The organism is Mycobacterium sp. 29Ha (assembly GCF_032883055.1).
GTDB classification, from domain to species: Bacteria; Actinomycetota; Actinomycetes; order Mycobacteriales; family Mycobacteriaceae; genus Mycobacterium; species Mycobacterium gallinarum.
Genome location: NZ_JAMQTI010000006.1, coordinates 1 through 57,671 on the forward strand (window position 1 = coordinate 1; position 57,671 = coordinate 57,671).

At 65.6% G+C, this 57,671-nt stretch carries 54 protein-coding genes, 1 tRNA gene and 1 pseudogene (1 of these 56 running past the window's edge); 22 read left to right on the plus strand and 34 right to left on the minus strand.

Annotated features, from left to right (window positions below; genetic code table 11):
* Positions 1–206 precede the first annotated feature (206 nt).
* The 5 genes from M1248_RS09220 to M1248_RS09240 all read right to left on the minus strand — a co-directional run bounded on the left by M1248_RS09220 (position 207) and on the right by M1248_RS09240 (position 8,405).
* The gene (locus M1248_RS09220) at positions 207–545 is read right to left on the minus strand and encodes a hemophore-related protein (RefSeq protein ID WP_317148161.1); all 339 of its coding nucleotides are present in this window, start codon (positions 543–545) and stop codon (positions 207–209) included.
* A gap of 177 nt (positions 546–722) precedes the next feature.
* Positions 723–3,668 carry an RND family transporter gene (locus M1248_RS09225; protein WP_317148162.1) on the minus strand — a complete coding sequence of 982 codons (2,946 nt, stop codon included), beginning with the start codon at positions 3,666–3,668 and terminating at the stop codon, positions 723–725.
* 9 nt (positions 3,669–3,677) lie between these two features.
* Positions 3,678–6,554, minus strand: a complete 2,877-nt coding sequence (locus M1248_RS09230) for an RND family transporter (RefSeq protein WP_317148163.1) — start codon at positions 6,552–6,554, stop codon at positions 3,678–3,680.
* On the minus strand, positions 6,551–6,970 hold the full coding sequence (locus M1248_RS09235; protein WP_317148164.1) for an MmpS family protein: 420 nt from the start codon (positions 6,968–6,970) through the stop codon (positions 6,551–6,553). Before M1248_RS09235 ends, M1248_RS09230 begins: the two co-directional genes overlap by 4 nt.
* A gap of 652 nt (positions 6,971–7,622) precedes the next feature.
* Positions 7,623–8,405: an alpha/beta hydrolase gene (locus M1248_RS09240; protein WP_317148281.1), complete on the minus strand. Its 783-nt coding sequence runs from the start codon at positions 8,403–8,405 to the stop codon at positions 7,623–7,625.
* Between the two features lie 821 nt (positions 8,406–9,226).
* Here M1248_RS09240 and M1248_RS09245 point away from each other — a divergent pair.
* A complete protein-coding gene (locus M1248_RS09245) occupies positions 9,227–10,417 on the plus strand; it encodes an IS481 family transposase (RefSeq protein WP_317148165.1) in 1,191 nt (396 codons plus the stop codon).
* 43 nt (positions 10,418–10,460) lie between these two features.
* Here M1248_RS09245 and M1248_RS09250 read toward each other — a convergent pair.
* The 3 genes from M1248_RS09250 to M1248_RS09260 all read right to left on the minus strand — a co-directional run bounded on the left by M1248_RS09250 (position 10,461) and on the right by M1248_RS09260 (position 14,702).
* Positions 10,461–10,534 (minus strand) — tRNA-Met (locus tag M1248_RS09250).
* Between the two features lie 52 nt (positions 10,535–10,586).
* Positions 10,587–13,598, minus strand: a complete 3,012-nt coding sequence (locus M1248_RS09255) for a UPF0182 family protein (RefSeq protein ID WP_317148166.1) — start codon at positions 13,596–13,598, stop codon at positions 10,587–10,589.
* A gap of 81 nt (positions 13,599–13,679) precedes the next feature.
* Entirely contained in the window at positions 13,680–14,702 is a 1,023-nt protein-coding gene (locus M1248_RS09260) for a PDZ domain-containing protein (RefSeq protein ID WP_163736396.1), read from the minus strand.
* An 81-nt stretch (positions 14,703–14,783) separates the two neighbouring features.
* Here M1248_RS09260 and M1248_RS09265 point away from each other — a divergent pair.
* The 3 genes and pseudogenes from M1248_RS09265 to M1248_RS09275 form a co-directional block, all read left to right on the plus strand.
* Positions 14,784–16,221 (plus strand): annotated as a pseudogene (locus M1248_RS09265) (zinc-dependent metalloprotease); the annotation flags it as partial.
* Between the two features lie 38 nt (positions 16,222–16,259).
* Entirely contained in the window at positions 16,260–17,087 is an 828-nt protein-coding gene (locus M1248_RS09270) for a cyclodehydratase (RefSeq protein ID WP_317148168.1), read from the plus strand.
* A gap of 36 nt (positions 17,088–17,123) precedes the next feature.
* Entirely contained in the window at positions 17,124–18,470 is a 1,347-nt protein-coding gene (locus M1248_RS09275) for an ABC1 kinase family protein (protein WP_163738521.1), read from the plus strand.
* A gap of 33 nt (positions 18,471–18,503) precedes the next feature.
* On the opposite strand, the gene M1248_RS09280 is transcribed toward M1248_RS09275, so the two are convergent.
* The 3 genes from M1248_RS09280 to M1248_RS09290 form a co-directional block, all read right to left on the minus strand.
* Positions 18,504–18,785 (minus strand): WhiB family transcriptional regulator, encoded by a 282-nt coding sequence (locus M1248_RS09280; RefSeq protein WP_163738517.1) that lies wholly within the window; start codon positions 18,783–18,785, stop codon positions 18,504–18,506.
* Between the two features lie 158 nt (positions 18,786–18,943).
* On the minus strand, positions 18,944–19,132 hold the full coding sequence (locus M1248_RS09285) for a hypothetical protein (RefSeq protein WP_083125066.1): 189 nt from the start codon (positions 19,130–19,132) through the stop codon (positions 18,944–18,946).
* Positions 19,133–19,250: 118 nt separating this feature from the next.
* Positions 19,251–21,383, minus strand: a complete 2,133-nt coding sequence (locus M1248_RS09290) for an ATP-dependent DNA helicase UvrD2 (RefSeq protein ID WP_317148169.1) — start codon at positions 21,381–21,383, stop codon at positions 19,251–19,253.
* A gap of 82 nt (positions 21,384–21,465) precedes the next feature.
* On the opposite strand from M1248_RS09290, the gene M1248_RS09295 reads away from it, so the two are divergent.
* Complete coding sequence (locus M1248_RS09295; RefSeq protein ID WP_163736379.1) at positions 21,466–21,708, plus strand: mycoredoxin; 243 nt, start codon at positions 21,466–21,468, stop codon at positions 21,706–21,708.
* Between the two features lie 81 nt (positions 21,709–21,789).
* Here the strand turns inward: M1248_RS09295 and nudC are convergent, their stop codons facing one another.
* Together nudC and M1248_RS09305 are read right to left on the minus strand one after the other, a co-directional pair.
* Entirely contained in the window at positions 21,790–22,719 is a 930-nt protein-coding gene (nudC, locus tag M1248_RS09300) for an NAD(+) diphosphatase (RefSeq protein ID WP_317148170.1), read from the minus strand.
* Positions 22,719–23,798 (minus strand): potassium channel family protein, encoded by a 1,080-nt coding sequence (locus M1248_RS09305; RefSeq protein WP_317148171.1) that lies wholly within the window; start codon positions 23,796–23,798, stop codon positions 22,719–22,721. The genes nudC and M1248_RS09305 overlap by 1 nt, the downstream gene beginning before the upstream one ends.
* 45 nt (positions 23,799–23,843) lie before the next feature.
* On the opposite strand from M1248_RS09305, the gene M1248_RS09310 reads away from it, so the two are divergent.
* Positions 23,844–24,248, plus strand: coding sequence for a MauE/DoxX family redox-associated membrane protein (locus M1248_RS09310; protein ID WP_317148172.1), 405 nt, complete (start codon positions 23,844–23,846; stop codon positions 24,246–24,248).
* Here M1248_RS09310 and M1248_RS09315 read toward each other — a convergent pair.
* Genes M1248_RS09315 through M1248_RS09325 form a run of 3 tightly spaced genes read right to left on the minus strand, consistent with a single transcriptional unit; the run spans position 24,235 to position 31,183 of the window.
* Positions 24,235–27,495 carry an ATP-dependent DNA helicase gene (locus tag M1248_RS09315; protein WP_317148282.1) on the minus strand — a complete coding sequence of 1,087 codons (3,261 nt, stop codon included), beginning with the start codon at positions 27,493–27,495 and terminating at the stop codon, positions 24,235–24,237. The two genes, M1248_RS09310 and M1248_RS09315, sit on opposite strands and share 14 nt — an antisense overlap.
* On the minus strand, positions 27,492–30,629 hold the full coding sequence (locus M1248_RS09320; RefSeq protein WP_317148173.1) for an ATP-dependent DNA helicase: 3,138 nt from the start codon (positions 30,627–30,629) through the stop codon (positions 27,492–27,494). Before M1248_RS09320 ends, M1248_RS09315 begins: the two co-directional genes overlap by 4 nt.
* A gap of 47 nt (positions 30,630–30,676) precedes the next feature.
* Entirely contained in the window at positions 30,677–31,183 is a 507-nt protein-coding gene (locus M1248_RS09325; RefSeq protein ID WP_317148174.1) for a hypothetical protein, read from the minus strand.
* A 249-nt stretch (positions 31,184–31,432) separates the two neighbouring features.
* Here M1248_RS09325 and M1248_RS09330 point away from each other — a divergent pair, with 249 nt between their 5' ends.
* On the plus strand, positions 31,433–32,194 hold the full coding sequence (locus M1248_RS09330) for an alpha/beta hydrolase (RefSeq protein ID WP_317148175.1): 762 nt from the start codon (positions 31,433–31,435) through the stop codon (positions 32,192–32,194).
* Positions 32,195–32,491 (plus strand): MGMT family protein, encoded by a 297-nt coding sequence (locus M1248_RS09335; RefSeq protein ID WP_317148176.1) that lies wholly within the window; start codon positions 32,195–32,197, stop codon positions 32,489–32,491.
* Positions 32,492–32,494: 3 nt separating this feature from the next.
* Here M1248_RS09335 and M1248_RS09340 read toward each other — a convergent pair whose 3' ends face one another.
* The 3 genes from M1248_RS09340 to M1248_RS09350 all read right to left on the minus strand — a co-directional run bounded on the left by M1248_RS09340 (position 32,495) and on the right by M1248_RS09350 (position 35,695).
* Complete coding sequence (locus M1248_RS09340; protein WP_317148177.1) at positions 32,495–33,349, minus strand: TIGR02569 family protein; 855 nt, start codon at positions 33,347–33,349, stop codon at positions 32,495–32,497.
* Positions 33,350–33,385: 36 nt separating this feature from the next.
* A complete protein-coding gene (moeZ, locus tag M1248_RS09345) occupies positions 33,386–34,564 on the minus strand; it encodes an adenylyltransferase/sulfurtransferase MoeZ (RefSeq protein ID WP_163736355.1) in 1,179 nt (392 codons plus the stop codon).
* Positions 34,565–34,663: 99 nt separating this feature from the next.
* The gene (locus M1248_RS09350; RefSeq protein WP_163736352.1) at positions 34,664–35,695 is read right to left on the minus strand and encodes a DUF3152 domain-containing protein; all 1,032 of its coding nucleotides are present in this window, start codon (positions 35,693–35,695) and stop codon (positions 34,664–34,666) included.
* Positions 35,696–35,868: 173 nt separating this feature from the next.
* On the opposite strand from M1248_RS09350, the gene M1248_RS09355 reads away from it, so the two are divergent.
* The gene (locus M1248_RS09355; protein WP_317148178.1) at positions 35,869–36,534 is read left to right on the plus strand and encodes a TetR/AcrR family transcriptional regulator; all 666 of its coding nucleotides are present in this window, start codon (positions 35,869–35,871) and stop codon (positions 36,532–36,534) included.
* On the opposite strand, the gene M1248_RS09360 is transcribed toward M1248_RS09355, so the two are convergent.
* Positions 36,521–36,772, minus strand: a complete 252-nt coding sequence (locus M1248_RS09360) for a DUF3107 domain-containing protein (RefSeq protein ID WP_163736346.1) — start codon at positions 36,770–36,772, stop codon at positions 36,521–36,523. The genes M1248_RS09355 and M1248_RS09360 overlap by 14 nt on opposite strands.
* A 274-nt stretch (positions 36,773–37,046) precedes the next feature.
* Here M1248_RS09360 and M1248_RS09365 point away from each other — a divergent pair, with 274 nt between their 5' ends.
* Complete coding sequence (locus tag M1248_RS09365; protein ID WP_163736343.1) at positions 37,047–37,778, plus strand: hypothetical protein; 732 nt, start codon at positions 37,047–37,049, stop codon at positions 37,776–37,778.
* A gap of 3 nt (positions 37,779–37,781) precedes the next feature.
* Here the strand turns inward: M1248_RS09365 and M1248_RS09370 are convergent, their stop codons facing one another.
* Complete coding sequence (locus tag M1248_RS09370) at positions 37,782–38,498, minus strand: ferritin-like fold-containing protein (protein ID WP_317148179.1); 717 nt, start codon at positions 38,496–38,498, stop codon at positions 37,782–37,784.
* A 243-nt stretch (positions 38,499–38,741) separates the two neighbouring features.
* On the opposite strand from M1248_RS09370, the gene M1248_RS09375 reads away from it, so the two are divergent.
* Both M1248_RS09375 and M1248_RS09380 read left to right on the plus strand, forming a co-directional pair.
* Positions 38,742–40,190, plus strand: a complete 1,449-nt coding sequence (locus M1248_RS09375) for a DEAD/DEAH box helicase (protein WP_163736339.1) — start codon at positions 38,742–38,744, stop codon at positions 40,188–40,190.
* A 41-nt stretch (positions 40,191–40,231) separates the two neighbouring features.
* Positions 40,232–41,449 (plus strand): hypothetical protein, encoded by a 1,218-nt coding sequence (locus M1248_RS09380; RefSeq protein WP_317148180.1) that lies wholly within the window; start codon positions 40,232–40,234, stop codon positions 41,447–41,449.
* A gap of 45 nt (positions 41,450–41,494) precedes the next feature.
* On the opposite strand, the gene M1248_RS09385 is transcribed toward M1248_RS09380, so the two are convergent.
* A complete protein-coding gene (locus M1248_RS09385; protein WP_163736333.1) occupies positions 41,495–42,289 on the minus strand; it encodes a ParA family protein in 795 nt (264 codons plus the stop codon).
* Between the two features lie 57 nt (positions 42,290–42,346).
* On the opposite strand from M1248_RS09385, the gene M1248_RS09390 reads away from it, so the two are divergent.
* From M1248_RS09390 to M1248_RS09400, 3 genes are read left to right on the plus strand one after another with little or no spacing between them, the layout of a single operon-like run.
* Entirely contained in the window at positions 42,347–42,958 is a 612-nt protein-coding gene (locus M1248_RS09390) for an acid phosphatase (RefSeq protein WP_317148181.1), read from the plus strand.
* Positions 42,955–44,052 (plus strand): isochorismate synthase MenF, encoded by a 1,098-nt coding sequence (locus M1248_RS09395; protein ID WP_163736327.1) that lies wholly within the window; start codon positions 42,955–42,957, stop codon positions 44,050–44,052. The genes M1248_RS09390 and M1248_RS09395 overlap by 4 nt, the downstream gene beginning before the upstream one ends.
* Positions 44,049–44,546, plus strand: coding sequence for a GNAT family N-acetyltransferase (locus M1248_RS09400; RefSeq protein WP_163736324.1), 498 nt, complete (start codon positions 44,049–44,051; stop codon positions 44,544–44,546). The genes M1248_RS09395 and M1248_RS09400 overlap by 4 nt, the downstream gene beginning before the upstream one ends.
* Here M1248_RS09400 and M1248_RS09405 read toward each other — a convergent pair.
* Complete coding sequence (locus tag M1248_RS09405; protein WP_163736321.1) at positions 44,483–44,923, minus strand: hypothetical protein; 441 nt, start codon at positions 44,921–44,923, stop codon at positions 44,483–44,485. The genes M1248_RS09400 and M1248_RS09405 overlap by 64 nt on opposite strands.
* Positions 44,924–44,973: 50 nt before the next feature.
* Between M1248_RS09405 and M1248_RS09410 the strand changes: the two genes are divergently transcribed.
* Both M1248_RS09410 and M1248_RS09415 read left to right on the plus strand, forming a co-directional pair.
* Positions 44,974–45,924 (plus strand): diacylglycerol kinase family lipid kinase, encoded by a 951-nt coding sequence (locus M1248_RS09410; RefSeq protein WP_317148182.1) that lies wholly within the window; start codon positions 44,974–44,976, stop codon positions 45,922–45,924.
* A gap of 263 nt (positions 45,925–46,187) precedes the next feature.
* Positions 46,188–46,442 carry a WhiB family transcriptional regulator gene (locus M1248_RS09415; RefSeq protein WP_006245866.1) on the plus strand — a complete coding sequence of 85 codons (255 nt, stop codon included), beginning with the start codon at positions 46,188–46,190 and terminating at the stop codon, positions 46,440–46,442.
* A 124-nt stretch (positions 46,443–46,566) separates the two neighbouring features.
* Here the strand turns inward: M1248_RS09415 and M1248_RS09420 are convergent, their stop codons facing one another.
* Together M1248_RS09420 and M1248_RS09425 are read right to left on the minus strand one after the other, a co-directional pair.
* Positions 46,567–48,075, minus strand: coding sequence for a sensor histidine kinase (locus M1248_RS09420; RefSeq protein ID WP_317148183.1), 1,509 nt, complete (start codon positions 48,073–48,075; stop codon positions 46,567–46,569).
* 32 nt (positions 48,076–48,107) lie between these two features.
* Positions 48,108–48,323 carry a biotin/lipoyl-binding carrier protein gene (locus tag M1248_RS09425; protein ID WP_014208824.1) on the minus strand — a complete coding sequence of 72 codons (216 nt, stop codon included), beginning with the start codon at positions 48,321–48,323 and terminating at the stop codon, positions 48,108–48,110.
* Positions 48,324–48,492: 169 nt separating this feature from the next.
* Between M1248_RS09425 and M1248_RS33355 the strand changes: the two genes are divergently transcribed.
* On the plus strand, positions 48,493–48,585 hold the full coding sequence (locus tag M1248_RS33355; protein ID WP_014208825.1) for a 50S ribosomal protein bL37: 93 nt from the start codon (positions 48,493–48,495) through the stop codon (positions 48,583–48,585).
* A 3-nt stretch (positions 48,586–48,588) separates the two neighbouring features.
* On the opposite strand, the gene rsrA is transcribed toward M1248_RS33355, so the two are convergent.
* Both rsrA and M1248_RS09435 read right to left on the minus strand, forming a co-directional pair.
* A complete protein-coding gene (gene rsrA / locus M1248_RS09430; protein WP_163686746.1) occupies positions 48,589–48,894 on the minus strand; it encodes a mycothiol system anti-sigma-R factor in 306 nt (101 codons plus the stop codon).
* On the minus strand, positions 48,891–49,541 hold the full coding sequence (locus M1248_RS09435) for a sigma-70 family RNA polymerase sigma factor (protein WP_163738511.1): 651 nt from the start codon (positions 49,539–49,541) through the stop codon (positions 48,891–48,893). The genes rsrA and M1248_RS09435 overlap by 4 nt, the downstream gene beginning before the upstream one ends.
* A gap of 210 nt (positions 49,542–49,751) precedes the next feature.
* On the opposite strand from M1248_RS09435, the gene M1248_RS09440 reads away from it, so the two are divergent.
* A complete protein-coding gene (locus M1248_RS09440; protein WP_317148184.1) occupies positions 49,752–50,267 on the plus strand; it encodes an aminoacyl-tRNA deacylase in 516 nt (171 codons plus the stop codon).
* Between the two features lie 103 nt (positions 50,268–50,370).
* Positions 50,371–51,219: an NAD(P)-dependent oxidoreductase gene (locus tag M1248_RS09445; protein ID WP_317148185.1), complete on the plus strand. Its 849-nt coding sequence runs from the start codon at positions 50,371–50,373 to the stop codon at positions 51,217–51,219.
* On the opposite strand, the gene M1248_RS09450 is transcribed toward M1248_RS09445, so the two are convergent.
* The 7 genes from M1248_RS09450 to M1248_RS09480 form a co-directional block, all read right to left on the minus strand.
* Entirely contained in the window at positions 51,216–51,935 is a 720-nt protein-coding gene (locus M1248_RS09450) for a YqjF family protein (RefSeq protein WP_317148186.1), read from the minus strand. The two genes, M1248_RS09445 and M1248_RS09450, sit on opposite strands and share 4 nt — an antisense overlap.
* Before the next feature lie 38 nt (positions 51,936–51,973).
* Positions 51,974–52,831 (minus strand): enoyl-CoA hydratase/isomerase family protein, encoded by an 858-nt coding sequence (locus tag M1248_RS09455; RefSeq protein ID WP_163736303.1) that lies wholly within the window; start codon positions 52,829–52,831, stop codon positions 51,974–51,976.
* 5 nt (positions 52,832–52,836) lie between these two features.
* A complete protein-coding gene (locus M1248_RS09460) occupies positions 52,837–53,418 on the minus strand; it encodes a TetR/AcrR family transcriptional regulator (protein ID WP_317148187.1) in 582 nt (193 codons plus the stop codon).
* Between the two features lie 62 nt (positions 53,419–53,480).
* Positions 53,481–53,729 carry a hypothetical protein gene (locus M1248_RS09465; RefSeq protein ID WP_163736297.1) on the minus strand — a complete coding sequence of 83 codons (249 nt, stop codon included), beginning with the start codon at positions 53,727–53,729 and terminating at the stop codon, positions 53,481–53,483.
* Entirely contained in the window at positions 53,726–54,592 is an 867-nt protein-coding gene (locus M1248_RS09470) for an oxygenase MpaB family protein (protein ID WP_317148188.1), read from the minus strand. Before M1248_RS09470 ends, M1248_RS09465 begins: the two co-directional genes overlap by 4 nt.
* The gene (locus tag M1248_RS09475) at positions 54,589–54,810 is read right to left on the minus strand and encodes a hypothetical protein (RefSeq protein ID WP_317148189.1); all 222 of its coding nucleotides are present in this window, start codon (positions 54,808–54,810) and stop codon (positions 54,589–54,591) included. Before M1248_RS09475 ends, M1248_RS09470 begins: the two co-directional genes overlap by 4 nt.
* 55 nt (positions 54,811–54,865) lie before the next feature.
* Positions 54,866–55,651, minus strand: coding sequence for an SOS response-associated peptidase (locus M1248_RS09480; protein ID WP_317148190.1), 786 nt, complete (start codon positions 55,649–55,651; stop codon positions 54,866–54,868).
* A gap of 44 nt (positions 55,652–55,695) precedes the next feature.
* On the opposite strand from M1248_RS09480, the gene aroA reads away from it, so the two are divergent.
* Both aroA and rsgA read left to right on the plus strand, forming a co-directional pair.
* Positions 55,696–56,970 (plus strand): 3-phosphoshikimate 1-carboxyvinyltransferase, encoded by a 1,275-nt coding sequence (gene aroA / locus M1248_RS09485; protein ID WP_317148191.1) that lies wholly within the window; start codon positions 55,696–55,698, stop codon positions 56,968–56,970.
* Positions 56,967–57,671 carry the 5' portion of a ribosome small subunit-dependent GTPase A gene (gene rsgA, locus M1248_RS09490; RefSeq protein ID WP_163736283.1) on the plus strand. The gene runs 279 nt beyond the window's last position, so 705 of the gene's 984 nt are visible here — the first part of the coding sequence; the start codon lies at positions 56,967–56,969; its stop codon lies beyond the right edge, outside the window. Before aroA ends, rsgA begins: the two co-directional genes overlap by 4 nt.

The window sequence follows — 57,671 nt, forward strand, 5'->3', positions numbered from 1 at the left end:
TCGAACAGTACCGCCACGATCAGTTCGCCCGCCTGGACGCCTAACCCGACGGCGCAGCCAACAAACAACCGAGTGGCGAGCCGGGCGAGCTACCTCGATACGTGTAGCCCGCTCGGCTGCCCCACACCAGCGGAAGATACCGAAACCGAGCTTTCAGCCCGGCCTAAACATCAGGGCGCGAACGTAGACGAGTTCGCGCCGTTCACTCAGAAACCCTGGCAGGTGGCAAACGCGGCCTGGATAGAACCCAGGTACGGCTGAGCCCACGGCGCAGCTGCAATCCGCGTGGCCATCTCCTGACGCTGCGCCGGGCCCGAGGCAAGGAACTGCTGCAAGCCGGCCTTCAACACCGGTTGTTTATTGAACGCCGCGCCGGTTTCCGGGCTTTGCGCGTTCAGCGCAGAAACCAGTTGCGGGTAACTGCACGTTGTGTTGACGGCCGGACCCAGATCAGGCTGTGCGGACGCCACTCCCACCCCGGCGGCCAAGGACAATCCGAGACCCCCGACCGCGACAGCCAGCGTGGTCATCGACAGTTTGATCATGTGTTGGAGCCTCCCCTTACTAGGTGCTTCACTCATCTTCCATTGCGTAGCCAAACCGAGATTACCCATCAAAGGCCGAGCTACCACCGTCCCGTGGATCGAACCTTGGCGAGACGTGCATTACCCGTATCGGCCGGCGTCCCGCCAACGTTACGCCGCGCCGCGCCGTTGTCTCAGCTAGCCCAACGGTCTCGGTACCGGGGCAGTGACCGGGTCCTCGTCGCCGTGCTGCTTCTCTCCCAGCAGATACCGCCGTGCGGCCCAGCGAGGCCCTAACGGGTCAAGCAGGAAGCTGGCGGGGCGGGGACGCACCCGTTGCGGCCACCAGAACCACCGTCCGAGCAACGCGGCGATGGACGGAGTCATGAATGACCGTACGATCAAGGTGTCGAACAACAGGCCCAGTGCGATAGTGGTACCGATTTGACCGATGATCTGCAAGTCGCTGACCACCATCGAGGCCATTGTCAGCGCAAATACCACCCCGGCCGTCGTGACGACTTTGCCGGTGCCGCCCATTGCGCGAATAATTCCCGTGTTGATACCGGCGCCGATTTCTTCCTTCATTCGGGATACCAGCAGCAGGTTGTAATCAGAGCCCACCGCCAACAAGATGATCACCGACATCGCGAGCACCATCCAGTGCAAATTGATGCCCAGAATGTACTGCCAGAGCAGCACTGAAACCCCAAACGATGCGCCCAACGACAGTGCCACCGTTCCCACAATCACCAAGGAAGCAACGAAACTTCGGGTGATGATGAGCATGATGGCAAAAATCAAGCAAAGCGCTGCCACACCGGCGATCCAGAGATCCCACGTGGACCCGTCGCGCCAATCCTTCGCGGTGGACGCAGCGCCGGCAAGAGATATCTTGGCGTCTACCAGAGGTGTCCCTTTCAGGGACTCTTCGGCTGCCGCCTTTATCTGATTGATTCGTGCAATTCCCTCGGTCGATGCCGGATCACCGCGATGCGAAATGATGAAGCGGGCGGATTTGCCGTCTGGGGACAGGAATGAATTCATCGCTCGCTTGAAGTCTTCGTTCTCGAAAACCTCTGGCGGTAGGAAAAAGGAATCGTCGTTGCGGCTGGCATCGAAGGCTTGCCCCATCGCCGTGACATTCTCGTTCGATTCGCCCATCGTGCTGATCATGCCCGACATGGTGCTGTGCATCGTGAGTATCATCGTCCGAATACTCTGCATACTCGCGATCAGCAGAGGAAACTGCTCGGTCAATTGCGGCATGATCAAATCCAGCTGATCGAGATTCTCGAGCATCAGCTCTACCTTCTCGCTGATGACGTTAACGCCGTCGATCGTGTCGAATATTGATCGGAAAGCGTGGCAGATCGGGATATTAAAACAATGCGGTTCCCAATATAAGTAATTTCGGATGGGGCGGAAGAAATCATCGAAATTGGCTACATTGTCCCGGGTCTCGTCCAGAGCATCCTTAAGCCCATGGGTTTGCAACACCATTTCGTGAGTGATCTTGTTCATCTGCCGCATCAGCGTGTATTGGGTTTGCATTATTCGGACCAGCGTCGCCATGTCCTCGGCCTGGCGGAGCAGGTCATCCATTCGCTCTTCTTGGAACTTTATCGTTTGCATCTGGCTGGCACTTTGCAGGCTGAGCATAAACGGAATCGACGTGTGACCGATCGGCGTTCCCTCGGGCCGAGTTATGCCCTGCACCCGAGAAATTCCTGGGATACCGAAGACCGCCTTCGCTAATCGATTCAAGATTAGAAAATCCGAGGGATTACGCAAGTCGTGATCAGACTCGAGGAGCAATACATCCGGCATCAATCGAGCCTGAGAGAAATGACGCTCAGCGGCGGCATAACCCTGATTGGCTGGAATGTCGTCGGGAATATACAACCGGTCGTTATAGCTCGTCTTGTAGCCCGGTAGCGTCGCTAGACCCAGGAGTGCGAGCGCGAGCGAGGCGGCCAGAATGGGGGCGGGCCAGCGGACGATCGCCGTGCCGATCCCGCGCCATCTGTGAACGCGTAGCTTCCGCTTCGGCTCCAACAGGCCAAATCGGCTGCCCAGGGCCACACCCGCCGGAACCAGCGTCACCGCGACCGCGACGGACACGAGCATGCCAATGGCGCACGGGATAGCCATACTGTGGAAGTACGGCAGCCGGGTAAAGCTCAGGCAGAAGATCGCACCGGCTATCGTCAAACCCGACGCCAATACGACAGGCGCGACTCCGCGATACATGCTGTAGTAGGCCTTTTCCGGGTCCTCGCCCGCCTGGCGCGCCTCTTGATACCGACCGAAGAAGAAGATTCCGTAATCGGTTCCGGCAGCGATGCTGAGGAAAACCAGCATGTTGACGGCAAATGTCGACAGCACCAACACGTCGGTATGACCGAGGAACGCGACGATTCCACGGGCTGCCGCCAATTCGAACCCGACCATGATCAACAACACGATCACGGTGACGATTGACCGATACACCAGGAGGAGGACGACGAAGATGATCACGACGGTTACGGCCGTGATCTTGAGAATGGAATTGTTGCCACTCTGCTGCATGTCTGAAGCGAGAGGTCCTGGCCCGGTCACATAGGCTGCGACACCGGGCGGCGGCTGCGACCGATCTACGATCCCTCGCACTGCATCCACTGATTCGTCGGCCAAAGCCGTTCCTTGGTCGCCCGCGAGATTCAATTGGACATACGTGGCGTTGCCGTCGGGACTTTGCACGCTTGATGACGTGAGGCGGTCCCCCCAGAGATCCTGTACATGCGTGACGTGTTTTGGATCGTTTCTCAAGTCGCGAACCAACCCGGCGTAATACTGCCGCGCATCTTCACCGAGTGGCTGCTCGCCCTCCAGCACGATCATCGCGGAATTGTCCGACTCGGATTCCTCGAATACATGGCCGATACGTGTCAGGGCCTGTACCGACGGGGCGTCCTTGGGCATCAGTGAAACGGAATGCTCCTCCGCGACCCGCTCCAACGATGGGATTGCCGCCGCCCAGTTCCCGCTGACCGACGCCAGCGTCGAAATCAAAATCAAGACCAGCCAACCGAGGATGATGACGGGCGCAAACCTGCGTATGGTCCGCGCCACAAATGGAGGCCGACGGTGTTCAGTGCTCATGCGGCTTCGCTAGTCCCGCATCAGCAGGGAGCGCACTAGGGGACGCGGTCCTACCGACCGTAGCAGTGCGCTGGCGGGGCGGGGCCGTACATGTTGGGGCCACCAGAACCAGCGTCCCAGTAGCGCCGCGATCGAGGGTGTCATGAAGGCGCGGACGATCAAGGTGTCGAACAGCAGACCCACCGCAATGGTGGCGCCGAGTTGACCGAGCGTAAGCAGGTCACTGACCAGCATTGACGCCATGGTGGCCGCGAATACCAGACCGGCGGCGGTGACTATCCGGCCAGTGCCGCCCATTGCGCGGATGATGCCGGTGTTTATACCCGCGGAGACTTCCTCTTTCATTCGCGAGACCAGCAGAAGATTGTAATCAGACCCGACCGCCAACAGCACCATCACCGACATTGCCAACACCATCCACTGCAACTGGATGCCGAGAAGATGCTGCCAGACCAGAATCGACAGTCCGAAGGACGCACCCAGAGAAAGTGCCACCGTACCGACGATCACCAAGGCCGCGATAAAACTTCGAGTCATGAGCAACATGATGATGAAAATCAGACAGAGCGCAGAGACTCCCGCAATCAAAAGATCATATTTTGAGCCGTCCACGATGTCTTTCACACCCGCCGCGCTGCCCGCGAGGTAAATTCGGCTGTCTTCGAGCGGAGTGCCCTTGAGCGCTTCTTCGGCGGCACTCCTGATCGGTTCGACCTTCGAGACACCCTCCGGCGTCATTGGATCGCCCCTCTGCGCAATCAGCATGCGCGCCGCTTTTCCGTCCGGAGATAGAAAGATCTTCAGAACGCGTTTAAAGTCCTCATTCTCGAATACTTCAGGGGGCAGATAGAAGGAGTCGTCGTTCTTGGCGGCATCGAATGCCTTTCCCATCGCGGTCGCATTATCGCTTGATTCCTCCATCGCGCTGATGGTGCCGGACATGGTGCTGTGCATGGTCAGCATCATTGTGCGGGTGCTTTCCATCGTCGCGATCATCTGGGGGAAGGACACCAGTATTTGGGGCAGAAGCGCATTCAATTGATCGAGATTCTCGACGAGAGCTTCCATTTTCACTGTGATCTCGTCAACGCTGTTCAACGAGTCAGCTATGGATCTGATTGCCCAGCAGAGGGGAATGTTGTAGCAGTGCGGCTCCCAGTAAAGATAATTGAAGATCGGTCGAAAGAAGTCCTGGAAGTCCGCAAGGTTATCTCTCAATTCATTTGTAACGTCCTGCAATTCATGCGTGGTTTCGACCATTCGGGTGGTCGTGCTGACTACCTGCTGCATCAGACCGTACATACGCTGCATGATGCTGATCGTCTTGGACATCTCGTCGGCTTGCTTGAGCATGTCTGCCATGCGTTCCTTTTGGAACGGCAAGCCCAAGAGTTGGCCGGCGTTTGACGAACTCATCATGTATGGAATCGTGGTGTGCGCGATCTGGGTTCCCTGTGGACGAGTAATCGACTGCACGTTGGCAACGCCTGGAACGGCAAAGACGGCCTTGGCGACTTTGTTCAATATCAGCAGGTCACTAGCATTCCGCATATCATGATCGGATTCGATCATCAGCAGGTCAGGCGCCGTCATTCGCGATTCTGGAAAATGTCGTGCTGCGGCCGCATAACCCTGATTGGCGGGGATATCTTGGGGCAAGGACTTCACGTCGTTGTAGCTGGGCATGTATCCAGGCAGCGTCAACAATCCGACGAGGGACAGGGCCGCTGTGGCGATGAAGATAGGCGCGGGCCAGCGAACGATCGCTGTACCGATCCGCCGCCACCTACGAGTGTGAATTTGCCGCTTGGGCTCAAATAACCCGAAACGGCTGCCGGCAGCCAGAATGGCCGGAACCAACGTAAGGGCCACCGCGACCGCGACGACGATCCCTAGCGCGCCGGGTACGCCCAGGGGTTGGAAGAAAGGCAGCCGTGTGAAGCTCAGGCAGAAAATTGCGCCGGCGATGGTGACACCAGACGCCAGAACCACCTTAGCCACCCCGCGGTAGGTGGTATAGAACGCCGCCTCGCGGTCCTCGCCGGTTTCACGTGCCTCTTTGTAGCGTCCAAAGAAGAATATCCCGTAATCAGTTCCCGCCGCGATCCCGATGGACACCAGGAGATTGACCACGAAGGTCGTCAGCCCGACGACCCCGTGCATTCCGAGAAACGCGATGATTCCCCGTGCGACCTGTAGTTCGATCCCGACGGTCAGCAATATGACGATTGTGGTGGTGATCGAACGAAAGACCAGTAACAGCATCACCAGAATCACCGTGAGACTGACCGCCGTGATCAGGATGACCGTTCTGTTGCCACTCTCACCCATGTCGGCGACGATCGCCGCGGGTCCAGTGACGTAAGCCTTGACTCCGGGAGGTGCGGGAGTGCGCGCCAAGATGTCTTGAACGACTTCGACCGACTTGTTGCCCTCGGCTTGGCCCGGTTGACCGATCAGATTGACCTGGACAAACGCGGCTTTGCCGTCAGCGCTTTGCGCAGCGTCAGCCGTAAGCGGATCTCCCCAGAAATCCTGAATGTGCTGCACATGACCGGTTTGGTCGCGTAGCTGACGAATGATTTCGTCGTAGTACCTGTGGGCATCGTCGCCAAGGGTCTGATCGCCCTCCAGGACGATCACGGCCAGCGCACCCGAGGAGGTTTCGTCGAAGGCTCGAGCTATTCGCTGTGACGCCTTGAACGATGGCGCATCTTCCAAACTCAGCGCCACTGCATGTTCTCTCTCGACCTGCTCCAAAGGCGGAACGGCAAGCGTCAGGACGACGGTGATGGCCACCCACGCCAGAATGATGAGCACACCAAATCGATGGATCGTCCGCGCGATCAGCGGGCGTTCGGTGCGTTCTTCGCTCTTGGTGATCATGCGGCCTTCAGGAGACACGATGTGAAGGCGTTCACCTGGTTTGCGACCTTCTCGGCTTTGACCTCGTCGTCGATGAGGATGCGGCAGCCAATGCTGTCGCTATCGCCCTGCGCCAGAAGGCTGCCGGCGCCCCCAGTCTCGGTGATGTCGAACTTCACCGACCAGGGCAAACTCGCTCCCTCAACAAACGTGGGTTCAGCGTTCTCGTCGAAGTAGCTGATGTTAGCCACCGTACCCGCAGGCCCAAACACCTCGTATGTCAGCTGTTTGGGATTGAAGGGTTTGGTGTCGTCGACCTTCGTGTCGGCATACGAGGGGCGGTTCTCGGAGCCGAAGATGCCGTGCAGCCGCGAGACGGTGAAGCCCCCAGCGCCGAGCACCGCCAGCACCAGGAGCGGAATCCACAGTCGCTTCAAAACCCGGAAAATTGTCGAACTCCTCCCTCATCTCCGTGCCCGGCGACGCGTTATCCGCCCGAACATCCCCTCACGTCGGAGGTCACCCGCCACAGTACGGGTGGCCTAGAACGTAGCTGGGCGTCGGCCAGCGCTAACTGCGCCTTGAGTAAAGCATGCCATTAGCTTCCCATCTCGGCTTGTTCCCAACGTGAGATGAGATCGATGCATACTGCTTGTACAGAAGCACGGTACGAACATTCCGCACCCCCCGCAAATTACGTCGAAAGGTCCAGCGTCAGGTATGCCGTGGTGTAGATTCACCGTCCCGCAACAAGATAGACGCCTGTTTGCGGTGGCAGTTGTCAGCGCAGTACTAAGTTGCGTTACGTGACGACGCCGACACAAATTCGTAATATTTGCTATAGAACTGCTAAGCCCTGTCGATCGGAGCAACCGCGGCGTCCCGCGACTGCCGGAGTCACCGACAACAACGGTCGGTTTGCTGAGCCGGAGCGTGCTCGCAGGACGACCACACAGCGCACCTCACAGGCGGGTCACGGGCGTAGCCGGAACCGCAGAAGGGGCCCGGCGGTATAGCTGAGATCGCGCGTCGATGACCAGCCTCGTGGCAGCGCAGACGCGCTGCCCGAACAAACTCGTACCGTGCCTTCTAGGTGCCGTGGGCGAAAAATTCAAGGATTGCGGAGTTCACCGCTTCTGGTCGTTCGAGAAATCCCAGATGGCCGGTGTCGGCAATCTCCAAATACCGTCCGTTTGGGACAGCGTCTGCCACCTCGGCGCCGAGGTGAGGGGGCATGACAAGGTCATCGGCGAATCCGATCACCAACACGGGTGCAGTGATCGCCCGGTAGGCGGGCAGTCGGTTGTTCTCCGGCGCGACGGCAAACTGTGCGCGAACTCCGGAAGTCGATGTAGTGGGCCACATCGTGAACGTGTCGATCCAGTCCTGGACGACCCTGTCATCATTCAACGTTTTTGGTGAAAACCCGTCAAGCAAACGAAGTTTCGCTTCGTAGCTGGGCGGCAGCTGGATGCCTGCGTCAGCGAACTCCCTTTCGGCGGTGAAGAAGAACTCGCGCGCGCGGTCATGTCGGCCCCGGGTGGCCATCAGGGCGGCCTGGCTCACCAGGTCAGGCCGGCCAAGCATCAGTTCCTGGGCGATATACGAGCCCATCGAGACGCCGACGAGCCGCACTCGGCCGAGGTCGAGCCTCTCGATCAACTCGACGGTGTCAGCCACTGCTGTTGCTGTCGTCAACCGCTCGGCATTCGCTGTCGCGCCCACTCCCCTGTTGTCAAACGTGACGACGCGGTAACCAGCCGCAAGGAAAGCTGGGACTTGATGGACCTGCCACGTGCGCCCCACACCCCCATGGCCGGAAATGAAGAGCACTGCCTCCCCGCTGCCGCGGTCGTCGTAGGCGAGGTTCACCACGCTGGGACGGTACTACGAGTATCGGCACCCTCGCGAGCGCGACCTCAGCGGGCCGTCCCGCGCCGAGCGGTGGATGCGCCGTGTCTGCCTGTCATCCGATCGGTGGACGACGGTTTTCCCCGCGGGGGACGCCACCGGGGCCACCGTCCTCTCTGTCAATGAATTGGCTTGCGAGGCGGTGGAATTCATGGCCAAGGCCCAGGATTCTCATGTGCGCGAATTGCCGGGTTACCTCACCGCAGAGTAACTCTCGGCGTGATTACGCCGCTTGTCCGATGGGGTGTTATAGCTGGCGCCCTAACGCTGCTGATCGGCTGCAACGACTGGTGTGCGGTATCTCGCCAGGGCACCCCGACGTGGATCTGTCTGGGACGCCGTGGTTCGCCCACGCCCTGCCGGTGCTGTTCCACCCCGGTGGCAACTACGGCATCCTCGACTCGCCGGCCTGGGTCGACTACGGGCGCGGCAACGGCAGCCCCGCGTGTCGTCGACAGACCCCACGTTGCCGATCGGCACTATCGAGGCGCCTGACCCCCAGGACGTGCTGGTGTACGGAAGCGATAACCCGCACGACGAGGGGGCCAAGACCCGAGCGCGTAGTTCGAGCGAGAACCTCGCACTGCTCGGCCCAGCGGTGATCGAGAGGTTCGTCGTCACCAACGCTGAGTTACTGACGCCCTGGAGATGGCATGAAAACGGCCCCCAGGAGTTATCTCCGGGGGCCGTTTCATTTAGTAGCGGGGACAGTGTGGTGTTTCAGGACATCGGAATGGGGTGTCTCAAGACATCGGAATAGGTGAATCGGCCAGTTTCAGCTGGTGTCGAAGGCGCGTTTGGTCATCACTGCAGTGCTCGTCGAGGGCCGCTCACAATCGCAGTTCGCCCGCGATTACGGCGTCTCCCAAAGCTGGATCTCCCGACTGATCAAGCGCTACACCCTCGAAGGCGACGCCGCGTTCGAACCGCGCTCGCGACGCCCCCACACCAGCCCGAAACGGCTGGCGCAGACCACCATCGATCTGATCATCGAGCTACGCCACACCCTGGTCGGCAAAGGACTCGACGCCGGACCCCACACCATCGCCTGGCATCTGCAGCACCACCACCAACTACACATCTCGCCGGCCTCGATCAGCCGCCACCTGCACCGCGCCGGCCTGGTCGAACCCACACCGACCAAACGACCCAAATCGTCCTACTTGCGTTTCGCAGCCGCCCAACCCAACCAACGCTGGCAAGCCGACTTCACCCACTGGCGCCTGGCACACGGAACCCACATCGAGATCCTGTGCTGGCTCGACGACTGCTCACGCCTAGCACAGTCGGTCACCGCCCACCGCCGCGTCACCGCCAACATCGTCGCCACCGAATTCAGCAAAACTGTTGCCCAACACGGCATCCCCTACTCCACACTGACCGACAACGGCATGGTCTTCACCACCCGATTCGCCGGCGGCAAAGGCGGACGCAACACATTCGAAGCCGAACTACACCGCCTAGGCGTGCACCAAATCAACTCCACCCCCAACCACCCGACCACCTGCGGGAAAGTCGAACGCTTCCACCAAACCCTCAAACGATGGCTCACCGGACAACCCCGCGCCGCGACCATCGCCGAACTACAACACCAACTCGAGCTGTTCATCGACGAGTACAACCACCGCCGCCCGCATCGCTCCCTACCGCACCGCGCCACCCCAGCAGTCATCTACACCAGCCGACCCAAAGCCAACCCAGCAACACGAATCGACACCCACAACCGCGTACGCACCGACCGCGTCGACCAAGCAGGATCGGTCACCCTGCGCGTCAACGGACGCCTGCACCACATCGGCATCGGCCGCCACCACTACCGAACCCGCGTCCTCGTGCTGGCCCAAGACCACCACATCACCGTCATCAACGCCGCCACCGGAGAAGTCCTACGCGACTTCACCCTCGACCCCACCAGGGACTACCAACCCACCGGCGCCCCCAAAGGCCCCAAACGGAAAAAACCGCGGACCTAACCTAGGTCCGCGGCTATTCCGATGTCTTGCGACATCACAATAGTAGCGGGGACAGGATTCGAACCTGCGACCTCTGGGTTATGAGCCCAGCGAGCTACCGAGCTGCTCCACCCCGCGACGGGTGAACGCAAGGTTACCCAAGGCGCCGGTGCACCTCCAAATCGAGTGCTCAGCGAGTTGACTGGTACTTCTTCACCGCGTCGTCGAGGCGTTGCAGGGCCTCGCCGTACTCCGCGAAGTCGCCACCGCTCTGGGCGCCCTGCAGGGCCTCCAGCGCGGCGTTGATATCTTGCAGCGCTGCGGCTTTGGCCGCCGACAACTGAACGGGACCACCCGGCGGCAGGGCCGCTGCGGGAACCTGCGCCTCAGGCGGGCGCTGATCGCCCGGCGGCTGCGCGGCCGGCGGCTGCCCGTCGGGAGCCGGGGTCGCAGCCGGTGCCTGCCCGTTCACCGGGCCCGTGGGCGCGGGGCCGGTGGCGGTCGCGTCGGCACCCGGCCCGAACAGCTCTGTCAGCGCGTCGCGCACCGTGGGGCCGTAACCGACCTTGTCGTTGTACATCATCGCCACCCGGATCAAGCGGGGGTACGACGACGCGGCATCGCTGGCGCCTGGAGATGCGTAAACGGGTGCGACATAGAGCAGACCACCCTGAGCCACGGGCAACGTGAGGAGATTGCCCCACCGGATGCGGTTCTGGTTGTCACGTCCGATGACACCGAGATCCTGGCTCACCGCGGTGTCGGTGCTGATCGCGTTGAATGCCAGCTTCGGTCCGTTCACCTGGCCGGGGATGGTCAGCACGGTGAGCTTGCCGTATGTATCGGGGTCCGAACTGGCACTGATGTAGGCCGCCAGGAAGTCTCGGCGGAACCTGTTCATCGCGCTGGTCAGCTGGAAGGACGCCGAATTGTTGTTGCTTGCAAGGTTTTTGGCGACGATGTAGTACGGCGGTTGATAGCTGCTCGCCGTGGGGTTCGGATCCAGCGGAACGTCCCAGAAATCCGACGTCGAGAAGAACGTCACGGGATCGTCGACGTGGTACTTGGCCAACAACGCACGCTGAACCTTGAACAGATCCTCGGGGTAACGCAGGTGCTGTTGCAGTTCGGGGCTGATGTCGCTCTTGGGCTTGACGGTGCCCGGGAACACCTTCATCCAGGCCTGCAGCACCGGATCGGACTCGTCCTGCGCATACAGCGTCACCGTGCCGTCGTACGCGTCGACCGTCGCCTTCACCGAGTTACGGATGTAGGACACCTGCTTGTCCACCTGCAGGCGGTTGACGGCCACCTCGCTGGAGTCCGCCGTGGCGCTCGAAAGGGTCGTCAACTGCGAGTATGGGTAGTTGTCGAGCGTGGTGTAGCCGTCCACGATCCACACCATCTTCTTGTTCACAATGGCGGGGTACACGGTCGTGTCGGTGGTCAGCCACGGTGCCGCGGCCTCGACCCGCTTGGCCGGATCGCGGTTGAACAGGATCTTGCTGTTCTCACCGATGTCACGGTTGAGCAGGAACGCGCCTTGGGTGTACTTGGCCGCAAACACGCTGCGCGCCAGCCAGTTGCCGATCCGCACACCGCCCGTGCCGGTGTAGGTGTAGTTCTTGGTCTCGGTGTTCGTCTCGTAGTCGTATTCACGGGGACCGCCGTTCAACCCGACGATCGCGTAATCGGCGGCCGTGTTGGCGATCACCGGACCGAAATAGATTCGCGGCTGATCCAGCGGCGCGGGTCCGGGCGAGACGACGCTGCCGTTCGCGCCGACGACACTCGCGAGGAACTCGGGGTACCCACCGTTCTGGTTGGGGTCGTTGGCGACTCCGCGAACGGTGTTGGCCGGCGAGGCGATGAAGCCGTTGCCGTGCGTGTAGACGGTGTGCCGGTTGATCCAGTCGCGCTGGTTGTCGATCAGCCGGTCAGGGTTGAGTTCGCGGGCGGCAACGACAAAGTCACGCAGGTTTCCGTCCCGGCCCGTGTAGCGGTCCATCGCCAGATGGTCCGGGAAGTAATAGAAGTTCTTGCCCTGCTGGAACTGCGTGAACGCCGGGCTGACGATCGTCGGATCGAGCAGCCGGATGTTCGACGTCGTCGCACGGTCATTGGCCACCTGCTGAGCCGTCGTCTGCGCATCTCCGCTGTAATCGCGATACGTGACCGTCTCGTCGGTCAGCCCGTAAGCCTGTCTGGTCGCGGCGATACTTCGACTGATGTATTCACTTTCCTTCTGCGCCGCGTTCGGTTTGACGCTGAATTGTTCGACCACCAACGGCCACCCGGCGCCGATCACCAGCGACGACAACAGCAGCAGGACCACGCCGATGGCAGGGATCCGCAAGTCACGCAACACAATCGCCGAGAAGACGGCTGCCGCGCAGATGACCGCGATGGCCATCAGGATGAGCTTCGCCGGCAGCACCGCGTTGATGTCGGTGTAGCCCGCGCCGGTGAATGGCTTGCCGCTGCGGGTATGGCTCAACAGTTCATAGCGGTCCAGCCAGTACGCGGCGGCCTTGAGCAGCATCAAAACGCCGACCAACGTGATCAGCTGAATGCGCGCCGCGCGGGTGAGCGCTCCGCTGCGACCGGACAACCGGATACCGCCGAAGAGATAGTGGCTCACCAGGTTTGCGATGAACGCGAGGAACGTCGCGACGAACAGGAAACTCAAGACCAGCCGGTAGAACGGCAGATCGAAAGCGTAGAAGCCGAGGTCCATACCGAATTGCGGGTCGGTGATCCCGAAGCTGCCGCCGTGCAGGAAAAGCTGGATGCGGGTCCAATAGCTCTGCGCCACAATGCCCGCGAGGACGCCGATGAACGCCGGAACGCCGATGCCGACGAGCCGCAGCCGCGACATCACGGCGGTGCGGTAACGCGCAACCGGGTCGTTGGGGCCGGTGGTCGGGACGAACACCGGCCGGGTGCGATACGCCAGCGCCAGCCCCGCGAACACGATCGCGCCGATCAGCACCGACGCGATCAGAAACACCACAAGGCGGGTGAACAGTTGAGTCGTGAACACCGAGCGGTATCCGAGCTCGCCGAACCACAGCCACTCGACGTATGTATCGATCAGGCGCGTCCCGAACAACAGGATCAGGACAACTACCGCGGCAATCGCGATGAGGACCCGGCTACGTCGTGTCAGCTTCGGCATTCTTGCCGCTGGCCGCATACCCACTCGTCAACTCCAGTTTCTAACCGTTCCCACACGTCTTTGCCGACGTGCCCCAACTCTACGCATGCGCGGTGTGGCGTTCGCTCAGCATGCGGGGCGTTCGCCACCGGCTGAGAGCGTCTTGAGCGCGGCGACGGCCTGATCGAGGTTCTCGACCTTGACCAGTTCCAGTCCATCCTGTTGGGCCGTCTTGGCTTCCTCGCAGTTTTCGGCGGGGACCAGGAAAATGGTGGCGCCCGCCTCCCTGGCGGCCAGCATCTTGTGCGTGATGCCGCCGATCGCGCCCACCTTGCCATCGCCGGTGATGGTTCCGGTACCCGCGACGAACTTGCCGTCGTTGAGGTCACCAGTGGTGAGTTTGTCGACGACCGCGAGGCTGAACATCAAACCCGCGGACGGCCCGCCGATGTTGGCCAGGTTGAATTCGACGGTGAACGGCGCCCACGGCGCATCGAGCACCCCGATCCCGAGGTAACCCTGGTCTTTGTCCGGGTGTTTACCCAACGTGATGGTCGCCGCGCCGAGGTCACCGTTCTTGCGGCGGTAATCCAAGACCACCTGCTCGCCCGGCTTGGTGTCCTTGATCAGCGCCTGGAAGGCGTCGAGGTCGGCCACCGGCTTTCCGTTGACATAGTCGATCGCATCGCCGTCCTCCAGCTTGCCCGCCGACGGACCGTCCTCGGTGACCGATTCGACCGTCACAGCCATCGGGTACTTCAGGTAGAGCAGTGCGGCGTATTCGGCGCTGTCCTCGGACTGACGGAAGTCGGTGTTGTTGGCTTCGTCGACCTCGTCCTTCGACTTGTCCGGCGGGTACACCAGGTCGCGCGGCACCAGTTGTTCTCGGCCCGACATCCACAGCGCGAGCGCCTGACCGAGAGTCAACTGGTCGCGCTGAGACACCGTGGTCATGTTCAGGTGTCCCGACGTCGGGTGGACCTCGGTGCCCTCGATGTCGACGACCTCCTTGCCCTCGACCTCACCGAGTGTGTCGAACGTCGGTCCCGGCCCCAGCGACACGAACGGCACCGTCACCATCGACAGCACAATTCCGAACGCGACAATCGGGACCAGCGCGACGAGCAACGTCAAAATGCGCCTGTTCACGCCGCCCAATGTAAAGGTTGGCTCCAAAACCGAGAGACTTCGCTCTCGGCGTGACCTGCCTTCTCACATGGCGCGGCGCCTGTGAGTACCGTTGAGGGCATGGCTGACCTGCCTTTCGGCTTCTCCCACGGGGACGACCCCGAGCGAGACAAACGTAAGAAGGATCCGGACTCGGGTTCCGGCTCAGGCTCGGGGGGAGCCGGCGACCCCACCCCTGGCGACCCGTTCGGCATGGGCTTCACCGGCGGGTCCGAGTTCGACATGTCCCAGTTGGGTCAGATCTTCAGCCGTCTCGGCGAGATGTTCAGCGGTGCCGGCAACGTCACGGCCGGCGGCGCCAAAGCCGGCCCGGTCAATTACGACCTGGCACGACAGCTCGCGTCGAGCTCGATCGGTTTCGTCGCCCCGGTCGCCGAGAAGACCAGCGCGGCCATCTCCGACGCCGTCCATCTCGCCGAGACCTGGCTCGACGGCGTCACGGCACTGCCCGCCGGCACCACGAAAGCGGTGGCATGGACGCCGACCGAATGGGTCGACAACACGCTCGACACGTGGAAACGCCTGTGCGACCCGGTGGCCGAACAGATCTCCACGGTGTGGGCGTCGTCGCTGCCCGAAGAGGCCAAATCGATGGCGGGCCCGCTGCTGTCGATGATGACCCAGATGGGCGGCATGGCGTTCGGCTCGCAGCTGGGTCAGGCGCTGGGCACGCTGTCGAAGGAGGTGCTCACCTCCACCGACATCGGATTGCCGTTGGGCCCCAAGGGTATTGCGGCGCTGATGCCTGCCGCTGTCGAATCACTCGCCGAGGGGCTGGAGCAGCCGCGCAGCGAGATCCTGACCTTCCTCGCGGCGCGCGAGGCCGCGCACCATCGCCTGTTCAGTCACGTGCCGTGGCTGGCGAGCCAGCTGCTCAACGCAGTCGAGGCGTTCGCCAAGGGCATGAAGATCGACATGAGTGGCCTGGAGGAACTTGCGCAGGGCTTCAACCCCGCGGCGCTGACCGATCCGTCGCAGATGGAACAACTGCTGAACCAGGGAATCTTCGAGCCCAAGGCGACACCCGAGCAGACCGCCGCGCTCGAGCGACTGGAGACGCTGCTCGCGCTGATCGAGGGATGGGTGCAGACCGTCGTCACCGATGCGTTGGGCGACCGGATCCCCGGCACGTCGGCGCTGTCGGAGACATTGCGTAGACGACGCGCCACCGGCGGCCCCGCCGAACAGACCTTCGCCACCCTTGTCGGCCTGGAACTGCGGCCGCGCAAGATGCGCGAGGCCGCGGCGCTGTGGGAGCGGCTCACCGAAGCCGTCGGCTCCGACGCCCGCGACGCGGTGTGGCAACACCCCGACCTCCTGCCCAGCGCGGAGGACCTCGACGAGCCGGCCGGCTTCATCGACCGCATGATCGGCGGTGACACCAGCGGCATCGACCAAGCCTTGGCCGACCTCGAGAAGTCCACCGAAAAGGACACGGACACAGACGATTCCGAGCGCTGATTCGGCGCCTGTGGATAACTCGGCGGCGGTTGGCCGCCGACGTGCCACACTCCTCGCATGGCGGGATACGTCCTCGACCCCGCGAGACCGGTGCTGTTGCGGCCCGACGGCGTCGTGCAGGTGGGCTGGGATCCACGGCGGGCGGTCCTGGTCCGTCCACCGACGGGAATGACCGCGCGCACGCTGGCTGATCTGCTCCGCCGCCTGCAGTCCGGCGCGACCCTGGCACAGCTCGACGAACACGCCAATGGGATCGGGACGCACGCCGTGGCGGAGCTGGTCTCGTCTCTGGTCGACGCCGCGGTCGTGACGAGCACTTCCCGACGGCGCACCCGGGCCGCGTCCATCCGAATCCACGGCCGAGGTCCGCTGTCGGACCTGCTCGCCTCGGCACTGCGGTGCTCGGGTGCCCTCATCACGCAGAGCAGCCGCACCCATGCCGGTGCGCCCGCCGACTTGGCGGTGTTGGCCGACTTCCTGGTGTCAGACCCGCGGGTGGTGCGTGACCTGCACGCCGACGGGGTGCCCTATCTTCCGGTGCGAGTGCGCGACGGTGTCGGCCTCGTCGGACCGTTGGTGCTACCCGGGGTGACGTCCTGCCTGGAATGCGCGGATCTGCATCGCAGCGACCGGGATTCGGCCTGGCCGGCGGTCGCTGCACAGCTACGCGACACCGTCGGCAGCGCCGACCGGGCGACGGTGCTGGCGACCGCGGCGCTGGCGCTCAACCAGGTCGAGTGTGTCGTGCGCGCGGTGCACGGCGGCCTTGACATGGCCGACACCGCGGAGCCGCCCTCGACGTTGAACACCACCTTGGAGTTCGACGTGAACGTCGGCACCATCGCCGCGCGCCATTGGCCGAAGCATCCGCGCTGCGGCTGCTGACAACGCTCGTAGGCAAGTCGTTGCGGTGCGCTCAGCATCGTCAGGGATGATGGACTGGTGAGCGAGATCAAGCGGGGGCGAGCTGCGCGCAATGCCAAGCTGGCGGGACTGGGTGCCGGCATGGCCGGCCGTGCCGCGCTGGGCTTCGGCAAACGCCTGACCGGCAAAGACAAGGACGAGGTCAACGCGGAGCTGATGGACAAGGCCGCCCAGCAGCTGTTCACCGTTCTGGGCGAGCTCAAGGGCGGCGCCATGAAGGTCGGCCAGGCGTTGTCGGTCATGGAGGCCGCCATCCCCGAGCGATACGGCAAGCCGTACCGCGAAGCGCTGACCAAACTGCAGCGAGAGGCCCCGCCGCTACCCGCCGCCAAGGTCCACCGCGTCCTCGACGGACAACTGGGCACCAAGTGGCGCGATCGGTTGACCTCTTTCGACGACAAGGCCGTCGCGTCGGCCAGCATCGGTCAGGTGCACAAGGCAGTGTGGGCCGACGGCCGCGAGGTCGCGGTCAAGATCCAGTACCCGGGAGCCGATGAGGCTCTGCGCGCCGATCTCAAGACCATTCAGCGGTTGGTCAGCGTATTCAAGCAGCTCGCCCCTGGGGCCGATATCCAAGGCGTTGTCGATGAGCTGATCGAACGCACGGAGATGGAACTCGACTACCGGCTGGAGGCGGACAACCAACGCGCGTTCGCGAAAGCGTATGACGGGCACCCTCACTTCGTGGTCCCGCACATCGTGGCCAGCGCACCAAAGGTGGTGATCCAGGAATGGATCGAAGGTGTCCCGATGTCGGTGATCATTCGCGAGGGCACGCAGGAACAGCGCGACTTGATGGCCACCCGATTGTTCGAGCTGACCTACGACGCGCCGAAGCGTCTCGAGATGATGCACGGCGACACGCATCCGGGAAATTTCATGCTGTTGCCCGACGGAAAAATGGGTGTCATCGACTTCGGTGCGGTTGCGCCGATGCCGGGCGGTATACCCCCCGAAATCGGTATGGCCACGCGTTACGCGCTCAACGATGAGTACGACAACCTGCTGGCGGCCATGCAGGCGATCGGTTTCGTCCAGAAGGGCGAGCATGTGTCCAAACGCGAGATGGACGAGATGATGAAGCAGTACGTGGAGCCACTCGAGGTTGAGGTCTTCCACTACACGCGCAAATGGCTGCAGCGCAACACTGTAGGGAACCTTTCACCCGACCGCGCCGCGGGCCAGCTCAAGGCCGCGCGACAGATGGACATTCCGTCCAAGCTGGCGATCCCGATGCGGGTGATCGCGTCCAACGTCGCGATCGCGTGTCAGCTCGACGCGCATGTTCCAGCCAAACGCCTTGCGACAGAGCTGATCCCGGGCTTCGCCGACGAAGCGGCGTGATACCGCGATCGGGCCGGGGCAACCCGGCAGAGCTCACGCCGCTGCCGGGCTGTCCTCGGTGTTCTTGCGTGGCCGACCCCTTGGGCGCTTGCGCTCGATGATGAGGCCGCGATCGAAGATCTCGCCACCCCAGACGCCCCACGGTTCCGCGCGCTCGAGCGCGGCCGCCAGGCACTCGCGCCGGATCGGGCATGCGCCACACAGCGACTTGGCGCGTTCCAATTCGACCGGGCTCTCGGCGAACCACAGGTCGGGGTCGTTCAGGTGACAGGGCACCGCCAGCTTTGTCCGTTGTCGGCATGTCCCGAGTGACATGTCCAGTCCTCCAGCTTCCTGGTCGTCGGTTTCGTATCTCATCGGTCTTTTCGATGGATCCTGACCAGGTCTTTCGGTGTCCGACTGACTCCCAAAAAACTTTGGCCACGGATCCGGTGACTGCGGGTCCGTGGCCTTTGGGCGAAATCGTGGCTTACCTAGATGGTGCCCCGATTCACGGACTCTTCAGTCGCGGTGGCGGTGCGGCGCTTGCGCTGCGGGGAAATAGCAGCTGCGGCACCCGCGGCGACGTACGCCATGGCGGGATGCTCAGCGGCAGCGGGGACACGGAGGGTCCACGAACCGCCGGCGATGCCTACGGCGTCAAAAGCATTGATGCTCGACATGTTCTCGGGACCCTCCTTTCACACGACAAATCACACGGCTGGTGTGTGCGATCTTGAGGCTAAGCGTAACAGGGAAAACTGACAACTGATTTTCTGACCTGCGGCTTTGGCACGATTTTTACGAGGATTGGCGGTGTCCGCTGTCGCCGGCGGGGCCGCTGCGGCCTTTCACCAGTGCGAGAACGTCGGCGCCGTACTGCTCCAGCTTGCGCGCACCGATGCCGGGAATCGCCACCAGCGCGGCGTCGTCGCCAGGCAACGTCTCGGCGATCGCGATCAACGTGTTGTCGGTGAACACCACGTATGCAGGCACGCTCAACTCTTTGCTGGTGCGCAGCCGCCAGTCTTTGAGCTCCGCGAGCAGGTTCTCGTCTATATCGGACGGGCACGCCTCGCAGCGACGCAGCACGATCGCCGCAGGGGCCGTCAGGGCGGCGTTGCACACGCGGCAGCGCGGCGCAGCGCCCTTGGGCCGACGCGGCTTGCTGGGGCTGCTGTCCGCCGACACCTGCGGTGCGACACCGTTGAGGAACCGCGACGGCTTACGGCTCTGTCGCCCACCAGGAGCTCTGGCCAGCGCCCAGCTCAGCGCCAAATGCATTCGCGCCCTTGTGATTCCGACATAGAGCAGCCGACGCTCCTCTTCGACCGGCTCACTGTCTGGCCCGTGCGCCAATGCATGGGAGATCGGCAGCGTGCCGTCGGCGAGACCGACGAGGAACACCGCGTCCCACTCCAGACCCTTGGCGGCATGCAGCGACGCGAGCGTAACGCCTTGGACGACGGGCGGGTGCCGTGCGTCGGCGCGCTGCCGAAGCTCGACGAGCAGAGCGCGCAGGTCCAGCGACGGGCGCTGCGCGACCTCCTCGTCGACGAGTTCGGCGAGCGCGGTCAGGGCCTCCCACCGCTCGCGAGCCTTGGTGCCGGCCGGCGGTTCGGCGGTCAGGCCCAGCGGCTCAAGCACGGCGCGGACGATCTCCGGCAGTGGTCCGTCGACATCGCGGTCGGCGGCGCGCTGCAGCGCCACCAGCGATTGGCGGATCTCCTGGCGGCTGAAGAACCCCTCGCCGCCGCGCACTTGGAACGGGATGCCCGCCTCCGTCAACGCCTCCTCGTAGACCTCGGACTGCGCGTTGATGCGGTACAGCACCGCAATCTCGGCGGCTTCGGTACCCGCCCCGATGAGTCGCTTGACGCTCTTCGCGACGGCGGCGGCCTCAGCGACCTCGTCACGGTGTTCGGCGAACGTGGGCACCGGGCCGGGGTCACGCTGGCCGACCAGGTGCAGCTTGCTGCCGGCCATCCGGCCGCGGGCCGCGGCGATGACGCGGTTGGCCAGCGACACCACCTGCGGAGTAGAGCGGTAGTCGCGCTCCAGCCGAACCACCGCGGCGTCGGGAAAGCGCCGCGAGAAGTCGAGCAGATACTGCGGTGTCGCGCCGGTGAACGAGTAGATCGTCTGGTTGGCATCGCCGACGACGGTGAGGTCGTCGCGGTCGCCCAGCCATGCGTCGAGCACACGCTGCTGCAGCGGTGTGACGTCCTGGTATTCGTCGACCACGAAACAGCGGTACCGATCGCGGAATTCCTGGGCCACGGCCGCGTCGTTCTCGATTGCGGCGGCGGTGTGCAACAGCAGGTCGTCAAAGTCGAGCAGTGTTGTCCCGTCGCGGCGGGCCTTGAGCGTCTCGTATCCCGCGTACACCGCCGCGACTTTGGCCGCGTCGAAGGGGATGTCACGTCCTGCCTTCGCGACGGCGGCGGGATAAGTCTCCGGACTGATCAAAGATCCCTTGGCCCATTCGATTTCGCTCGCGAGGTCGCGGACGTCGTCGGTACTGGCATTGAGCCCGGCGCGGTTGGCGGACTGTGCGACGACGGCGAACTTCGTGTCCAGCAGCTCCCACCCGGTGTTGCCGACGACGCGGGGCCAGAAATACGCCAACTGACGGCGGGCCGCGGCGTGAAACGTCATCGCCTGAACCGACGCGGTGCCGACGCCATCATCGAGCGCACGCAGCCGGGCACGCATCTCACCGGCGGCGCGCTGGGTGAACGTCACTGCCAGCACCTGTCCCGGTGCGACGTGCCCGGCGGATACGAGGTGGCCGATGCGACGGGTGATGGTGCGCGTCTTTCCGGTGCCCGCGCCGGCCAGCACACAGACCGGACCGCGGGGGGCGAGCACGGCCTCGCGCTGCTCGTCGTCGAGGTCGTCGATGATGCGCGCGCATGCGACCTCTAACGGCATGCGGACCATCTTGTCAGGGTGGGCCGACAAATCCGGGGCATGCCGCGGGCATGTTCGGCGCATCGACTACGTTGACTGCGATATGAGTGCTGAGTTGACCATGTACACCACCTCGTGGTGCGGCTATTGCGTACGCCTGAAGAAGGTGCTGAAGACCGAGGGCATCGCGTTCGCCGAGGTCGACATCGAGGCCGATCCCGCTGCGGCGGAGTTCGTCGCATCCGCGAACGGCGGCAATCAGACGGTGCCGACGCTGAAGTTCCCCGACGGCTCGACACTGACCAACCCCAGCGGAGCCGAGGTCAAGAAAAAGCTCGGGCGCTAGTCCCCTTAGCCGCGAGCAGACGCAAAACTGCCTTATTTCCCATAGAAATGGGCACTTTTGCGTCTGCTCGCGCAGGAGAAGTCAGTCCAGCGCCGCCCAGGACTCGATGATTTCGCGGGCGATCGAGATCGATCCGGGTAACAGCAGGCGGGACGGCGAGTCGCTACTCCAGTCGCCGTCGGCCAGCGCGGCGCGGACCTCGTCTCTGGTGAACCAGGCCGCCTCCGCGATTTCGCCGTCGTTGAACGAGAACTCCTGCTCGGGATCCCCGATCGCGTGGAAACCGACCATGAGTGATCGCGGAAACGGCCACGGCTGGCTACCGAGGTACTGGACATCGGTGACGTCCAACCCGATCTCTTCGGCGATCTCGCGCACGACGCACGATTCGAACGACTCCCCCGCCTCGACGAATCCGGCCAGCAGCGAGAACAGCCGCTCTGGCCACACCGTCTGACGGGCCAGCACCGCGCGGTCGTGGCCGTCATGAACGAGACAGATCACCGCTGGGTCGATGCGCGGAAACTCCTCGTGGCCGGCGGCGGCGTTGACCCTGGCCCAGCCGCCCCTGATCGGCTTCGTTGGCGCGCCGTCGATGGCGCTGAACCGTGCGCTGTCATGCCAATTCAGCAGGGCGGTGGCGGTCGCGACGAGCTGCGCGCTGACGTCGTCGAAGATCGGGCCCGCACGACGAAGGTCAAGGACCTCGGTTTCGGTGTGCGGATCTTCGGGCCCCTCCAGCGCCGCGCGGATCCCCCACACGTGCGAGCCGTCGGCGAGCCGCCCGAGGAACACGGCGTTCTCGGGAGGCTTGGCACCCAAGTCGGCGGCCTTGCCCAATACGACGCTGCCGTTGGCGATCAGCACCTGATTGCGGCGGTCGACCCGCAGCACGCGGGCATCGGCCCAGCCGGCCAGCGCCGCGTCGACGTCGGTACGCAGCGTGTCGGACCGGTCAGCACCGACGCGGGAGAGCAGCGGGATGTTGCGGAGCCGGAAGCCGCCAGTCATCACCGCTCCGCGTCCGCGCTGCGGATGTACAGCAGCCGGTCGCCGTTCTCGAGTGCGTCGACCCGCTCGTCGTCGACGCGCACGAGCTTTCCGTCACGCACCACGCCGAGCACGATGTCGGTGTTGTGCCTCGGCGATCCGCCGACCTCTTTGGGATTGACTTCGCGTTCGGCGATCGCGAAGCCGGCGTCGGGAGTGAGAAGGTCTTCCATCATCTCGACAACGCTGGGGGTCTGGACGGCGATGCCGAGTAGACGTCCGGACGTCTCGGAGGTGACCACGGTCGAGTCGGCGCCGGCCTGCTCGAGCAGATGCTGGTTCTCGGCCTCCCGCACCGCGGCGATGATCTTGGCGCCCGGCGCCAGTTCGCGGGCCGTGAGAGTGACGAGGACGGCGCTGTCGTCCCTGTTGGTCGCGACGATGATCGCCTTGGCGTGCTGCGCACTGGCCAGCCGCAGAACTTCAGAGTCGGTCGCACTGCCGCGTACGGTGACGAGCCCGGCGCTCTTGGCGCGTTCGAGCGCGACCGGGTCCTCGTCGACGACGACGATGTCGGCCGGCGCCACCTCGTCGCCGATCATCGCGGCGGCCGCGGTCCTACCCTTCGTGCCGTAGCCCACGATGATGATGTGGTTGCGCACCTTGTTCCTCCATCGCTGGATTTGGTAGACCTGCCGCGACTGCGTGGTGAGGGTTTCGACCGTCGTGCCGATCAGCACGATGAGGAACGCGACCCGCATCGGCGTGATCACCAGGACGTTGATGAGTCGCGCCTGGGGGGTGATCGGTGTGATGTCGCCGTACCCGGTCGTCGACAGTGACACCGTCGCGTAATACAGGCAGTCCAGGAAGGACAGTTCGTTGTCCTGAGAATCGCGATAGCCGTCGCGATCGAGATAGACGATGACGACGACGGCAAACAGAAACAGCAGAGCGTAAATGACACGGGTGGTGATGCGCCGCGCGGGGCTGACCGGTTCGGTCGGGATCTGCACCGTCTCGGTCAGCGCGTGGACCGGCTGATCGGCCAGCGACTGGTCGAATCGGCGAAGCCGACGGCGCAATCTTCCCTTAGCCATCAGAACCAGTCATCGCTGGAAGTCGGCGCACGCCATTATGTAACCATGACCACCCCCTTGCCCGAACTGCAGCAGATCGCCAATCCGAAACGAGCACACCTGATGGGCGCCGGCCTGCTCGGCATGGGCGTCCTCCATTTCGTGGCGCCCAAACCGTTCGACACGATCATCCCGGAGGAACTGCCGGGCAGCGCACGCTTCTACACCTATGCCTCCGGCGTCGGCGAATTGGCGGTGGGCGGCCTGCTGCTGGCACCGAAGACCCGCCGCCTCGGCGCGCTGGCGGCCATCGCTTTGTTCGTCGGCGTGTTCCCCGGGAACGTGAACATGGTCCGGCTGTGGAAAGACAAGCCCCTCCCCATGAGGCTGGGGGCGATGGCCCGCCTGCCTTTGCAGATCCCGATGATCACCGAGGCGCTCAAGATCTATCGCTCGACTAAGCCGCAGTAGCCCATCCCAGTAGCGCCAGCAGGCCGGCGGTGCCGGGCAGATCGTCGGGGGTGACGGTCAGCCCGCTGCGCACGTAGTGAAACGACGCGCGCACCGATCCGACCGGGCAGCCTTGCAGTGCGGCCCACGCCAGCCGGTAGACGGCGAGCTGAACGGCCGCGTGCTGCTTGGCTTCCGGCGAGTCCGGCGGGTCACCTGTCTTCCAGTCGACGACGGTCGCACCGCCGTCGTCGTCGGCGAAGACCGCGTCGATCCGTCCGCGCACCACACGCCCGCCGAGCACCATGTCGAACGGCACCTCAACATCGATCGGGGTCCGGCCGGCCCACGGCGACACCGCGAACGCCGCCTGCAGTTCGGCGAGTTCGTCGGCGACCGTGGTGGCGTGATCCATTGCGCCGGGCAGATCGTCGAGATCGAAGAGCCGGTCGGCGTGGTAGAAGCGCTGTACCCAATCATGAAACGCGGTGCCCAGTAAAGCATGTGGATCCGGTCGGCTGGGCAGCCGGCGTCGCAGCCGCTGTGCCGCCAGGTCGGGGTTGCGACCTAGTTCGACCATCGCGCTGACCGACAGCTGTGCGGGCAGCGGCGGCACCGGACGTTCGACGGCCCTGTTGCGTTCGGCCAGCAGGGCGTCGACATCGGATGCCCAGCCCTCGTCGCTCTCCGCGGGCGCGTCACCGTTGTCGACCGACATGGCTTTGGCGACGAGCTCGGCGCCCTTACCCACGTCATCGCGGCGTGTGCCCGCGGGGTCGGCGGGCCAGACGGCCTCAACGACGTTGTCTCGCAACGGGTTGGGTTCGCCGTCGGCCGGTGCGGGGGCCCACTGCTCGACGACGCCGCAGGGTTCGCCGGCCGCATCCGCCTGCTCGATGATCTCCTTGAGCTCGTCGAGGAACGCCGACGGACCGCGCGGCTTGGACTCCGTCGCTCCCCAATGGTGGCCGGACAGCAGCAGCGTGTCCTCCGCGCGGGTGATTGCCACGTACAGCAGCCGTCGCTCCTCGTCGATGCGACGCTGCGCCAGGCTGTCCTTGTGGTCAGCTATCTTGTCCGACAGCTTCTTTCGATCGTTGACGTCGGAGGTGTCCAGGACCGGGACACCGTGCTCCGACAGCGTTGCCCGATCGCCGCGCAGCAGCGGTGGCAGATCGCCCGCGTCGGTGAGCCATGTCCGCGCAGAGGCGGTCGACGGGAACACCCGGCCGCTGAGATGCGGGACCGCCACCACCTGCCATTCCAACCCCTTGGCGGCATGCACGGTGAGGATCTGCACCCGGTCGTCGGCGACTGACACTTCCGCAGGTGCCAGACCGTTCTCCACCTGCTCGGCCGCATCGAGGTAGGCCAGCAGGCCGGCGACCGTCGCGCCCGGACGGCTCGCGAAGTCGGCCACCACGTCGGCGAATGCATCGAGATGTTCGGTGCCCGCCCACCCGGCCGAAACCCGCCGCGACGCACGAACCTCGGTATCCACCCCGAGCACCCGCCGCACCTCGGCGACCAGTTCGGGCAGCGGATGCGTCAGATGCCCACGCAGCGTGGTCAGTTCGCGGCCCAATTCCACGATGCGTGCATACCCCGCCGGTGAGTACGCGGCGGCGGGACCCGGATCGCCGACGGCATCCGTCAGGCAGGCGGTGTCAGCATCGGGTGCGGCTTGCGCGACGACCCGATCCGCCGCCGCACCGTCCTCGGGCTTGCCGATGTCGTCGAGCTCGACGGCACGCCGCCACAGCGCCGTGACGTCACGCGCACCCAGCCGCCAGCGCGGCCCGGTGAGCACGCGCATGGCGGCCGCACCGGCGATGGGGTCGGCGACCATCCGCAACATCGCCACCACGTCGGCGACCTCGGGCACCCCGAGCAACCCGGCCAGTCCGACGACCTCGACCGGTACGCCGCGCGCGGTGAGCGCATCGGCGATCGGTGCGGCATCGGCGTTACGCCGCACCAACACCGCAGCCGTTGGCGCGGCGACACCGCCACCGCGTGCCTCGTGGTAGATCCGCGCCAAATGGTCTGCCACCCAGTCGCGTTCGGAGACCACGTCGGACAGCAGTGCGCACCGGACGGTGCCCGGGGCCGCATTGGGCTTGGGCCGCAGCTCGCGTACGGCCACGGAACGGCGCCGCGCCTCAGCGGACACCGCGTTCGCCAAATGCAGGGTGTCCGGCGGGTTACGCCAGCTGGTGCGAAGTTCCAGGGTGGGCGCGGGGCTACCGTCGGAATACGGGAAATCGGTGGTGAACCGCGGGAGGTTGGTGGCGGACGCACCGCGCCAGCCGTAGATCGACTGGATCGGATCACCGACAGCGGTCAGGGCCAGCTCGTCGTCGACTCCGCCGCCGAACAACGCCGACAGCGCGACTCGCTGGGCGTGGCCGGTGTCCTGATATTCGTCAAGCAGCACAACCCGATACCGACTTCTCAGCTGCTCGCCGACCTGCGGGAAAGTCGACGCCAACCGCGCCGCCGATGCCATCTGCATGCCGAAGTCCATGACTTTCTGCTCGCGCATCCGCCGGTGTAGCGCATCGATCAACGGGACGAGTTGTGTGCGTTCCGTCTGGGTGGCCAGCAACCGCAGCAGCCACTGGCTGGGCCCGCGGTCCCGCTGGTACGGGCCCGCGGGCAGGGTGTGCACCAGCCGCTCGAGCTCGACGTGGGTGTCGCGCAACTGCTCGGTGTCGACGAGGTGTTCTGCCAGTTGGCCCGCGAGGCGGAGCACCATCGCCGTCAGCGCGGCCGGCGTCTTGTCGGTGTCGAGGCGTTGTGGATGCTCGCACACGACCCGAAAAGCCAACTGCCACATTTCGGTTTCGCTCAGCAGGCGGGTATCCGGTTCGACTGGGAGCAGCAGGCCGTGCTCGCGCAACAGGTTTCCGGCGAACGCGTGATAGGTGCTGACGGTGGCCGGATCGTCGGTGATGTCGGACAGCCCGGGGCCGGTGGGAACGAGGCCCGCGCCCGCGAGCCTGGCCAGCCTGGTCCGGACACGACGTAGCAGCTGCCCGGCCGCCTTGCGGGTGAACGTCAGGCCGAGCACCTCGCCCGGACTGGCGTAGCCATTGGCGACCAGCCAAACCACCCGCGCGGCCATCGTCTCCGTCTTGCCGGCCCCGGCGCCGGCGATGACGACCAACGGCCCCGGCGGCGCGGCGATCACGGCGGCCTGCTCGTCGGTGGGGGCGAAAAGCCCGAGCGCCGAAGCAAGTTCGTCAGGGCTGTAGCGCGGGTTCACCGCTGACCTCCGGCCGGCGTCTGCACCGGGCACATCTTCTGCACCGGGCAGTGCGCACAACCATCGTTGATCCGCGCGACGTATTGCGGGCCCTGCGTGGCTGCCGCTGCGGCCTGCACCTTCGCCCGCCACGCCGCGTGGGATTCCGGCGTCAGCGCGTCCTGCTGACGCTCGGCCGCATTGCCACCACTGGTCTTGCCGAGATACACCAGCTTGCCGCCGCCGGGCTCATCCCCTTGCGGCAGCAGCCCTTCGGCGATGGCCAACTGATACATCGCGAGCTGGGCGTGCCGCTGAGCCTCGTCCTTGGTGACCGGACTCTTGCCGGTCTTGACGTCGACGACCACCAGCCGTCCCTCGCTGTCGCGTTCCAGCCGGTCCAGCCGACCGCGGATCCGCACTCCGGGGCCTTCACCCGTCGGTTCGACGATCTCGCCCGCGACGTCGACCTCGGTGCCGGCCTCGGTCAGCTGATCGCGGCTCTGCACCCGCCAATGTGAGAACGTCGACAGCATCAACCGGTGGCGCTTCAACTCGTTCTCCGAATGCCACTGCGCGTCGAACGGCAGTTTTTCCCATACCTTTTCGAGTTCGTTGAGCATTTGATTCTCGGTCTTTCCAGGATCGGCGACCAATGCGTGCAGCAGCGAGCCGATCGCCGACCGCACATCGCGTGCGTCGTTGCCGCCGTGGCGTTCGAGCAGCCAGCGCAGCGGGCAGTCCGTCAGCATCTGCAGCGTCGACGGCGACAACGTCACGGTGTGGTCGTCGCCGCACCACAGCGGTTCGTCGGTGGAGAGCGGCGTGGTGGCGTACCACTGTCTAGGGTCGGCACCGGGTACGCCACCCTGCGCCAAGCGGGCCAGTTGTGCTGCCGCGCAGGCGCGTACGCCCTCGTCGACATCGTCGGACGGGGCGCAGACCACCGCACGCAGACGCCCGACCACGGCTGTCGGCGCCAGCACCTTCGGTGCGTGCACCGGAACCGGGGGCTCGGGATCGGGATCGGTGGCCAGCGAGGTCAATTCGTAGCAGAACGGCGACGGCAGCATCGACTCGTCGCCGCAATCGCTGTCGACGGCGGTCACCAGCAGCCGGTTGCGGGTGCGGCCCATCGCCGCGATAAGCAGCCTGCGCTCCTCGGCGAGCAGCGGCGCGCGCGTCGAGACCGCCCTGTCGTTCGGCGTCACCACCCCGTCGAGTACGTCGACCAGCTGCTGCGTTCCCAGCACGCCCCCGCGGGGGATCATGTTGGGCCACAGCCCTTCCTGCAGTCCCGCGATGACGACGAACTCCCACTCCCCACCGAGCGCCGCATGCGCGCTCAACACCGGAACCGCCTCGGCCGCGGCGCGGTCCTCGCGGGATGCGGACGGCAGGCCGAGAGCGCTGACATGATCGAGGAGTCCGCGCAACGATGCGCCCGCGGTGCGATTCACGTACTGCTCGGCGATGTCGAAGAACGCGGTGACGGCATCGAGGTCGCGGTCGGCCTGGGCGCCCGCCGCGCCGCCGCGTTCACTGGCCGTCAGCCACCGCCGCTGCAGACCGGACCGGTGCCACGCCTGCCAGAGTGTGTAGCGCGGATCGCCACCCTCGGACGCGGAGCGGCGCGCGGCGGCCAGCACCGCGCGGACCCGGCGCAGGGGCCGGGCGAGTTCCGCCGACAGTCCCTCGGTGTCAGCGTCGGCCTGCAGGACGTCGACCAGCAGGTCGCCGAGTTCGCGGGGCGGCTGCGAGCCGTCCAAACGACGGAGCGCCCGTCGCAGCTGCCGCAGCGACACGGGGTCGACCCGGCCGATGGGCCCGGTCAGCAATGACAGCGCCTGCGCCCCGTCAAGCTCGCGTTCGGTCGCCTCCAACACTGTCAGCAGGGCCTGCACCGACGGCTGGTCGGCGAGCGGCCCGGTGGGGGTCGGCACGTCCACGGGCACCCCCGCGGTCGTCAAAGCACGCGCGAGCGCCGACCCCAGCCGCGGCACGGATCGCACGATCACCGCCATCTGGGACCACGGCACCCCGTCGATCAGGTGAGCGCGCCGCAGCGCATCGGCGATCACCGCGGATTCGGCGTGCGGCGACGCCGCGATGCGCACGGTCACCGAGCCGCGGTCTCCGTCGACGCCGTCGACACGGCGCGCATCGTCAGCACCCGGCAGCCGCTGGGCAACTGCGGTGATCGCTCGAGCTATGGCGGGCGCGCAGCGGCGAGACTCGGTCAGGGTAATCGTCGGCTCCTCGCCGCGTAGCAGCGCGGGATCGGCTCCCCGGTAACCGAATACCGACTGATTCGGGTCACCGGCGAGGATGGTGAGATGGGCTCCGACTGATAGCACCCGGATGAGCCGGGCCGCCTGTGGATCCAGATGTTGAGCGTCGTCGACCAGGAGCAGTTTGATGCGTGCACGCTCGGCGGCCAGCAGATCGTCGTCGGTCGCCAGCGCTTCCAACGCCGCACCCACCAGTTCGGCGGCGCCCAGCGCGGGCACGGTGGCCTGCGGCGCGGCCATTCCGACCGCCGAACGCAGCAGCATGATCTGTTCGTAGGCCTGGGCGAACTGTCCGGCCGCCAGCCATTCGGGTCGGCCGGCCCGCCGCCCGATGCGCTGCAGCTCGACGGGATCCACACCGCGTTCGGTGCAGCGTGCCATCAGGTCACGGAGTTCGTTGGCGAATCCGACGGTGCTCAGCGCGGGCCGCAGCTGCGGGGGCCATGCCACGACCGACCGATCGCCGTCTTCGAGATCGCCGGCGAGGAGTTCGCGGATGATGCCGTCCTGTTCGGCACTGGTGATCAACCGCGGCGGCGGATCACCCTTGCGCTGCGCGGCGAGACGCAACACCGCGAATGCATAGGAGTGCAACGTGCGGACCAATGGTTCGCGGACGACTGCGCGAGTGCCCGCCTCGAGCAGTGCCGACGTGATCGCGGCGCGCGCCTGCACGCCGAGGCGCGCCGAACCCGTCAGCAGCAGAACCGATTCCGGCTCCGTGCCGGCCGCGATGTGGGCCGCAGCGACATCGACGAGCAGAGTGCTCTTGCCGGTGCCGGCTCCCCCGAGCACCCTTACCACGCCGCGCATTCCGGGTTCGGTGAGCGCGGTCGGCGTCAGATCGGTGTGCGGTGCGGACATGCCGAAATGACACCATGGGGGTCCGACAAGTCAGCGTGTTGCGCCGCCTAGCGGAGGGGTGGCGGCGCGAACGTCGATGTCGTGGGCGGTGCCGCGGGTGGGGGTGCCACGGTTGCGTTTCCGGACGGCTGCGGCGCCACCGGCAGCCGTGGAGTGGGTGGGGTTTCGGTGGCGCGCTCCGTCGGCGGCGTCGCGGTTGGGCGTGGGACGACGTCCCCTGGCGGCGGCGGTGGTGGTGCGGTCGCCGCGGGCGCAGGTCCCGCTCCTCCACCAGGTGGAACCGGCCCGGCACCTCCCGGCGCCGCGCACACCGTGTCGCCCCGCTCGGATCCGGTCGCAACATTCGAGCCGCCGGCATCTATACAGCACTTCAGCCTTTCGCTTTCAAACCCCGCCCACGCCATGCACCAGTCGTAATACTGCTGATCCCATCCCCCGCCGCCGGATGGATCGCTCGGTGCGGCGCCTGCAAGGCTGGGATATCCCAGGGCAATGGCGGCCACCATGACCGCCGGTGTCAGCAGTCGGAGCTTGCTGGGGATAGTGACGTTCATCGGTCGTCCTTTCGCCGGTGCCGCCTGGCGCCTGTCACGGCGAGGGCGAAGTTCCCTCACAGTGCTTTGCGCAGGTGTTCATGTCACGATGCTGGCGCGGACTCGGCGCCGACGCATGGGGCAACTGCCTCAAATTCGGACTCGCACACTCGCATTCGACTCCGCCGCGGAGTGCGGCCTGCACGTCAAGTCACTGCAGACCGCCCCCACCGGCGCGAGGTGGCCCATGCAGCCCATAGCATCGATGTCGTGACCGCTCTGTACGTCCACCGCTACGGCCCACCGGGTCCGATAGAGGTCCTGGCCATCCACGGGCTCACCGGCCACGGGCAGCGGTGGCAGACCCTGGCCACGCGGCACCTGGCCGAATTCGCGGTTGCCGCACCGGACCTGCTGGGCCACGGCCGCTCGTCATGGGCCGCTCCCTGGACCATCGACGCCAACGTCGCGGCACTGGCCGCGCTGCTCGACGCTCCAACCGTGGTCGTCGGGCATTCGTTCGGCGGCGCCGTGGCACTGGCCCTGGCTGCGTCCCGTCCGGATCTGGTGTCCGCGCTGGTGCTGCTCGACCCCGCGGTGGGCCTGGACGGCGGCTGGATGCGCGACATCGCCGACGACATGCTGGCTTCACCCGACTACACCGACCGTGCCGAGGCGCGCGACGAGAAGGCCTACGGTTCGTGGGGTGACGTGGACCCCGGGGAACTGGATCGCGAACTCGACGAGCACCTCATCGAGCAGGCCAACGGGCGCGTCGGCTGGCGCATCAGCATCCCGGCGATGATGTCGTACTGGAGCGAGCTGTCCCGGCCAATCGCCTTCCCGCCCAGCACTATTCCCACCACGATGGTCCGGGCGAGCAGGACCAGCCCGCCGTATGTCACCGATGATCTGATCACAGGACTGGCAGCCGAGCGCGATCTCACGCTGATGGACTTCGACTGCGACCACATGGTCGCTCAAGCGCTCCCCGTCGAGACGGCGGCGGTGATCCGCAAGGCCCTCGGGTAGATGGCGGCCATCACCGACGAACAGGTCGAGACCGTGCGCGCCCTCGTGGCGTCCATCCCGCCGGGACGCGTATCGACCTACGGCGACATCGCCGACGTCGCGGGTCTTTCCAGCCCCCGGATCGTCGGCTGGATCATGCGCACCGATTCGTCGGATCTGCCCTGGCATCGCGTGATCCGCGCCTCGGGACGCCCGGCAGCACACCTGACCACCCAGCAGTTGGAGTTGCTGAGGGCCGAAGGTGTGCTGGCCGAGGACGGTCGGATCCCGTTGCGCGATGTGCGTCACGAGTTCTAGCCGTCAGAGGATCAGGCGCACCAACGCAGCTGTGCGTGCCAGGCCTGGAAACGCCGCGGCCGTCGACCGCGGATGCAGCGCGTGGACCGCGAGACGGAACATCAACGCGCGCAACAACATCTGTGGCCACTCCGGCAGGGGGCTCCACCGTTCGATGAGCCCGTCGTCGGCCTCACCCCATGACAACGCGTCGACGACCACCACTCCGGCAGCCCACGGTGCCGGCCGCCAATACGGCGTGATGTCGGTGATCCCCGGGGCCGCCGTACCGGCGAAAAGCACTGTGCCGTAGAGGTCTCCGTGGACCAGCTGGCTAGGACTCTTGGTCGGCCTGCGCAGTGCGGCCAACTGACCGATCAGCTCAACGGACTTTTGGCCGTCCGCGGACCCGGGCGACACCCGCGCGCCCGGCGGCAGCGAGTGCAGGGGACGCTCTTCCCATGCGGCCCGGTCGGCGGCTATGAACACGTCGACGTCGGCCCACGGCGCCACCGGCGGCTGAGTCAGGAAACGCGGACGCTCGAGCTTGGCCGTCGCCTCGTGCAGCCGCACGGCCGCAGACACCACTTCGTCGTGACGCGGCTCCGGGGTCCCCGCGACGAAGGTGTCGGCGCGCCAGCCCGCCACCACGTACCGGCCGTCGGTCGAGCGCACGGGCCTGGCCAGGCGCACACCGTCGACGAACAGGGTCTCGCGCACCTTGGCCGACCATGCTGCACGCGCGTGGTCGGCGACCATCGACAGCACGACCTCACCGCAGCGCCAGCCGCCCTCCCAGCTCGACCCGAGCGGCACAGGTTGAACTCCGCTCAACCCGAACCCCGCCAGCACATGATCGGGCGGTTGCTCGACACTCACCGCATCAGCGTAAGCGCAGGTCGGGCAAACGGGCCGTTAGTACATCACCATGTCGGGTTCGAGTTGCTTTCCCCAGGCGACGATGCCGCCCTGCACGTGCTTCGCGTCGGAGAAGCCGGCTTTCTTGACGATGGCCAGCACCTCGGCCGAGCGCACGCCGGTCTTGCAGTAGAACACCGGGGTGCGGTCCACCTGCAGTTTGGAAAGTGCTTCACCCGTTTCAAACGCACCCTTGGGGATCAGCTCAGCGCCCTCGATGTGGTTGATGTCCCATTCGACGGGTTCGCGCACGTCGATCAGCGCCAGCGGTTTGCCGGTGTCCAACAGCTCACGCAGTTCACGCGGGGTGATCGTGGAGTCGGCAGCGGCCTCGGCCGCAGCCTCGGACACCACGCCGCAGAACTCCTCGTAGTCGATGAGCTCGGTGATCTTCGGGATGGCCGGGTCCTTGCGGATCTTGATCGTGCGATACGTCATGTCGAGTGCGTCGTACACCATCAGCCGGCCGAGCAATGGCTCACCGATGCCCGTGATCAGCTTGATGGCCTCGGTGCCCATCACCGAGGCGATGGACGCGCACAGAATGCCCAGCACGCCGCCCTCGGCGCAGGACGGCACCATCCCCGGCGGCGGCGGCTCGGGGTACAGGTCGCGGTAGTTCAGGCCCAACCCGTCGGGCGCGTCCTCCCAGAAGACCGATACCTGACCCTCGAACCGGTAGATCGAGCCCCAGACGTACGGCTTGCCCGCCAGCACCGCGGCGTCGTTGACCAGATAGCGGGTGGCGAAGTTGTCGGTGCCGTCGAGGATCAGGTCGTACTGCTCGAAGAGTTCGACGGCGTTGTCCGGCTCGAGCCGAAACTCGTGCAGGTGCACCTCGACCAGCGGGTTGACCTCGAGGATGGAATCGCGCGCGCTTTCGGCCTTCGACCGGCCGATATCGGACTGGCCGTGGATGATCTGACGTTGCAGGTTCGATTCGTCGACCACGTCGAACTCGACGATCCCGATCTTTCCCACCCCGGCGGCGGCCAGGTACAGCAAGGTCGGCGAACCCAGCCCGCCCGCGCCGATGACGAGCACCTTGGCGTTCTTGAGCCGCTTCTGCCCGTCCAGACCGAGGTCCGGAATGATGAGGTGGCGGCTGTAGCGCTGCACCTCTTCACGCGTGAGTTCGGCCGCCGGTTCTACCAGCGGCGGCAACGCTGTCGTCACCGAATGCTCCTTGATTGGCTGTGCTGCCCCAACAATAGGCACATTCCACAACAGCGAATGCATCGCGAGGCTTCCCGCAAGGCGCTGGACGATCGAAGCTCAGGCGATCGGATAGGGCCAGGGGTTGAACCGGCAGGTCTTGCCGTCCGGGTTGATGGTGCCCGGGTCGAAGCGGGCGGCATCGTTGTTGTTGGTGGAGAACGTCTGCTGCATCATGATCGGCGCCAGTTCGCCGTTGGCTCCACAGGCCTCGTGTCGCTGGTAGCCGATCGCGTGGCCCACCTCGTGGTTGATCAGATACTGCCGATACGAGCCGATGTCGCCCTGGAACGGCACCGCGCCGCGCACCCAGCGCGCCTCGTTGATGAACACACGCGGCTGCCCGTCGAGGTAGGACGGGTTGTAGCAGGAGGCCTCGAGCTGGATGTCGTAACCGCATCCCTCGCGGACGGTCATCGGTGAGCTGAGCGAGATCCTGAAATCGGGTTCGACTTGAGCGGTCCCGTCGATGCGCTGGAAGGCGAACTGCGGATTGTGGGTCCAACTCTTCGGATTCGCCAGCGTTTCGCTCACCATCCGGGCGAAGCCCTCGTCACCGCCGAATGTCGTGGTGTCGATGCCGTCCTCGACCTCGACGGTGTAGGTGAAGACTTTCGCCGTACCCTCGCCGACCTGGGACGACGCGCCGGGAACGAGGTGCCACGTTTTGGCGGCCGCCTCGGTGAACGGACCGCCCTCGGGCAGGATGCCCGTCGGGAGATTCGCGTCGAACTGCGTCAAACCCCGTGGCGGGGCGCCGATGATGGCCGTGCTCGCGACGCCGATGGTCGGCGGGCCCTGCACAGGCCCCTGGGATTCGTCGGTCGCGGGCTCGGCGGCACCGGCGAAGGTCACGTAGAGGGCAACGGCCGTCCAGACGACGAGCAGGGGTAGCGCGTAGGCCCGCCAGCCGTAGGTGTGCACGAAACGGCCCAGCTTGCTCTGCTTTCGGGCGTTGCGGTGCTCTTCGCGGTTGGACCTGGGCCGCCCGGAGTCATTCGACAACGGGTCGCGCTGCGCGCGCAGTGGCTCGCGCCACTCGTTGCGCAGCGCAGGTACGCCTCCCCCGCGACGCTCCGAGTCGTAGGTCACGGAAACAGGATGACACAGGCCAGAGTGCTGATAGCTCTGGCGCGCCACCAGGCAGTGGTGGGGTCGCGCCGCGCCGCGCCGACCGCGCCGCGACCTCGACTTTGCGCGGTGGCTTTGCCAACGGTAGTAACCTCGTTGCGAAACCACGCAGAAGAAGCCAGATAAAGGATGTAATGAGCGATCTCGCCAACCCCGCCGCTAGGCGGGGCGCGCAGTCGGGCTCCGGTGAAGGAATGAGCCGACGCGGCAACCGGCTGCCCCGTGACGAGCGACGCGGGCAGTTACTCGTCGCTGCTAGTGAGGTTTTCGTCGACCGCGGGTATCACGCCGCCGGCATGGACGAGATCGCAGACCGGGCCGGAGTCAGCAAACCTGTTCTCTACCAACACTTTTCATCGAAGTTGGAGTTATACCTCGCGGTGCTGCAACGCCACGTCGAGAACCTGGTTTCCGGCGTGCGTCAAGCGTTGCGCACCACCACGGACAACCGGCAGCGGTTGCGCGCCGCGGTCCACGCCTTCTTCGATTTCATCGAGCACGACAGCCAGGGTTACCGGCTGATATTCGAGAACGACTATGTGACGGAACCGCAGGTCGCCGCGCAGGTCAAAGTGGCGACGGAAGCATGCACTGACGCGGTGTTCGACCTGATCAGCCGAGATTCGGGGCTGGAGGCGCACCGGGCGAGGATGATCGCCGTCGGCCTGGTGGCGATCAGCGTCGACTCGGCGCGTTACTGGCTGAACAACGATCGGCCGATCAGCAAGGACGATGCGGTGGACAGCACGGTGCTATTCGCCTGGGGCGGTCTGTCGCATGTGCCGCTTACGCGTTCTTGACGGCCTCCGAGCCGACCACGCCGAAGCCGACGCGCCGAACGTCGGCGGCACCGATCTCGACATAGGTGATCTTCGACGTCTGGACCAGGAATCGCCGGCCCTTCTCGTCGGTCAGGGCCAACACACCTGAACTCTCGCCGAGCGCATCGGTTATCAGCTTCTCCACCTCGGTGGGTGTTTGCGCACTGTTGAACACGAGTTCGCGCGCGCTGTCCGTGACACCGATCTTGACCTCCACGCTGTGAACCCTTTCCGTCTCTGCCATAACTGCCGTGTTGCTCGAGAAACCCTCGAAGAACCTGCCTCAAGGCTAGTGGACGCGTCCACGCCGATGCCCCGCCGGTGAGTTCGCGGTCAGCGAAGCGCATTTCGCGACGGAGTCGGACCCCGTGCAGAACGGCGACCCAACCGAGTCCGGACCGTGACCGTACACACCGGCGTGAAACCTCATCTGTCACTTGTGCCTCGATAGCATCGGCCCGGTACATGACGAGACAACCTGGGAACCTCATATGAACAGGCCTTATACCGCTCATTCTCCGTATTCTCTGACACCGACCGAGCAGATCCCCGTGTACGCCGGCGACGATGCCGGCGATATCGAATACAACGGGCTGCTGGATTACCCGGACGACGACGACTACACCGACGTCATCGAGTACGACGAGGAGAGCATCGACCGGAAGTGGATGTGGGTCGCCGGCATCGCCGGGTTGATCCTGTTCATCGCCATCGGCACGACGGGCATCATCCTCGGCGGCGGCGACAGCGGTCCGGTATCGGCCACCGGAACCTCGTCGGCCCCGACCGCCACCTCGGCCCCGGCGACATCAGCGCCCGCGGTCGCGGCGCCATCGCTGCCTGCCGAGACTGTCACGACCGTGAGCCCGACCGCGGAAGCCACCGTTGCGGCCCCGCAACCCGAGATCGCCGCCCCCGTTGCGCCGCCGCCGGCGGCCGCACCGGCGGTGTCGCCGCGCACGATCACCTACCGCGTGACGGGCAACCGCCCCCTGCTCGACCTCGTCACCGTCATCTACACCGATCAGCAGGGCGCGCTGCAGACCGAGGTCAACGTCGCGCTGCCGTGGGCGAAGACCGTCGTGTTGGACCCGGGTGTCGAGCTGAAGTCGGTCACCGCGACCAGCGTGGGCGGCCAGCTCAACTGCGGCATCTACGACGCGTCGGGCACCCTGGTCGCCGTGCAGAGCAACAACACGATGATCGCCAACTGCACCCAGTAGCGGTCAGGCCAGGCCCAGCTCTTGCATCCGGGACATGTGGGTGCGCTGGAGGCGGTCGAAGAACTCGGTCATCTGGGTCAGACCCTCGCCGCTCGTCATGACGAGGTCAACGAGTTCGTCGTGATCGGCCAGCACATACTGAGCCTGGGTGATCGCCTCGCCCAGCAACCGGCGCGACCACAAAGCCAGCCTGTGGCGCTGCTTCTGGCTCGCCGTCACGGCGGCCTGCACCTCGGCGACGACGAACTGCGAATGGCCGGTTTCCGACAGCACCGCGCGCACCACGTCGGCGACCTCGGTGGGTAACGACGTCGCGATCTCGAGATAGAAATCGGCGGCCAGCGCGTCGCCGACATATGTCTTGACGAGCGCTTCCAGCCACGTGCTGGGGGTGGTCAACCGGTGGTAATTCTCAAGAGCCGATGCGTATTTCGTCATCGCGGGCACGACGTCGACGCCCCGGCGCTCCAGCGAGTCGCGCAGTACCTCGTAGTGGTTCATCTCCGCGGCGGCCATGCTGGCCATATTGATGCGGCCCCGCAGGTTGGGCGCCATCCGCGCTTCGTCGGTCAGTCGGTAGAACGCCGCCACCTCGCCGTATGCCAGCAGCGCGAACAGCTCGTTGACACCGGGATGGTCGGCCGACACACCCGAGCTCACCGAGTCCGTCAGCTGCTCGGAAGTGGCCGCAGGCGGTGCCGGAGACTTGGGGGCAGTCATGGCCCAACTCTAATCGCCGGCCGCCAGTCGCTCTCACGGCGAACCCGGCCAGCTATCATGGATGCAGGCAGCGGCTTGAAATGCTCGAGTCAGGGTCGAAAAGACCACGTCGCTACCTAAGAAATGTGCGTGCACGCAGTCGGCCCGCCTACCTCAGCGCAGGGCCCCGGCAAAGCTTCGTCGAACTCGTGCGCGCGTGGACGCCATGAGGAATCGATAATCGAAAGGCTGAGCCCCCAGCGTATGACACATCTCAATCCAACCTTTGCTGAGCTCGGAGTCCGCGACGAAATCGTGCGCGCACTTTCCGAGGACGGCAAGGAACACCCGTTTGCTATCCAAGAACTCACCATGCCGATGGCGCTGGCAGGCGATGATCTCATCGGCCAGGCCCGCACCGGTATGGGCAAAACGCTCGCGTTCGGTGTCCCGCTGCTGCAGCGGATCACCACCGACCCCGACCGCGAGCTGTCCGGCATTCCGCGCGCACTGGTCGTCGTCCCCACCCGCGAGCTCTGCCTGCAGGTGTTCAGCGACCTCGAAATCGCCGCCAAGTACCTCACCGTCGGCGACCGCAAGCTGACCGTCACCTCCATCTACGGCGGTAGGCCCTACGAACCCCAGATCGAGGCCCTGCAGAAGGGTGTCGACGTGGTGGTGGGCACGCCGGGCCGTCTGCTCGACCTCGCGCAGCAGGGTCACCTGCAACTGGGCGGGCTTTCGATGCTGGTACTCGATGAGGCCGACGAGATGCTCGACCTGGGCTTCCTGCCCGACATCGAGCGCATCCTGCGTCAGATCCCGAGCGAACGGCAGGCCATGCTGTTCTCGGCGACCATGCCGGACCCGATCATCACGCTGGCACGCACGTTCATGAACCAGCCGACGCACATCCGCGCCGAGGCCCCGCATTCGGCGGCCACCCACGACACCACCGAGCAGTTCGCCTATCGCGCGCACGCACTGGACAAGATCGAGATGGTCGCCCGCATTCTGCAGGCCGAAGGCCGCGGCGCCACGATGATCTTCACCAGGACCAAGCGCACCGCCCAGAAGGTGTCCGACGAACTCGCCGAGCGCGGCTTCAAGGTCGGCGCGGTGCACGGCGATCTCGGCCAGGGTGCCCGCGAGAAGTCGCTCAAGGCGTTCCGCACCGGTGACGTCGACGTACTCGTCGCCACCGATGTCGCCGCCCGCGGTATCGACATCGACGACATCACCCACGTGATCAACTACCAGATCCCCGAGGACGAGCAGGCCTACGTGCACCGCATCGGCCGCACCGGCCGCGCTGGCAAGACGGGTATCGCGGTCACGCTGGTCGACTGGGACGAGTTGCCCCGCTGGACGATGATCGACAAGGCGCTCGGGCTGAACACCCCCGACCCCGCCGAAACGTACTCGAGCTCGCCGCACCTGTACGAAGAGCTGAACATCCCCGCCGAGGCCGCCGGCGCCATCGGCGAACCGCACAAAGATCGTGCTGCCAAGCGTCCGCCCGCCGAGAAGAAGGCCGATCGTCCCGTCCGCAACCGCAACCGTCGGCGCACCCGCGGCGGGGAGCCGGTCGGTGGACACTCCCCTGCGGCGCCGGCCGAGACTGGCTCGCCCGAGGCCGAGGCGGGCAGTGACGGTGCGCCACGGCGCAGGCGTCGTCGGCGTCCCCGCAAGGCTGCAGCCAGCACGGGCTAGCAGCCCTCGAGAAGACGTCGCAAAGACACCACCACCGCCCGATGGTCAAACCTGAACGCCGCACGCGCGCCGACGTGGTGGCGGCCATCGCGATCGCAGTGGCCGTCGCCGTCACGGTCGGCGTGGTGTGGTGGGTCAGCGACGCCAGGGCGACGATCAGCCGCCCCGCGGCCAATCCGGTTCCTGCCCTGGGCGCCGCAAAGGTGGTGCCGTCGGCGCTGCGCCAGCTGTGGACCGCGCCCAGCCCCAAGACCACGGCACCTCTGGTGGTCGCAGGCAGCGTGGTCACCGGGGACGGCCACACCGTGCAGGGCCGCGACCCGGCGTCCGGCAGCCCCGTGTGGAGCTATGCGCGAACCAACCTCGAGCTGTGCGGGGTCAGCTGGGTATACCAGTACGCCGTCGCGGTCTACCCGGACAGCCGGGGCTGCGGCCAGGTCAGCACCATCGACGCGAAGACGGGCCAACGCGGTCCCGCCCGCACCGCCTACGCGGATCCCGAGGTGCGCCTGTCCTCGGATGGCACCGCCGTGCTGTCGGCCGGGGACAGCCGACTGGAGCTGTGGCGCTCGGACATGGTCAGGATGCTGAGCTACGGCTCCCTGGACGCGAAGATCAAACCCGGCACTCCGGCGTCGCCGCTGTGCCGGCTGGTTTCGGCGGCCGCCAGTTCGACGGCAGTCTCGGTGCTCGAGTCCTGCCCCAAGCAGGAGGATCTGCGCCTGACCCTGTTGCGGCCTGCCGACGACGAGGACACCCCCGAGCTGAAGTACGTGACCCAGTCCGGGGTGAGCGCGGATTCCGGTGCACAAGTGGTCGCTGTCTCCGACACGACGACGGCGGTGTACGTGCCGACGCCGAAGCCGGTCGTGAACATCGTCGACGAAACCGGCGCCACGATCGCGAGCACGCCGCTGCCCAAGCCTGCGACGCCGAACGCGACGATGAACCGCGCGGGCGACTTGTTCACCTGGTGGACCGGCGACAGCGTAATGGTGTTCTCCGCCAAGGGACTTCAGTACAAGTACACCGTCTCGCCGGCAGGCGCCAACATTCCGCTTGGACCCGCGACGGTGATGGCTGGAAAGCTGCTCGTTCCGGTCACCGGCGGCTACGACGTGTTCGACGCCGATAGCGGAAAGGGCGACCGGCATATCCCGGTGCCCCGCCCGCCGAGTTCGGATCCCGTGGTGCCCGCGGTGGCGGGGTCGACGGTGGTCGAGCAACGGGGCGGCGAACTGGTGGCGCTCGGCGGCTGAGCCGCCAATCCAGCTTCGGCGGCTGAGCCGCCAATCCAGCTTCGGCTAGACGTCGGGCGTGTAGGTCGCCAACGCCTTGCCTTGCTTCCAATGCTTGAGCAACGCGTTGGCCAACTCGCGATAGGCGCTCGCACCCTTGTTCTTTCGACCTGCGAGCACCGATGCTCCCGACGCGGTGGCCTCGGCGAAACGTACCGTTCGAGGTATCGGCGGGGCGAGCACCGGTAAGTCGTATCGATCGGCGACGTCGAGGAGTACGTCGCGGCTATGGGTGGTGCGCGAGTCGTACAGCGTTGGCAGCGCACCCAGCAGTTGCAGGTCACTGTTGGTGATCTGCTGGACGTCGTTGATGGTCCGCAGGAACTGGCCGACGCCGCGGTGTGCCAGGGTTTCGCATTGCAGCGGCACGATCACGTCATCGGCCGCCGTCAGCCCGTTGAGGGTGAGCACGCCCAGCGACGGCGGGCAGTCGATGATCACCACGTCGAACTGGTCATTGACCTTGGCCAGCGCTCGCTTGAGGGCGTATTCGCGGCCGGCCCGCATCAACAGCATCGCCTCGGCCCCGGCCAGATCGATGTTGGCGGGCAGCAGCGTCATGCCCTCCGATGTCTCGACGAGCGCCGCCTCCGTCTCGACCTCGCCGAGGAGCACCTCGTGGATCGACATCGGCAGCTTGTCCGGGTCCTGGCCCAACGAGAACGTCAGACACCCCTGAGGATCCAGGTCGACGAGCAGCACCCGCCGCCCCTTCTCCACCATCGCCGCACCCAGCGATGCCACTGTCGTTGTTTTGGCGACCCCACCCTTTTGATTGGCGACCGCAAGTACCCGCGTCACCCTGCCATCCTGGCACGCCCGCGAACAGCACGACCGAACGTGGGGCAGAATCGCAGCGTGAGTGTCGAGCAGCACCGCCTGCTACTGCTTCGTCATGGGGAGACGGAATGGTCACTCTCCGGTCGGCACACCGGCCGCACTGAACTCGAGCTCACCGAAACCGGCCGCCAGCAGGCCAAGCTGGCAGCCGACGCGCTGGACGTGCTCAGCCTGGACAACCCGCTGGTGGTGTCCAGCCCGCGGCAACGCGCGCTCGTCACCGCTGAGCTGGCCGGACTGACGGTCGATGAGGTCTCCCCCGTTCTCGCCGAATGGGATTACGGCGACTACGAGGGCCTGACCACCAGCGAGATCCGGCAGAGCGTGCCCGACTGGCTGGTGTGGACGCACGGATGCCCGGGTGGGGAATCCACCCAGCAGGTCAGCGATCGCGCCGACCGCGCCATCGGGTTCGCACTGGAGCAGATGAAGTCGCGTGATGTCCTGTTCGTCGGCCACGGCCATTTCTCGCGGGCGGTCCTGACGCGCTGGGTGCAGCTCGAGATCTCCGAGGGCATCAGGTTCGCGATGGTGGCCGCGTCGATCGCGGTGTGCGGCCACGAGCACGGCGTGCGTCAGATCAGCGCACTGGGACTGACGGGCCATCGCCACCCGTGCCTGCCCTCATGACCCGCGAACCGTCGTTCGTCCTCGCCTCGGGCGGCAGCGCCGTCATCGCCGACGGCGTGCACACCGCATTCCCGAGAGTCTCGGAGGCGCGTGCCGCTCTGGCCTCGCACAGTACCCCAATTATTTTGGGCGCCTTACCTTTTGACATGTCGAAGCCGGCGGCGCTCATCCGGCCGCAGGCAGTCCAGTTCCTCGACGCGCTGCCGGAGTGGCCGTTGCGCACCCTGCCGTCAGTGCACATCGCCGAGCCGCTGCCGGAGCCGGACGAACACCGTTCCCGCATCGCGTCTGCGCTGGAACGCCTGCGCGATCCCGACAGCGGCCTGCACAAAGTCGTGCTGGCCCGCGCGCTGCGCCTGGTCGCCGATGGTCCCTTGGATGCCCGCACGATCCTGGACCGCATCGTCGCCCAGGACTCCGCGGCCAACGCGTTTCTGGCGGACCTGACCGCGGCCGGCGGCGGGTACTCGGGTAGTGCACTCATCGGTGCGAGTCCGGAGCTGCTGGTGGCTCGCAAGGGCGATCGGATGCTGTGCGCACCGTTCGCCGGATCGGCGCCACGCCTGGCCGACCCCGAGGCAGACGAGGCGAGCGGGGCGGCGCTGGTGGCCTCGGCGAAGAACCGGCACGAGCACCAGCTCGTCGTCGACGCGGTGCGCACTGCACTGGAGCCGCTGTGCACCGAACTGGACATCTCGGCAGATCCGAAGCTCAACAAGACCGCCGCCGTCTGGCATCTCTACACCCCAATCAGTGGACGACTGCGCGAAAATTCCACCACAGCACTGGATTTGGCGATTGCCCTACACCCGACGCCCGCGGTGGGCGGAGTGCCCACCGATGCGGCCGAACAGCTGATCAACGAACTCGAGGGTGATCGCGGGTTCTATGCGGGCGCGGTGGGCTGGTGTGATCAGCGCGGCGACGGTCGCTGGGTGGTGTCGATCCGCTGTGCACAACTGTCCGCCGACCGTCGCACCGCATACGCCTACGCCGGCGGCGGGATCGTCGCCGAATCCGAGCCCGACGACGAAGTCGACGAGACCACAACGAAATTCAAGACGATATTCGCAGCCCTTGGTGTGCAGCCATGAGCGAGCTGATCCGTCTTGCCCGGCCGGGCGACGAACCGGAACTGACCGCGATGGTCTACGAGCTCGCGGAGTTCGAGCATTCCGTGGACCAGTGCACGCTCACCGAAGAGCGGTTGACGGCCGCGTTGTTCGGTGACGTGCCGACCGCGTGGGCGCACCTCGCGGAAGTCGACGGCAAGGCCGCCGCGTGCGCCATCTGGTACCGCACCTTCTCGACGTGGGAGGGCGTGGCCGGCATCTATCTCGAAGATCTGTTCGTGCGCCCCGACTTTCGCAGGCTGGGACTGGCGCGAAAACTGCTCGCCGAACTCGCGCGCCAGTGCATCGACACCGACGGCGCCCGGCTAGAGTGGGCCGTGCTGGACTGGAACGTCAACGCGATCGCGCTCTACGACGCCGTCGGCGGCAAGCCGCAGAACGAGTGGATCACCTACCGGGTATCCGGCCCGGACTTGTCGGCGCTCGCCGCGTCGTCGGCGGCGGGCGAGCCCTGAGCCGCCGCCCACTGCAGGGCTGACGGGCTGAACAGCAGTGCCAGCACGGCCAGCACCACGACCGCAACCGTGACGCCGGGCACCCATTGGCCCGATCCGACTCCGATGTACCAGGCCACTCCCAGGAGGATCAGCTGGGCGAACACGGCCAGGCCGCGTCCCCACTGCCGGCCCGTCCACAGCGCCCATCCCGCGGCAAGGACGGCCGAACCCATGACCACGAACCAGCCCGCCGTGCCGAACAGGTTCATTCCGGGCTCACGGGTGCCGAGCAGCCCGCTCACCACGTACCAGATCGCCGCCACCACGCCCGCAAGGCCTTCCAGCGATACGACGATGGCTGCCTGACGCACGGATGCCGGGGAGGGAACAGTCACGACCTCGAGGGTAGAGGTTTGGCTTGCCCCTTTAGATAGGGTCGTCCTCTGTGCGCGCCGTGCTGATCGTTAACCCCAATGCGACGTCGACGACCCCGGCCACGCGTGATCTGCTCGCTCACGCCCTCGAGAGCCGGGTGAAGCTCACCGTCATCCACACCGACCACCGCGGCCACGCGGTGGAGATCGGCCGCGAGGCCGCGGCCGACGGTGTCGAGGTGCTGATCGTGCACGGCGGTGACGGCACCGTTAACGAGGTGGTGAACGGCATTCTCGAGGTCGGCGGGCCGGGCGTGGGGGCACCGGCCGTCGGCGTCGTGCCGGGCGGCTCCGCGAACGTGTTTGCGCGAGCACTCGGGATCAGCCCTGACCCTATCGAGGCCACGAATCAACTCGTTGACCTGCTGTCCGCCTACCGCCGTCGCAAGACCTGGCGGCGCATCGGCCTGATGGACTGCGGCGAACGGTGGGCGGTGTTCACCGCGGGCATGGGTGTGGATGGTGACGTCGTGGCCGCCGTCGAGGCGCAGCGCGCCAAGGGCCGCAAGGTCACGGCCTCGCGCTACATCCGCGTGGCGATCCGCGAGATGCTTTCCAGCGCCCGCAAGGATCCCTCGCTGACGTTGCACATCCCCGGCCGCGACCCCGTGGAGGGCGTGCATTTCGCCTTTGTGTCGAACTCCAGCCCCTGGACGTACGCCAACACGAGGCCCGTGTGGACAAACCCGACGACCTCGTTCGAGACCGGCCTGGGTGTCTTCGCGATCACCAGCATGAACGTGTGGGCCAATCTGCGGCTGGTACGCAAGATGCTGGCGAGACGCCCGCGCATCGACGCAGCGCACCTGATCCGGGAAGACGACTTACCACAACTGCGAGTGACGAGTGACACACCGGTCGCATGCCAGATCGACGGCGACTACCTCGGGCTGCGCGACACAATGACGTTCACGTCGGTGCCAAGCGCCTTGGGTGTCGTTGCGCCGTCGGTAAACACCTAGCCTGAGCAGCGATAACGCCGACGGATCAGCCGATTCAGGGCGCAGATGAAATGAGTGTAGTACAAACGAATGAGGGCTTGAAAATGCGGGCCTGCTAGTGAGGTTGCCCACTTGTTAACTGATCAGTATTGACATCTGTTCAGCCTGTGAAAAACTCGGATGCAACAGTGCAGAAACATTTCATGCGCACGCGTTAACAGCCGAGAAAACGTCAGTGCGCTGTGCTGCGCACACGGATAGATATCGACGAGGAGTTTGATCTTATGGATTGGCGCCACAAGGCGGTCTGTCGCGACGAGGATCCGGAACTGTTCTTCCCGGTGGGAAACAGTGGCCCGGCCCTCGCTCAGATCGCTGACGCGAAGCTTGTCTGCAACCGCTGTCCGGTGACTACAGACTGCCTCACCTGGGCGTTGGAGTCTGGACAGGACGCAGGCGTGTGGGGCGGAATGAGCGAAGACGAGCGGCGCGCGCTGAAGCGGCGCAATGCCCGCACCAAGGCCCGCAGCGGGGTCTAAAGCTCTCAACCCGCATCAGACACGATTACGGCCCCGACGAAAGTCGGGGCCGTAATTCTTTTGTAATGAAATTCGCGAGAATGGCGTCAGTCGATGTCAAATTTCATCGGTCGACACAAGTTACCTACTGCGCTAGACGGGCGCGGCGCCCGATCGGCACCCGCAACACCACATCCGTACCGCCGGAGTCCACTTCGTGCATACCGAGCGAACCGTCCAATTCCGCTGACACCAGCGTCCGCACGATCTGCAGTCCGAGCCGATCGGACTTCTCCAGGCTGAAGCCTTCGGGCAGTCCGCGGCCGTCGTCGTGTACCACCACATCGAGCCAACGGGCCGAACGTTCCGCGCGGATCGTCACGCACCCCTGTTGAGTGGACCTGTCGAAGGCGTGCTCGATGGCGTTCTGCACCAGTTCGGTGATCACCATGATCAAGGCCGTGGCCCGGTCGGCGTCGAGTACACCTAGTTCGCCGACCCGGTTGATCCGGATGGGGTTGTCCGAATCAACCGGAGCCGCAACGTCATTCATGATCGGCAGGATTCGGTCGATGACCTCGTCGAGGTTCACCTCTTCGTCCACCGACATCGACAGCGCGTCGTGCACCAACGCGATCGAGGACACCCGGCGCACCGACTCGATCAGCGCCTCGCGACCCTCGGCGTTGTTGGTGCGCCGCGCCTGCAGTCGCAGCAGGGCGGCGACCGTCTGCAGATTGTTCTTGACCCGATGGTGGATCTCGCGGATCGTCGCGTCCTTGGACAGCAGCGCGCGGTCGCGGCGCTTGACCTCGGTCACGTCGCGGATCAGCACGGCGGCCCCAACAGCGTTGCCGTGCACCACAAGCGGCAGCGTGCGCAGCAACACCGCGGCACCGCCGGCGTCAACTTCCATCCGCATGCTCGAACCGCCGGCCAGCGAGTCACGGACGTGGTCGGCCAGTTCCTGGGCTTCGAACGGGTCCGAGATCAGCGGCCGGGTCACGGTGACCAGGTTGTGTCCCTCGAGTTCGGCCGCAAGGCCCATCCGGTGGTAGGCCGAGATGGCGTTCGGACTGGCGAACGTGACGATGCCGGTTCCGTTGAGGCGGATGAAGCCGTCTCCGACGCGTGGGCTCGAGCGCGACATGGCGACGTCACCGACATTCGGGAAGGTGCCTTCGGACAGCATCAGCAGCAGGTCGTCGGCGCAGTCGAGGTACGCGCTTTCCAGCGGACTCGCTTTGCGCGCCGCCAGTGCGGTCTGATGCGTCAGCACCGCAACCACGTTGTTGTTGTAGCGCACCGGAACAGCCTCCACGTTGAGGCTGGGGGGATCCTCCTGCAAATCCTTGTAGCCCGCCGGGTTTTGTCTTCCGATGGCGCCCGAGTCGAACGCATCGGCCACGACGGGCATCTCATGTGCCTGGTTCAGGGTGCCGACGGCGTCGGCGAGTAGCACCGTCGGCGCGGTGTTCGGTCGGACCTGCGCCACGCACACCAGCGCACCGTCATCGCGACGCACCCACATCAGGAAGTCACCGAATGAGAGGTCGGCCAGTAGCTGCCACTCACCCACCACCGCATGCAGGTGGTCAACGGCATTGCCCGGCAGCATGGTGTGCTCGGCGAGCAGGTCACCGAGGGTGGACATCGGGCCTCACTGTTGCGGTCGTCGGACCCGCATCAGCTGATCACGGCGATGAGGTCGCCGGCCTGGATCACGTCGCCGACCGAAACGCTGACCTTGCTTACGGTGCCTGCGACCTCGGCCAGCACCGGGATCTCCATCTTCATCGACTCCAGCAGCACCAGGGTGTCGCCCTCGCCGATCTGATCGCCCTCGTTCACCACGACCTCGAGCACACTGGCCACGATCTCGGCGCGAACATCCTCGGCCATCTTCACCCCTTCGGAGTCCTATGTCGTCGGCACCTGGCTCCGCGTACCTGACGCTCATATCGAACCACACCACCGGCCCGACAGAGTTGTCGCCAGGCCGTGAGAGAATAGCTACGAGCACCCGCTGGATGCGGGCTCCACAATCCCCTGTATCGAATGGAGGACGACCATGGCCAAGCGTGGCCGTAAGAAGCGCGACCGCAAGCACTCGAAGGCCAACCACGGAAAACGGCCCAATGCGGGCTCGAAGGCCGTCAAGTAGCGGCTAACCGCGCCGGATGATGGTGGTGCGGCTTATCTCGATGCGCAGCCGCTCACGCAGGCTGTCTGGGGCTTTCTCCCCGCCGCACTTGTTCGCAATCAGCTTCTTCACGCGCTCCTCCACGCCGTAGTGGCGTAGGCACGCGGGGCACTCTTCGAGGTGATGGCGCAGCTTGTCGCGGGTTTCGGCGGTGCATTCACCGTCGAGCAGCGTCCACACCTCGGCGATCACCGCAGCACACTCCGGATGCTCCGGGTCGACTGGACCGACCGGCGGCTGCCAGCGCTCTTCGTCGTGGGTCGAGCTCATGACGAAACCTCCTCAGGTGCCTCGACCTGCCCGCCGCGAATGAATCCGCGGTCGCGGGCCACGTCGGCGAGCAATTCGCGCAGCTGACGCCTGCCCCGGTGCAACCGGGACATGACGGTGCCGATCGGGGTATCCATGATCTCGGCGATCTCCTTGTACGGGAACCCTTCCACGTCGGCGTAGTACACCGCCATCCGGAACTCCTCGGGCAGCGCCTGCAGCGCGTCCTTGATCTCGCTGTCCGGAAGGGCCTCCAAAGCCTCCACCTCGGCCGAGCGCAGCCCGGTCGACGAATGCTCGGCGTTGGCCGCAAGCTGCCAGTCGGTGATCTCTTCGGTCGGATACTCCGCAGGCTGGCGCTGCTTCTTGCGGTAGCTGTTGATGTAAGTGTTGGTCAGGATCCGGTACAGCCACGCCTTGAGGTTCGTGCCCTCGCGGAACGAGCGGAAGCCTGCATACGCCTTCACCATGGTTTCCTGCAGCAGGTCCTCGGCGTCCGCCGGATTTCGCGTCATGCGCAGCGCGCCGCCGTACAGCTGGTCGAGCAAAGGTATCGCGTCACGCTCGAACCGGGCGGTCAGCTCGGCGTCTGACTCGTCCGATCTCGCGGGCGCCGAATCGGACCCCGACCCGTCAATGTCGCTCATCGCGGGAAGCACCGTCCCTTCTGTTGCGGCGCCACCAAACAGGCCCGGCAGGTCCACCGGACGCTCTAAGGCAAGTGCTGGCACCTTGACCCCTCCTTCGATCGTAGAGGTTGAGACGGACATCTTTCCCGGCTGCCGCTGCTGGCAGCCCTAACTCCCGTCAATAACAGTGCCACCGGCCGGGCTTGTTCCCGCACTACGCTCGAGCCCGTGACTCGTGCGGCAACTCCTGCGCTCGCGGTCCTGGTGGCAGCCGGGGTGCCCCACGAGGTCCTGCAGTACCACCACGACCCCCGCAATTCGTCTTTCGGCGAGGAGGCCGCGTTCGCGCTGGCGCACATGGAGGGCGTCGACCCTGAGCAAGTGTTCAAAACGCTGGTGGTGGCAATGCCGGCGGGGCCCCGGAGCGGCGGCCGCGACATCAGACTCGGCGTCGCCGTGTTGCCGGTGCCCGCCAAGCTCTCGCTCAAGGCGACCGCCACCGCGCTGGGCGCGCCGAAGGCCACGATGACTGAACGCGCGGCCGCCGAACGTTCGACCGGATACGTGATCGGCGGGATCTCGCCGTTCGGCCAGCGCAAGACCCTGCCCACAGTTGTCGACGAGTCGGCTCTGACCTGGGATCGCATACTGTGCAGCGCGGGCAAGCGAGGCTGGGACGTCGCGGTGCATCCGCGGGATCTGATCGCACTGACCAACGCGACGACCGCCGCCATCCGCGCCTGACCATCTGCCGAACGTGGGTTACCCGCACGCTTTTGGGGCCAAAGGTGTGCCGGTAACCCACGTTCGCGCTGGGGTGCGTCGGCCGGAGTCATAGGGTGAGGCCATGTCGCTCTCAGGGAAGACCATGTTCATCTCCGGAGCCAGCCGCGGTATCGGGCTGGCGATCGCCAAGCGCGCGGCCGCCGACGGCGCGAACATCGCGCTGGTCGCAAAGACGGCCGAACCACACCCCAAGCTCGAAGGCACCGTCTACACCGCGGCCAAGGAGATCGAGCAGGCGGGCGGCCAGGCGCTGCCGATCGTCGGCGACATCCGCGACGGCGACTCGGTCGCATCGGCAGTGGAGGCGGCGGTCGCGCAGTTCGGCGCGATCGACATCTGCGTCAACAACGCCTCGGCGATCAACCTGGGTTCGGTGACCGAGGTCCCACTCAAGCGGTTCGACCTGATGAACGGGATCCAGGTGCGTGGCACGTACTCGGTGTCGCAGGCGTGCATTCCCCACATGATGGGACGCGAGAATCCGCACATCCTGACGCTGTCGCCGCCGATCCGGTTGGAGCCCAAGTGGCTCAAGCCCACGGCCTACATGATGGCCAAATACGGGATGACGCTGTGCGCCTTGGGAATTGCCGAGGAGATGCGCGATACGGGCATCGCCTCCAATACGCTGTGGCCCCGCACAATGGTGGCGACGGCGGCGGTGCAGAACCTGCTAGGCGGCGACGAGGCCATGGGCCGGGCCCGCAAGCCGGAGGTGTACTCCGATGCCGCGTACGTGATCCTCAACAAGCCGGCCCGCGAGTACACCGGCAACACCCTGCTGTGCGAGGACGTGTTGCTGGAGTCCGGGGTCACCGATCTGTCGGTCTACGACTGCGTGCCCGGTGCCGAACTCGGTGTCGATCTGTGGGTGGACACACCGAACCCGCCCGGATACGCCGGCCCCTAGTTCACCTTCGTTGGTCTTCCGAAGCGCGCATGCACACCCGGCGAGTACAGCCCGCGCATTCGTTCGCCCACGACGTCCACTCCACTCGCGGCGAGCAGATCATCCTCCAAGTCGAGGATGTGTGCCTCGCGCAGCGGCCACTCGCCATGTTCGTTGGGCACCCACCACGTGCGTCCGGCCTTTCGGGTGTGCCCGCCCCAGCGCGCGGTGAGCCACACCTCCAGCGGCGTCGGCGTCACCGGGTCGCCGATCCGAACGCTGAGTCTGCTGCGCAGTCCCCTGGTCGGCAAGCGCCGCTCACTTGTATACGTGATATCACCGTCGCGCTGGATGACGCGCATCTTCGCCCAGGTGTACGGAACTCCCATCAGCGCTCGCGTGAGCCCCACCACGGCCAGTCGCTCGGTCTCCAGTGACCTGAAGAGCACGCCGTGTCGGCCGGCGTCGTCCACCGAGTACAGCCGGATGTTGGTCTCGGCGAAGCGTCCGAAGTACGGCAGTCGCAGCGACGTGCCCAACGCGCTGTGGCGCATCACGAACGGCACCAGCGCCACATAGGTGAGGCCGTCGGAGAACACGTCCGGGCGGGTGCCCGGCGGAAACAGGTGCGCGACGCGCTGCGGCTGGACCGGCCAGTGGACGAAGGTGAGGTCGCTCCAGAACTGGTCGAACAGCACGGGCCGCGGCAGCGGCGGCGCGGTGACCTGAAAGCTCACCGCGCCATCGTGGCACGCGCGGGGGCCATGTCTTCGCGCTACGACGATGTCCGTTGGCGACCGCCGAGCATGCCGTGCACGTTGTCCGCGAAGGCCGCGGTGGTGAAGCACGTCGGTTCGGCGAACTCTTCGAAGGTGAGCGCGTCATTCCAGCTTGCGTCGGCGGCGGCGCGCAGCAGCGGCTTCGTCATCGCCATCGCATGCGGGGGCATGTCAGCGATGCGCGAGCACCATTCGTCGGCCGCGTTCAGCAGCTCGCCGTGAGCGACCACCTGCTGCACCAGCCCAAGACGCAAGGCGGTCTCAGCATCGATGTGCTCGCCGCGCAGGTAGAACGCCAACGCTCCCTGATAGCCCAGCCGTCGGGTCAGCGCCCAACTGGTCCCGACCTCAGGAATGAGTCCAAGCCGACCGAAGGCGGGCACGATCACGGCCCGTTCACTGGCGATGACGAGGTCGCACGTCATCGCCCACGCCAATCCGACACCGGCAGCGGGGCCGTTGAGCGCGGCGACGAACAGGGTGTCCGAACCGGCGATGAGCCGGGCGATGCCGCCGAATTCCCGTCTGATCCAACGCCATACGTCGGCGCCGCCCTCCGGGGCATCGCGGTTCTCGATGGCCGCGCCCATCATCTTCAGGTCGCCGCCGGCGCTGAAACCCGGATCGGAACCGGTGATGACGATGGATCGCACGTCGGGGTCGGCATCCAGGGCGGTCAGCGCCCGACGCAGTTGTCGTACCAGCGGCGCGGAGAGCACGTTTAGCCGCTGCGGCTCGTCGAGCGTGACGACCGCTCGGTCACCGCGGCGGTCCACCCGCACCCGTTCCGGAGCGTCAGTGGCGTCGCCTTCGGCCAGCAACCGCCGGTACAGGGAATCGGCTTCGCTCTTCATGGTGGTTACTCCTCAGTTTCATTGGCGCGCAACGCCGTCCAGGCTGCATCAGCGAACGTATCGACGGCGCCGCGCGGAAGCCTGGCCGCTGAGCCCGCCACCCAATAGCGCGAGAACTCCTGTGCAGGCCCGAGCCACAGCGCGGCGGTGATCCCGATATCCAGCGGTCTTAGCGCCCCGTAAGCCTGGTGCGGGCGCCACCAGTCCCGGACCGCCTCGAAAAACACGCTGTTGCAATGCCGCAGCTCGTCACTGTCCAGCCGGGAACCCAGCAACAGCGCGGCCTCGCCGCGGTGTGCGGTCACCCATCGCAGGTGATACCTCACACCGCCACGAATACCTCCCTCGGCCGTAGCGTGTTCGCGCAGCATCGTGGTGAACCCCGCCTGGTACTCGCTCATCAATTGCGCGTAGACGGCGGTCGCCAGCGACAGCTTGTCGGGAAAGTGGTGATAGAGCGCGCCGACGCTCACCTCGGCCTCGCGCCGCACCTCGTCCAAGGTCGCTGAAAGTGCCCCATTGATCGCGAACCGCCGGCGCGCCACGTTCAACAATCGGGCCCGTGCGTCCACGCTTGTTCGAGGCACGAGCAATACTCTATCAATACCGAGGATTTCTCGGTATTAGTGGACGGCGAGGCTTGCCCCTTTCACGCTGCGCAGACGTGGGCACCGAGCATGAGCTGAGGCCACATGACCGCAGTCTGGACGAAGGCCAGGATCTCGGAACCGGCGGGCAACCGGACGCGGAACGCGGTGTCGAACAGTTGCACCTGCTCGGCGTCGAAGAAAGCCCACACCAGCCCGATGAGCAGGTACGGAATCGCAAGCCACAGCGCGAATTCGATCATCGCCGCCACGCTCACCTTCCGGCTCAGCACCCGGCGCAGAATGCTCACACCAACGCGCGTTCTCGGCGCACCCGGCGCCGCACATCTGCCAGCAGGACGTAACTGCCGCCCTGACGGACGAACACCGGCAGGAATCGGTTCGCCAAAGCGACTACCAGGAAAAGACTTTCGAAGAGCCACTGCCGGAAATCACCCCACTGCACACCCATGGCATCACGGAAGACCGGTGCCAGGAATCCGATGGTGAGGAATTTGAGCAACGGCCGGAATGGCAGGCCCAGCACGGGGTTGATCATGTGCAGGTTCAGCAGGTCGAACAGATAGCCGCGGACGTGATCATCGATGCTGACCCGAGTGCACGCCGTGGCCCAGTACGAATCGAATTCCGCTCGGGTGGGCGGCCATTGGTCCTCGGTCACCTGCAGCGTCGTGCCCAGCGTCCATGCCGACTGGTAGAACTGCTCGGCCTGTTCAGCGGTCATCTCACCACGCAGTAGTTGATACGTGTCTTCCAGTCCCACGAACAGGCACGCCGCCACCCACATCTGGAGGTCGCGGTCAAAAGCGTTGTAACGCACCGGGCTGTCCGGGGTGGACTTGACGTGCCGATGCGCACCGTTGACGGCCTCACGGAAAGCCGCGCGGTCCCGCGGCGTGCCAATGATCGCGACCGCGAGGTATTGGAACGTCGTCCTCGCCCGCTTCCACGGATGCTTGAGCAGATTGCCCGAGTCCACCTTGCTTTCGACGACGCCGTAGCCCACCCCGGGACGCGACAGCTGCATGATGACGTTGGCCGCTCCCGCGGCGAACGACCAGAAATCCATTGCATCGGCCGCGGTGACCTGTTCGTCGGGGTCCCACCTGGGCGTGCGCCTGCGGATGGTGATGCGGCAGCGTTCAGCGGTCATATCGTGCACACTGCCGGGACGATCAACACCGGCCACGAGGCGATCGATGCGAGAATCGACATGATCCGCGCGGACCCGTCCCAGCCGATCTGGTCGCCGACGATAGCCGTCCACGCCATGCCGATGAGCAGGTAGGGAACCGCGAGCATCGCCCCGGTACCGATCCACTCGGCGATGGTCATCTCGAAGGCGAGGACCTTCCTGGCAGCCGCGAGCATGCAGCTATGTTAATGGCTATTCCGCCTTGAGCGGCGGTATATGCCGGAAAGTCCGCTACAGCAGCGTGGCCTGTTCGGGTTCGGGCTCGGCGGGCTCGATCAACTCGGGGCCATTGTTGCGAATGCTGTTGACCAGCCGGGACACTTCACGGATCTCGATCCGGTCCAGGTCACCATGGCCACGCAGCAGCCCCTCGTCGATCGGCGCGTCCGGGTCGAGCCAGCGGTCCCAGTCGGGTTCACTGATGGTCAGCGGCATCCGGTCGTGGATCTCGGCCAGTGGGCCCGCGGCGTCGGTGGTGATGATGGTGCAACTCAACAACGGCGCCGAGTCCTTCGGCGCGTCCCGGGGGCGCCACGTCGACCACAGACCGGCCATGAACAGCGGCTCACCATCGCCGCCGTACATGTAGAACGGCGTCTTGGGAGCCGCCTTGCGGGCCTTGGAAGACGAAGCCTCTCCGTTGGGCCGCCATTCGTACCAACCGTCCATCGGTATGAGGCACCGCTTGCTCTTCGCCGAGTTCCGGAAGACGGGCGAGGTGGTGAGTTTTTCCGAACGCGCGTTGATCAACAGCGGTCCCTTGATGTCCGGACCGCCGTCTTCGGCGGTCTTGGCCCACGGCGGGACGAGACCCCAGCGCATCGACCGCAGCCGACGGGTCGACTCGTCGTCGGGCTCGCTGTGCCGTTTCACGACGGTGTTGATCGTCGTCGTGGGCGCGACGTTGTAATTGGCGGCCGGCGCGTCCTTCTTGGCCGCCGCCACGCTCTCGTCGATCGCCTGGATCTTCTCGGCCAACAACGCCGGATCGGTGGTCACCGCGAATCGTCCACACATATATCCCATGTTGGCACGCCGAACCGACAAGGCAGGATAGAGCCGTGAGCAACTGGCAGGCACCGTCGACCTCACGTCCCGTGCATGCGACGGTCGCCGTGCCGGGGTCCAAATCGCTGACCAATCGCGCGCTGGTGCTGGCGGCGCTGGCGACGGCGAACGGCACGTCGACGATCAGCGGCGCGCTGCGCAGTCGCGACACCGATCTGATGATCGGCGCGGTCGCCGCGCTCGGTGTCACGGTCGACGGCGCCGACACCGAACTGACCCTCAGCGGCGCGATCGACCCGCAGCCGGGCACCCGCATCGACTGCGGCCTGGCCGGCACCGTCCTGCGGTTCGTACCACCGGTGGCGGCGCTGAGCACGACGACGGTGACGTTCGACGGCGACGAGCAGGCCCGGTCCCGGCCCATCGCTCCGCTGCTCAATGCTCTGCGCAATCTCGGTGTCGACGTCGAGGGTGACGCGCTGCCGTTCACCGTCCACGGGTCCGGGTCAGTGGCGGGCGGGACGGTCGAGATCGACGCATCGTCGTCCTCACAGTTCGTGTCGGGTCTGCTGCTCTCCGGTGCGGCGTTCACCGAAGGCTTGACCATCGTGCACACCGGGGAGTCGGTGCCCTCGGCCCCGCACATCGCGATGACGATCGCCATGCTTCGCGACGCCGGAGTCGACGTCGACGACACGCTCCCCAACCGGTGGCACGTCTCCCCCGGCCCGATCGCCGCCAGGCACTGGATCGTCGAGCCCGACCTCTCCAACGCGGTCCCGTTCCTGGCTGCCGCGGTGGTCTCCGGAGGCGCCGTCCGCATCATCGGGTGGCCGCCGGCCAGCATCCAGCCCGCCGACACGATCCTGAGGGTTCTCAAGAACCTGGGCTCAGTTGTCCGCCAAGGTGATTCGTATCTCGAGGTGCAGGGACCCGAGTCCTATACGGGCATCGACGTCGATCTTCACGACGTGGGTGAGCTGACACCTGCGGTGGCCGCGCTCGCTGCCGTCGCCCCAGACGGGTCGGTGTCGCAGCTACGCGGTGTCGCGCATCTGCGCGGGCACGAAACCGACCGGCTTGCAGCACTTTCCGCAGAGATCAACGGCCTCGGCGGAAAATGTGAGGAGACGCCCGACGGTCTGCTGATCACCGCGAGTCCGCTGCATGGCGGGCTGTGGCGATCGTACGCCGATCACCGGATGGCCACCGCCGGAGCCATCGTGGGGTTGCGCGTCGACGGCGTCGAGGTCGACGACATCGGCACCACCGCGAAGACGCTGCCCGACTTCCCGCAGATGTGGGCCGACATGCTGGCGGGCGATTGAGCCCTCGCGAGTACGATGAGTCCGACGTCCGGGTCCGTCCGGGCAGAGGATCGCGGCCGCGCACCAAGAACCGCCCGGATCACGCCGACGCCCACGAAGCCATGGTCGTCACCGTCGACCGCGGCCGGTGGGGATGTGCGCTCGACCACGACCCCGACCGCCTGGTCACCGCCATGCGAGCGCGCGAACTGGGGCGCACGCCCATCGTCGTCGGCGACGACGTCGGCATCGTCGGCGACGTCTCGGGCAAGCAGGACACGCTGGCTCGCATCGTCCGACGCGGCGAGCGGCGAACGGTGTTGCGCCGCACCGCCGATGACACCGATCCAACCGAACGCGTCGTCGTCGCCAACGCCGATCAGCTGCTGATCGTGGTCGCTCTCGCCGACCCGCCGCCGCGCACAGGTCTGGTGCAGCGCGCACTCATCGCCGCATACGCCGGCGGCCTGGAACCCATTCTGTGCCTGACCAAGACCGACCTCGCACCCCCCGAGCCGTTCGCCGCCGAATTCGCCGACCTTGATCTCACAGTCACGACCGCCGGAAGAGACGATCCACTGGACGCCGTGGCCCCGCTGCTCGCCGGCAAGATAACGGTACTCCTCGGACATTCCGGGGTCGGTAAGTCGACGTTGGTGAATCGCCTTGTCCCGGAGGCGGATCGGGCAACAGGCGAGGTGACGGACATGGGCCGGGGCAGG

Coding starts and splice junctions, on each gene's coding strand:
- M1248_RS09220 (WP_317148161.1), bottom strand. CDS start 545: ATGATCAAACTGTCGATGACCACGCTGGCTGTCGCGGTCGGGGGTCTC.
- M1248_RS09225 (WP_317148162.1), bottom strand. CDS start 3,668: ATGAGCACTGAACACCGTCGGCCTCCATTTGTGGCGCGGACCATACGC.
- M1248_RS09230 (WP_317148163.1), bottom strand. CDS start 6,554: ATGATCACCAAGAGCGAAGAACGCACCGAACGCCCGCTGATCGCGCGG.
- M1248_RS09270 (WP_317148168.1), top strand. CDS start 16,260: ATGGCGGGATACGTCCTCGACCCCGCGAGACCGGTGCTGTTGCGGCCC.
- M1248_RS09280 (WP_163738517.1), bottom strand. CDS start 18,785: ATGTCACTCGGGACATGCCGACAACGGACAAAGCTGGCGGTGCCCTGT.
- M1248_RS09285 (WP_083125066.1), bottom strand. CDS start 19,132: ATGTCGAGCATCAATGCTTTTGACGCCGTAGGCATCGCCGGCGGTTCG.
- M1248_RS09290 (WP_317148169.1), bottom strand. CDS start 21,383: ATGCCGTTAGAGGTCGCATGCGCGCGCATCATCGACGACCTCGACGAC.
- M1248_RS09295 (WP_163736379.1), top strand. CDS start 21,466: ATGAGTGCTGAGTTGACCATGTACACCACCTCGTGGTGCGGCTATTGC.
- nudC (WP_317148170.1), bottom strand. CDS start 22,719: ATGACTGGCGGCTTCCGGCTCCGCAACATCCCGCTGCTCTCCCGCGTC.
- M1248_RS09305 (WP_317148171.1), bottom strand. CDS start 23,798: ATGGCTAAGGGAAGATTGCGCCGTCGGCTTCGCCGATTCGACCAGTCG.
- M1248_RS09310 (WP_317148172.1), top strand. CDS start 23,844: ATGACCACCCCCTTGCCCGAACTGCAGCAGATCGCCAATCCGAAACGA.
- M1248_RS09320 (WP_317148173.1), bottom strand. CDS start 30,629: ATGTCCGCACCGCACACCGATCTGACGCCGACCGCGCTCACCGAACCC.
- M1248_RS09325 (WP_317148174.1), bottom strand. CDS start 31,183: ATGAACGTCACTATCCCCAGCAAGCTCCGACTGCTGACACCGGCGGTC.
- M1248_RS09335 (WP_317148176.1), top strand. CDS start 32,195: ATGGCGGCCATCACCGACGAACAGGTCGAGACCGTGCGCGCCCTCGTG.
- M1248_RS09355 (WP_317148178.1), top strand. CDS start 35,869: ATGAGCGATCTCGCCAACCCCGCCGCTAGGCGGGGCGCGCAGTCGGGC.
- M1248_RS09365 (WP_163736343.1), top strand. CDS start 37,047: ATGAACAGGCCTTATACCGCTCATTCTCCGTATTCTCTGACACCGACC.
- M1248_RS09370 (WP_317148179.1), bottom strand. CDS start 38,498: ATGACTGCCCCCAAGTCTCCGGCACCGCCTGCGGCCACTTCCGAGCAG.
- M1248_RS09375 (WP_163736339.1), top strand. CDS start 38,742: ATGACACATCTCAATCCAACCTTTGCTGAGCTCGGAGTCCGCGACGAA.
- M1248_RS09380 (WP_317148180.1), top strand. CDS start 40,232: ATGGTCAAACCTGAACGCCGCACGCGCGCCGACGTGGTGGCGGCCATC.
- M1248_RS09395 (WP_163736327.1), top strand. CDS start 42,955: ATGACCCGCGAACCGTCGTTCGTCCTCGCCTCGGGCGGCAGCGCCGTC.
- M1248_RS09400 (WP_163736324.1), top strand. CDS start 44,049: ATGAGCGAGCTGATCCGTCTTGCCCGGCCGGGCGACGAACCGGAACTG.
- M1248_RS09415 (WP_006245866.1), top strand. CDS start 46,188: ATGGATTGGCGCCACAAGGCGGTCTGTCGCGACGAGGATCCGGAACTG.
- M1248_RS09420 (WP_317148183.1), bottom strand. CDS start 48,075: ATGTCCACCCTCGGTGACCTGCTCGCCGAGCACACCATGCTGCCGGGC.
- M1248_RS09425 (WP_014208824.1), bottom strand. CDS start 48,323: ATGGCCGAGGATGTTCGCGCCGAGATCGTGGCCAGTGTGCTCGAGGTC.
- M1248_RS33355 (WP_014208825.1), top strand. CDS start 48,493: ATGGCCAAGCGTGGCCGTAAGAAGCGCGACCGCAAGCACTCGAAGGCC.
- rsrA (WP_163686746.1), bottom strand. CDS start 48,894: ATGAGCTCGACCCACGACGAAGAGCGCTGGCAGCCGCCGGTCGGTCCA.
- M1248_RS09435 (WP_163738511.1), bottom strand. CDS start 49,541: ATGAGCGACATTGACGGGTCGGGGTCCGATTCGGCGCCCGCGAGATCG.
- M1248_RS09445 (WP_317148185.1), top strand. CDS start 50,371: ATGTCGCTCTCAGGGAAGACCATGTTCATCTCCGGAGCCAGCCGCGGT.
- M1248_RS09455 (WP_163736303.1), bottom strand. CDS start 52,831: ATGAAGAGCGAAGCCGATTCCCTGTACCGGCGGTTGCTGGCCGAAGGC.
- M1248_RS09470 (WP_317148188.1), bottom strand. CDS start 54,592: ATGACCGCTGAACGCTGCCGCATCACCATCCGCAGGCGCACGCCCAGG.
- M1248_RS09475 (WP_317148189.1), bottom strand. CDS start 54,810: ATGCTCGCGGCTGCCAGGAAGGTCCTCGCCTTCGAGATGACCATCGCC.
- M1248_RS09480 (WP_317148190.1), bottom strand. CDS start 55,651: ATGTGTGGACGATTCGCGGTGACCACCGATCCGGCGTTGTTGGCCGAG.